This is a genomic window from Auritidibacter sp. NML100628, assembly GCF_003185985.1.
In the GTDB taxonomy this organism is placed as follows: Bacteria; Actinomycetota; Actinomycetes; order Actinomycetales; family Micrococcaceae; genus Auritidibacter; species Auritidibacter ignavus.
The window spans coordinates 1-57671 of record NZ_QHLP01000015.1 but is presented as its reverse complement, the minus strand read 5'-3'; the positions used below and the strand labels follow the sequence as shown (position 1 = coordinate 57671).

The window sequence follows — 57671 nt, the reverse complement described above, 5'->3', positions numbered from 1 at the left end:
AGGCCAAATAAGGCAAGAAAAGGACGTGATGTTGCTGTGAGCACTCAGCAGCGAGCCGATGGTCGTCGCGTTGATCAACTGCGCCCGATCACCATTGAGACCGGATGGTCCACCCAAGCCGAAGGCTCGGCGCTGATTCGGTGCGGTGAAACCGTCGTGTTGTGTAACGCCTCGCTGACCGAAGGTGTCCCGACGTGGCTGAAAGGCCAGGGCACCGGCTGGGTCACCGCCGAGTACGCGATGTTACCGCGCGCCACCAGTCAGCGCTCCACCCGCGAATCGGTCAAAGGCAAGATTGGGGGCCGAACCCACGAAATCTCGCGACTCATTGGTCGGAGCCTGCGGGCCATCATCGACCGGAATGTGCTGGGCGAGAACACCATCGTACTGGACTGTGATGTGTTGCAGGCCGATGGTGGCACCCGCACCGCCTCGATTACCGGCGCCTATGTGGCCCTGGCCCAAGCGGTGTCCTGGGGCAAATCCCAGGGACTGATCCCCGCAGCACACCATCCGCTGACAGATTCCATCTCCGCCATCTCGGTTGGGGTGGTCGACGGGGTCGCCATGTTGGATTTGCCCTACCCGGAAGACTCCCGGGCCGATACCGACATGAACGTGGTGGTCACCGGATCCGGTGACTTTGTGGAAATCCAAGGGACCGCCGAAAACCAGCCGTTCAACCGGGACGAGCTGAACACGCTACTGGACCTGGCGGTAGCCGGAACCACCGAGCTGGCAGAAATCCAGCGCCAGGCACTGCAGGAGGCCGGAGTCCAGTGAGCGCCACCTCCGCATCCACAGCTGCGCGATCGAACCGTGATCCGGTGCTCGTGTTGGCCTCTCATAATCTCGGGAAGCTCACTGAACTGCGTCAGCTGATCGCCACTGGGCTGAGCACGCACCCAGAGCTGGATCTCGATGTCGAAACCCAGATTATTGATGCTGCCACCGCCGGCGCCCCAGACGTGGTGGAAGATGGGGTCACCTTTGCCGAGAACTCGCTGAAAAAGGCTCGTGAGATCGCCCAGGCCACCGGACTGGTTGCTATCGCTGATGACTCCGGGTTATGCGTGGACGTGCTCAACGGTGCTCCGGGCATTTTTTCGGCCCGTTGGTCCGGAACCCACGGGGATGACACCGCCAACCTGAATCTCTTGCTGGCTCAGCTCTGCGATATTCCGGCCGAGCACCGTGGCGCGCACTTTCGGTGCGTGGCCTCACTGGCCACCCCGGCCGGACAGACCCACGTTGCACACGGCGTCATGCAGGGCCAGCTGGCCACCGTTGCTACGGGGCGCGGTGGATTTGGTTACGACCCAATTTTTATCCCGGACGGTTATCAGTGCACCGCCGCGGAACTCTCCCCTGAGGAGAAAAACGCGATTTCTCACCGGGGCCGGGCTTTCGAGGCCTTGCTACCCCATATCCTGCGGGTGCTGAGCCAATCATGATCGACTTCACCGCCATCGACTTCGAAACGGCCAACGGTTTTCGGGGCTCAGCCTGCTCCATCGGGATGGTGCGGGTTCGCCACGGGAAGGTGGTGGCCCGCAACTACCAGCTATTGCGTCCACCGGAAGGCTATGACCGGTTCGATCCGCGCAACACCCGCATTCACCAGCTCACCGCCCAGGATGTGGCCCATGCCCCGCGGTTCGGTGATGCCATGGAGGGGCTGATGGAGTTCATTGGCACCGATACGGTGTTCGCCCACAACGCCGGATTTGATCTGGGAGTCATCGAGTCCGGCATGGAAGTCTCCTTGAGACCGGTGCCGGCCATCACCTACGGATGCACGCTGATGCTGTCGCGGAAGGTTTACCAGCTGGCCTCCCACGCCTTACCCTCGGCCTCGGCCGAAGCCGGTTTCGACCTCACCGGCCACCACCACGCCCTGGATGATGCCGAAGCCTGTGCCGCGATCGTGATCGATTGTGCCCGCCGACTACAGGCCGACAGCGTCGCGGACCTGATGGAACGCGCCGGGGTCGGACTGCGCCAGCTGACGGCTAAACAGCCCGGCGAGCCGCTGTCTCGGGCCACCCGACACGCCCAGCGGATGGGGTCGGTCTTTGATTCCCGGGTCATCACCGCTGCTGATGAGATGCCGGACCTGTTGCACTGGCCCGATGAGGGCAATAATCCCGAACCCAATACAGCCGCCGATCCAGATCACCCGCTTTTCGACCAACACGTGGTCTTCACCGGCAATCTGGGGATCTCGCGTCAGGAGGCCAAGAACCGAGCGGCCACCTACGGGGCCCACACTGCTAGCCGCGTCAACGGGTCGACCACCATGCTGGTGGTCGGCGACGGGTTCCGCTCCCATGATCTGCAGGCGCCTTCCCGGCACCCGGCTCGTACCCATAAGAAAATGCGTGAGGCGCTGCACCGCAATGAGACCGGTCAGTCGATCACTATTGTCACCGAGCCCGAATTTCTCCAGATGCTGGACTACGTCTGGCCGGCCCACACCAGCTAGCGGTCGTGCCCGCCTCGAGCGATGACCGGCCCGAGGGGCTTGACACTAACCTGTCGCTCCCAGGAGTGGCTCGGTGAATTTCAACCAGCGGGTCGCCATCTCGTCGAGGACTGCAACCTGACCGGCCACGAGCGCCGGCTCCAGATCGCCGCGGCGGTGGTGGGGTAGGGTCCCGTCTCGGGCGCCGAGTAGTTGCCCGGCGATGCTCCCCAGGGTGGACAGATCCTCGTGTGGCGTCTGTCCGAGACAGTCGAAGAGCTGATCAGCCAGTACGCCGAGCGAACCCGACGGATTGGTTGCCACCATCCCGAGTGCGCAGGCGAGCACACGATCGGCGGGAACACGCTGGGGATGGTCAGCATCGCGACCTGGGCTCAACGTGGGCTGTTCGGTGTAGCGACTGATCTGCGCTAACACCGCACTCAGTTGTTCCTCCGCGGAGTTCTCCTGTCGCAGGTACTCCAGTGCTTGGTGCACCGCACGGTCAAGATCGGATCCCGCCAGTAGCTCGGTCAGTATCAGGGCGAAGACCGCAGCCGATACCCAGGCTGTCGTGGACCCGTGGGTGAGTACTACGCTTTGGCGAACCAAGGAGACCCGCAGACGGTGATCGATATCTGGCAACATCGCATACCCGGTGGCCCGGGACACCGCGGTGCCGGTGACCGCGTCCGGATTCGCCACCCGGTTGATCAACCGCATCTCGGTATGTTCCAGTCCGGATAAACACACCGGGTCTGGGTGCCGTTCGTGGCCCAATGGCTGATCGTCTGCATCAATCCAGCGCAACAGTGGTCGGGGAGTGTCTTCGGGAAAATCTCCGCGCTGGCTGCGGTACCAGCGCAACATGGCCAGCCAGACAGTGGCGGGCGGGTCGGCGGCCGATCCCTCAGCGGCCCACTCCATGACCTCCAATAGCCCGTCCATGACGTACAGGCTCATCTGTGTGTCATCGGAGATCGCCAGCGGAGACGATGAGCTCTTGGTGCCCTGTTCCCAGCTACATCGGTACCCCAATGCATCCCCGACAGCTCCGGAATGCAACGTCGCGCGGATCCTGTCCGCCGCGGTTACGGCACCATGATCAGGCATATTTGGATCGGGGCCGGGGTCAGTGGAGGATAAAGCACACACATCGGAAAGTTTATCTTGTCCAGACATGCACCATAGGCTGGGCTCATGCGGATTCTTCATACCTCGGATTGGCACATTGGTCGGAGTTTTCACGGCACCGGCATGTTACCGGTCCAACAGCGTGCTCTGGAGCAACTGGCCGAGATTGTGGTTCAGCACGGAATTGCGGCGGTGGTCGTCTCAGGTGATATCTATGACCGTGCCCTGCCGGCCGCCGATGCGGTCCGCACGCTGGATGCCGGCCTCGCCACGCTACGGGAGACCGGAGCGGAACTGGTGTTGACCTCCGGCAACCACGATTCCTCCATTCGGTTAGGCTTTGGCCGCGAGCTCATGCGGGCCTCCGGGGTTCACTTTCGCACCCAAATTGCTGATATCACCCACCCGGTGGTGCTCGAGGATCCCGACGGTGGCACCGTGGCGATTTGGGGGATTCCCTATCTGGACCCCGGGACCTCCGCCGGGCACTGGGGCGTCGAAGCCCAGCACACCGCCGTCATCCAGGCCGCCGTCAACGACATCCGCCAGGCCCAAGAAAGCCAACAGCACCTCGGGCGCGATCAGGCCGCCCACGTGGTGATGGCGCACCTGTTTGCCGCCGGTGGTACCGGATCTGATTCTGAGCGCGACATCGGTGCCCATCATGACGAAACCACTGTGGGCACCCTCGGCCAGGTTCCGGCCAGTATCTTCGACGGCTTCGACTACGCTGCGCTCGGGCACCTCCACGGGCGACAGACGATCTCCCCCGCGGTGCGCTATAGCGGTTCCCCGGTGGCCTACTCCTTTTCCGAGGCGGATCACACCAAAGGAGCGTGGGTGATCACCACCGGGCAGAACCGCGTCACCGATATTCAACCCGTTGACCTCAGCGCCGGGAAGAAGCTGGCCCGGCTCACCGGTGAAATTGACGACCTGCTGGACAACCCCGAGCACACCTGGGCCGAAGACGCCTGGTGCCAAATCACCGTTACCGATGAGCAACGACCGCCACGGGCCTATCAGCGACTGAAACAACGGTTCCCGGAGCTGTTGAACTTCATACTTGCCCCCTCCGGGAACCCGCCGACCCGGCAATTGACCTACGCCAAACGGTTGGCATCGGCCACCACCGACCTGGACGTGGTGACCGACTTTATCGACCATGTCCGGGGTCGCCCAGCCTCCCAGGCAGAAAAACACTGGATCAGCCAAGCCTTGGAACAGGTAGGCCGTGAGGGAAGGGACGCTAATCTCCGATGAGAATCCACCGCCTCGAAATTCAAGCCATCGGTCCCTTTGCCCAGCGCGAGGTGATCGAATTCGACCGGCTCAACCAGGCCGGATTGTTTTTGCTGGATGGCCCCACCGGGTCGGGAAAATCCACCATCCTAGCCACCTTAACCTTCGCGCTGTACGGTACCGTACCCGGCGAACGGAAAACCGACTCACTGCACTCGACCCTGGCCGGATCCTCGACCCGGCCGGAAGTGGTCTTAGACGTCTCGGTGGCTGAGCGGCGGTTTCTTATCACGCGCTCGCCGAGTTATCAGCGCCCTTCGAAACGGGCCAAGAACGGTGTGGTGAAAGAAAACTCCACTGTCAGTGTGTCAGAACTGTTGCACGGCGCCTGGCGTGAGGTGACCACCCGAGCCGATGAAGCCGGTCAGCTGATGAATGCGGTGCTGGGGCTCACCGCCGAACAGTTCATGCGCGTGATCCTGCTCCCACAGGGAGAATTTGCGGCGTTTTTGCACGCCAGTTCGAGCGAACGCCAGGCGCTCTTACGCAAACTGTTCGACACTGCCCGGTTCGAGCAAGTTGAAGACGCTCTCAAAGACGAACGCGACGCACTCGAACACCACCTCGGGTCTGAAACCGATCGGATCACATCGTTGCGTCACGATGTGATCACTACCATCTCGGCTTTGACGCAGGAGGCTTGGTGGGCTGAGAACCAGGCTCCGGAAAGCGCTGAAGAATTGGACGATGAGACGCTGGCGACACGGGCGACCGAGACGATGGCGGGTTTAGTGGCCTCAGCCCACCACCGGCAACAAGAACTCTCTACAACAGAAAACACCCTTCGACAGCGAGTCGAGACGATCACCCGTGATCTCACCTGCTTGGACCAAGCCACCTCGTATCACCAGCGACGCAACCAACACGAGCACCAGCGGGAACAGATCAGTCTTGTCACACAGCAACTGGCTGCTCATCGCGTGGCCGAACCGGTGTGGCGTGCCGTCCAAGCGGTCTGCAGAACCGCTCAGGTGGTTCAGGATCAAGCGAAGGCGCTCGCTGAGACCTTCACCGCTGGGCAAGATCATCCGCTGATCCAGACCTGGGCGCGCGCGGCAGAGCTCGGTGTGGCACAGTTTGCAGACCATCTGGATGACCTCGGCGAGTCGGATGCCGGCCTGCAGGCATTGAGGCAGGGATGGAATGACGTGCAGCGACAAGCCGATCGGGCGGTAGACCGGCTCTCGGACCGACACCAGCAAGCACGTGAGATCAGGGAACTGGCAGACAGCATTGCCACAGGTGAGCGCGAGCTCGAGGAGCTCGACGAGACCCTTCAGGTTCGCAAAAACAAGCGTGAAGAGATGGCGGGTCACCTGAGGGAACTGGCCGGAAACCTGGAGGAATTACACGGCACTGAGGAACGATTGGAAGCCGCAGAACAACGCCTCCAGCAGACCGAAACAGCACTAACAGCCGCTCGAGCGAGGCAGACCGCGAAGAAAACACTTAGCGAAGAGCAACATAAGCATCACGATGCGGTAGATCAAGCACAGCGGGCGGTGGATACCTATCAGCGGCTGGTGCAGGCACGCCTGGATGCTGCAGCCGAGCTGTTGGCCGAAGATCTGGTTCAGGGACAGCCCTGTGCGGTCTGCGGTTCCATCGAGCACCCGGCCCCCGCCCAGGGGCAGGGGCTCGAAGAGATTTCGCAACACCGCGTGGAACAAGCCCGTCAGCGTGCTGACGAGCTCCACACAGCCCGCGTGCAACAGGACAAGGTGCTTCAGGCGGCTCGCGACGAGCACGAAAGGTTGCTGGCAGCGAGTTCAGGTGTGACCCCCGAGGAAGCCAGCCAAACCAGAGATGAGGCGAAGGAACACGTGGTGCAGCTCCGAAAGGACGTACAACGCTATCGTCAGCTGGTTCAGGACCACCGGCGTGCCGAACAGGCCATCGAGAAGATCACCACCATGCTTCCCGATCTGGAAGCACAACGAACCGCAACCGCTACAACCCTCGAAGCGCAGCGAGAACGACAGGAGAACCTCCAGGAGCAACTGCACAAGACGCTGGGTTCCTATGCCTCGGTGAGTGAGCTACAGGACCACACCGACCAAGCGCATCGACTCGTCGCCGCCATCAGCCAGCGCCTCGACCAACTTGGTGTCGCGGTGGCACGACGAGATCAGGCCATCACCAGCCGAGACCTTGCGCTGAAACAAGCTCAAGAACACGTGAAGACTCACCGACTGACCATCGATGTCAGCTCCGTGGAGGCCATCACGGCAGCGGTGATGCAGGATCGCTCGGTGACCGAAGCCGAACAACAAGTGACCGACTGGGACGCTGAGTCGGCACGATTAGCCGAGTTGGCAGAGCATGAGCACGTCGTCCATGGCCTGGACTTACTCGCCCAGCACCACAACGACCCGGAGGAACACCCGCTACCGAGTCAACAAGTGTTGAGCACCCACCGGCAGCAACTGGAGGAGACCATTCGCAACCGGCAGGCCGCCGATTCGCGTCGCGGGTCCGTCGAACACGCCCACCAACAGGTCACCGCTGAAACCACCGAGCTACACCAACGCTCCAGTCAAACCGCCGAGGTCGCAGAGAAGTACCAGCAACTTGACGATCTGCTCAAGGTGGTGCGGGGTCAGGGGGAGAACTCCTACAAGATGTCACTGGGTAGTTATGTGCTGACCGGGCGCTTGGAGAAAGTCGCTGCGGCAGCTTCAGAACGCTTGGAGCGGATGACACAGGGCCGCTACAGCCTGGAACACGATGATGCTGGCCGATCCCGCGGGAAATCCGGGCTCGATCTTCAGGTCCGCGACCACCTCAATGACACCTACCGCGCCCCAGCGACACTGTCCGGTGGCGAAAGCTTCATGGCCTCCTTGGCTCTCGCGCTGGGGTTGGCCGACACGGTTCAAGCCGAGGCCGGCGGGATCACGATGGACACGTTGTTCATTGATGAAGGGTTTGGATCTCTGGACTCCGAAACCTTAGAGCAAGTCATGGAGGTCCTCAACGGATTGGGCGACGATGGCCGCACCATCGGGTTGGTATCTCACGTGGAATCGATGAAACACCAAATTCCGACCCGTATCCGGGTCACAAAAACACCCCAGGGCGTTTCCAACCTCGAGTTGGTTCAAAACACCACCGGGGTGTAAACCCCATGACTGGGGGCCTGGCTTAGGCCAGTTTCAGTGTCTTAGCATTCTCGGCGACAATTTCTTCGTACAGGTCCGGATTATCGGCCAGCTTCTGGCCGAAGGACGGGATGATTTCTTCCAAGGTCGGACGCCATTGCTCAGCCCGGGCCGGGAAGCACGTATTCAGCAGGTTGAGCATGATCGGTGCCGCGGTGGAAGCACCCGGGGAAGCACCCAGCAGGGCCGAAATGGTGCCATCCTCGGAGGTGACCAGTTCGGTACCGAACTGCAGCACGCCGCCTTTCTTGGCGTCCTTTTTCATCACCTGGACACGCTGACCGGCGGTGATCATCTCCCAGTCCTGCTGGTCACCGGCCGGATAGAAGTCCTCCAGGGATGCGAATTTCTTGGACGTGGAGGTGGTCAACTCCGAGACCAAATACTTGACCAGATCCAGGTTGTCCTTGGCCACGTTGAGCATCGGCAGAATATTGTGTCCACGCACCGACAGCGGAAGATCCAATAAGGAGCCGGTCTTCAGGAAGTTGGTGGAGAACCCAGCGTAGGGGCCAAACATCAGCGAACGGCGCCCGTCGACAAAACGGGTATCGAGGTGCGGGACCGACATCGGAGGAGCACCGACCTGGGCCTGACCGTAGACTTTGGCGTTGTGCTGGGAGATGACCTGCTGGTTATGGCACCGCAGGAACTTCCCGGAAATCGGGAAACCGCCGAAGCCTTTGGCCTCAGGGATACCGGAGGACTGTAGCAACGGCAGGGCGCCACCGCCGGCACCAATGAAGACGAAGCGTGACCGGGCAGTGAATTCCCGGTCGCCGATCTTGTCCTTGACCGATACCTCCCAGCGACCATCCGAGCCACGTGTTAGAGACTTGACCTGGTGGCCGAAGCGGATATCAACGTAATCGTCGAGCTGAGAAACCAGCTGGCGAGAGAGCGCCCCGAAGTCCACATCGGTACCGGTCTCCACGCGGGAGGCAGCCAGTCGTTGGGAACCAATGCGTCCCTCGGTGAGCAACGGAGCCCAGGAGCCGATGGTCTCGGGATCCTCGCTGTATTCGATGTTGGAAAACAGTGGGTGAGCCTTCATCGCCTCGTAGCGGGTCTTCAGATAGTTCGCATGATCATCACCCCACACGAAGCTCATGTGTGGCAGACGGTGAATAAAGCTCTGCGGGTCGGTCAGGGTGCCGTTACGCACCAGGTAGGACCAGAACTGTTCGGAGACGTGGTACTGCTCGTTGATGTTGACGGCCTTGGTGATGTCTACGGATCCGTCAGCTTGCTGTGGCGAGTAGTTCAGTTCGCACAGTGCGGCATGACCGGTACCGGCGTTGTTCCAGGGGTCAGAAGACTCCTGACCGGCCTGATTGAGGTTTTCGTACAGGGCAACTGACCAGTTCGGCTCGAGAACCTTGAGGAAAGTCCCGAGCGTGGCGGACATAATCCCGCCCCCGATCAGAACAACATCATAAACGGGGGAGTCGCTTTCGTGCGGCACGTCTATCTCCTGATTTTCGGATCGACTATCTGACCGGCGCGTGGCCGCGGATCATCTAACAGGTTCACTCTACTACCGATCAGCCGGATCAGCTCAGTCTCACCGCGTCACAGAGATGGGTTACTGGCTGAGCCGCAGGTGGTCAAAATGTTCATCGAGCACCGGCGAAATCGGGTAGTACTGCACCCGAGACCCCGAAGCCAGCGAGGAAATCGGAAAGGCCAGCGGAAAAGCCGGCAGATCCAGAGCGGCGGCGCGAGAAATACGGGCGAGCTGTCGGTCACGGGCGGAAGAATCCAATTCGCTGCGGGCGGTGCGCAGTGTCTGGGCTACCACCGGGTTTTCCCACCCGAATTCGGGGTTCGGGGGTCCGAACAGTCGAGCCAGCATGCGTAACGGGTCGCGGGTGACCGCGTGGGCACCGAGTAGGTGGAAGGCCCGGTTGGAATTGGAGGACAGGACCTGTTGCAGGTAGTAGTCCTCCCAGGGGACGGGCACCGGTTTGAGCACCAGGCCAATGGTTGCCAGATCCTCCGAGATTTTGGCGTAGACCGCCTCGGGATTGGGTAGATATGGACGACCGACCTCGATCGGATACCAGAACTCCAGTTCCTGGCCTTGATAGGCCGATGAGTCCAGCAGCTCCTGGGCTTTGGCTACGTCGAAAGGATAGGACTGGATGTCTTCCGGGGCCTGCATGATCGCTGGCGGGAGGAAATGATCGGCCACCATCGACCCGGACAGCATGGTTTCGTTGACCAGGTCTTGGCTGTCAATCGCGTGGGCGACCGCCTGGCGCACTTGCAACGAGGACACCACCGGGTGCTGCTGGTTGAAGCCCACATACACGGTGGACATCGGGTCGCGCTGAATGACTTGGAAACCGTTTTGCACCAACGGGCGTAAGACCGCTGGGGCCACCCCATCGAATGCATCGAGCTGGTCGGACTCGAGGCCGTAGAGTCGCTGGTGCACACTGGTGACCACCACCGCGTGGACTTCGGTGACCTGTTCTTCGGTGGGAATATCTGGATTGGAAACGGCCGTCTCGGTGCGGGTCAACGTCACGCTGGTTGCTTCCGAGTCGATGTTCTCGGGCCAGGTAAAGCTACCGGTGCCCGATAGGGGAACCATCGGCCAGATGATCTCGGTCGCCTCGGGGTCAGCATTCAGGCGGGATAGTTCCTGATCGAACGCCGGCCAGTCCTCAGGGCAGGTGATGGCAAAAGACGGGTCCGTCAGCGCCGAGACCAAACCTGAGATCGGTTGGTGAAGCTGAAGTCGGAAATGGGTATCATCGACGGCCGCACTGGAGTCATACAGACACTCGGTCTCACCGGTATAGCCGCCAAAGACTATGGCGAACGCCAGTCGGGGGCGCGTAGATATTCCCGCCTCGTCTAACCGCTCGGGAAGGGTGGCCCAGCGCTGAAAATTTTGGGCCACGATCTCGGCAGTCAGCGGTGTTCCGTCGTGGAACTCTACGTCGTCACGCAACGTGAAATCGTAACGCAAATGGTCGGCAGAACGGTCCCATTCCAGTGCCAGTCGGGCGGTGGGTTCACCGGTGTCCGGGGTGATAGCCACCAGTGTGTCGTAGACCTGTCGGGTGAGCCGCAACGAATCGTGGTCACTGACCACCGAAGGATCGGTGGACATCGGCCGACTGGGAATGCCTAACCGGAGCGTGCCGGAGGATGGCTGGGCCAAACGGGGTGGTTTCGGGGTGGAAGCCACGGCCGGGGAAAGGTGCCGGGCGCCGACCAGACCGAGCCCACCGGCAACAACCGCACTCAGCAACGAGCGGCGTGAGAGTTCCATAGCTAGCCCCCATCACGCGATGACTCGGTAGATAACTGCTCACTCAATCTCAACAGTGCGGGCGGGGGGACTTGAACCCCCACGTCAAAGACACTGGAACCTAAATCCAGCGCGTCTACCAATTCCGCCACGCCCGCAACGGTCGGCGAAGACCGTAGACCAGTGTAGCTGAAACGACTTCCGTTTACCGCATTTGTCGGTCCCTGGCTAGTCTGGACCGTCTGGTGGGTCTCGTTTGGTTAGTCCAATCCGAGGTCGCGACGCAATTTCGACACGTGCCCTTTGGCGCGAACATTGTATTGAGCCAGTTCGACGGTGCCATCGGGTCCAACAACAATGGTCGAGCGAATCAAGCCTTCGGTGACTTTTCCGTAATTCTTTTTCTCGCCCCAGGCTCCGTAGGTTTCGGCGACGGCGTGATCGGCATCGGAGAGCACCGGGAAATTCAAATCTTCCTTCTCCGTGAATTTTTCGAGCTTGTCGACCGGGTCCGGCGAGATACCCACCACCTGGTAGCCATCCTGTGCGAAGCGGTTGAGGTTATCTCGGAAATCGCACGCCTCGGTGGTGCACCCAGGAGTCATCGCCCGAGGATAGAAATAGACGATTACCTTGTCACCGGAATAATCGCTGAGGCTGACCTGCTGTCCGCGGGCATCTGGCAAGGTGAAATCGGGGGCAACATCGCCCTGGACGAGTCGAGTGGTTTGTGCATCAGTCATACCCCTACTGTGGCACAACTTCAGTAACAGTGAAACACGAAGACATCGACTAGCAAAAACTGGAGGGTGACGGCGAGGATAGAACTAAACACACCCCAGGACGGATTTCAGCAATTGCTCATAATTACCGCTGATCACAACCACTTTAAGGAGCCGGTTATGCCCACCCCTCACGACGCCTCTCAACCCTCCGAGACCCCTCCCGAATTCGTCGCACAGGACCAGGTGCGCAGCTTCCTGCGGAAACTGAGTTTCGGGACTTTACTCTTCCGCGGGATTTTTGCGTTGATCATCGGTGTGCTGATGGTGCTGGCGCCAGCAATTCTCGCCCCCGCGCTCGGCACACTGGCAGCGGTCTTTATCGGGGTTGGACTGGTGGTCTACAGTGTGGCGGAATTCGTTGATGCCCATCGTGAGCGTAAGGCCGATGAGCCTGGCTGGGGCTGGATCGTGGCCACCGGCATCATCTCGTTGCTGCTGGGGTTGCTGTTCATCGTTTTCCCGCTGATTTCCGGAAGCGTGCTGTTGTTGGTGGCGTCCTGGATTATCGTCGCCGCCGTGTTGTTGCGCGGAATCTTCGTCATCGCCTCTCGGTACACCGGTGGCTGGAGCACCCTGTTGGGCGTGCTGGTGATGATTGCTGGTCTGGTGCTCGGCGTACTTTTGCTCGTCCAGCCTGGGGCCACCATCATCAGTCTGGTGTGGGTACTCGGCCTGTTCGCCATCATCTCGGGGATTATTTCCTTGGTGCTCGCGTTCCGCGTACGCAAAATTCTCAAAGACGCCGGCGTGAAATAGCTGGCGTTGTGTTCGGAGGCGTTAGCAACGTCGCAATCCCTCTGAGCAGGTTGATTGCCTAGAATAAGACACGGAGAGACTGAGCAGTACAGGCCAGGATGAGGAGACTGCGTTGGCCACCACGACCGTCCAGAAGACATCGTCATTATTCTCAGCTCCTAACGGCCAGCAATGGCATGAGCTCAGTGTTGACCAGACCTTTCAGGCGGTGGAAACCACTGCTGAGGGACTCAGCTCCCAGGAGCACCAACGACGCTTAGAGGAATGTGGCCCCAACGGGTTGCCCACCTCCGACAGCGACGCGTGGTATGTCACCTTGGCCAAACAGTTCCGCTCACCGATGGTGCTCTTTTTGGCCGTCGCCGCGGTGGTGACCGCTGTACTGCAGGAATGGTTCGATGTCCTGGTGATCGTTTTGGTGTTGTTGCTCAACGCCAGTATCGGTTTCTGGCAGGCCCGCAAAGCAGAACGTGATGTCAAAGCCCTGCAAGAACTATCGGCCCCGACCGCGACGGTGATTCGAGCAGGCGAACAGTCGCAGATTCCGGCCAGTGATGTCGTTCCCGGTGATGTGCTGTATCTGGAATCGGGGGACCAGATTGCCGCCGATGTGAGAATTCTGGAGTCTAACGGCCTCCAAGTTGATGAATCCATGCTCACGGGAGAAGCGATGGCGGTGAGCAAACACGACGAGGTCCTTGAGGCCGATATCTCCCTGGGCGACCGCATCAATATGGGCTACTCGGGCACCCTGGTCATTTCAGGCCGGGCCCGCGGTGTGGTGGTCGCCACCGGTACCGATACCGAGCTGGGACACATTGCCGAACTGGTCAGCACAGAATCGGCCAAAACACCGTTGCAGATTCTCACCGACCAGCTGGAACGCAACATCGCCTACGTGATTCTGGGCGTGGCGATCCTGACCTTCATTTCTAGCCTGATCATGGGCACCACGATCGGCGATACCTTCCTGATCACTGTCGCCTTGGTGGTCTCCGCGATGCCCGAAGCGCTACCCATTGTGCTCTCAGTAGCCATGGGCGTCGGTGTGTCTCGTATGGCCAAACACCGTGCGGTCGTTCGCCAACTCCACAGTGTCGAAACCTTGGGATCCACCACCGTGATCGGATCCGATAAAACCGGGACGCTGACGGTCAACCGTATGACCGTCGAACAACTGTGGACTCCAGATGCGGGAACCGTGACCATCAGCGGGGAGAACCGTGAAGAGCTGGAAGATTACACCGCAGCGCAGACGCAGTGCTTGCGCACCGGGGCGCTGACTAACGACGCCGTTCCGGCAGCCGAGGGCGACCGCGACGGTGCGGATGCCGATAGTGAAGGAACCGACAGCGAAGGTTCTCTGCTTGATCTGATCGGTGACGCGGTGGATGTGGCCATGGCGGTGTCTGGGCTCGAATCGGAACAGGTCACGAGCCAGGAGCGGGGTCAAACGCCGATGGCCTCTATGCCCTATGAGCCCGAGCTGGCCTACTCGCAAACCATCCGCACTGATCCGGATGGTACCGCGGTCTTGCATGCCAAGGGTGCTCCTGAAACGATTTTGGATTTCTGCACCGTGGACGAGGAGACCGCCCATAAAGCCCGGAAAGCCGTCTCGGAGATGGCTCACCGCGGGCTGCGCGTGATTGCCACCGCTCACCGCCAGATTGCCGACGACGAACTCGACGAGCTGGTGGAAGAGTTCGAAAACTCTCAGGCTCCGACACCCACCGGAATGAAACTCAGCGGTCTGCAAGCGATGATGGACCCACCGCGTGAGGGCGTGGAAGACGCTATTGCCCAGTGCCGTGAGGCTGGCGTGCACGTGATGATGATTACCGGTGATCACCCCACCACCGCCGCGGCGATCGCCGACCGGTTGGGTTTGGCTCCGACACAGACCACCAGCTCCCGCCACTCCGAAGCGGAGTCGGTCATCACCGGCACCGAGCTGGCGGAACTGTCTGATCCTGAACTGGTCCAGCGACTGCCACAGATCACCGTCGCTGCCCGCATGTCACCGCAGGACAAACTGCGCGTCGTCAAAGTTCTGCAAGAACAGGACAAAATCGTGGCCATTACCGGTGACGGCGTCAATGACGCGCCGGCGCTGAAAGCCGCCTCGATCGGTGTGGCGATGGGCGAGTCCGGCACCGACGTGGCCCGGGAAGCCTCCGATGTCGTACTCACCGACGACAACTTCGTGACCATCGTCGAGGCGGTGCGCCAGGGGCGCGTTACGTTCTCCTCGATTCGTAAAGCCACCTTCTTCCTGCTCTCCAACGGTCTTGCCGCGTTGATCGCGGTCGCCGTCAACACCTTCACCGAGTTACCACTGATCTTCTTGCCGGTGATGTTGCTGTTCATGAACGTGGTGACCAACGGTATTCAGGACATTGCCCTGGCCTTCGAAAAAGGTGAAGGAGACGAACTGGACCAGTCTCCCCGACCACGTTCTGAGGGCGTACTGAACCGCACCATGTGGTTGCGCACGGTGATCACCGGTACCTGGATGGGTGTGGGCACCTTGCTGGTTTACCGGATGGCCCACGAAGCTGGTCTCGAGCTCGACCACTGTCGTACCCTGGCATTGATCACCCTGGTGATGTTTAACTTCTTCCAGGTGTTCTCCGCCCGGGCAGAACGTCAATCGGTGTTCCGGCTCAACCCCTTCTCGAACCCGCTCCTGCTCATTTCAGCGCTGGCTGCTCTGGGGTTGCAGTGGTTGGCATCCAGTTGGGAGCCGATCGCGGATCTGATTGGTCTGACCGCCTTGTCGGTCACCGAATGGCTGATGTGCACGGCGATCGGATCGACGGTGCTGTTGATTGTTGAGGGCGAGAAGCTGGTGCGCCGACTGGCACACCGTGGCTCTGCTGACGGTTAGATCACCGCTGAGAACGGTGCGAGCTCGAGGAGCTCGACGAGCCCGTGCCTGAGGAGTCAGTTTCGGCGGAACGGCGACGGACCTGATACAGCCACAAACCCAGGACCGCTCCGGCCAGGGTAAACAGTGCGATGGTCACCAGCGTACCCAGCAGATCCTCGATGATCCGTTGGCCGGTCAGCCACCGGATGCCCTCGACGACCGAGGACGCCACGAGCCCGATGAGAGCGCCGATGATCAGGGCTTTTCTGCTGTTGAGCGTCATCTGTGTTCATCTCCTCCACACGATTGACCACCGTGACTCCAGCCTACAACTCACCCCATCTGAACCTGAGCTCGCACTACCGGTGCTCACTATGTGGTCACCGGTGGTCATCGGTTTTGACACGACACCAGACCAGGGATTCTACTGAACCGACAGATAGACCGATCTGCACCGCCCGCTGCGTGGTGTCGGACCGGAGACACCTCGTGACTCGAAGGCAGGTACTGTGGCTGAACAAGACCCCAGCACTCAAGAACTCACCCACACCGCACAGGTCAAAGAAGACCGGTCAGCCCGGCTGGCCGTGACGGTTTTCCCAGCCATTATTATTGTGGCTTTTCTCGTGGGGTTCTTCTTCCCCGACCAGACCGCCGGGCTGGGAGAGTTCACCAATATTGCCTTGGGGATCATCATGTTCGCCATGGGACTGACGTTAACCCTGCCGGACTTTGCGCTGGTGGTTAAACGTCCCCTGCCGGTGCTGTTGGGCATTATGGCTCAATACGTGATCATGCCGGTGCTTGCGGTGGGACTGGTGTGGATTTTCCAGCTCCCTGCGGAGTTGGCGGTCGGGGTGATTCTGGTCGGTTGTGCCCCCGGCGGGACCTCCTCGAACGTGATTACCTATTTGGCCAAGGGGGATGTGGCGCTGTCGGTGACGATCACCTCGGTTTCGACCCTGCTGGCTCCGATTATTACCCCGCTGTTGACCCAGTGGCTGGCCGGAGCACTCTTGCCCGTGGATGCCGGGAGCATGGCGTGGTCTATCGTGCAGATGGTGCTGATCCCGATTGTGGCCGGTCTGCTCGTGCGGTGGCTGTTGCGTCAGTGGATCGACAAGATTCTGCCACTTTTACCGTGGGTGAGTGTGCTCGGCATTGCCTACGTGGTGATTGCTGTGGTGTCCGGTTCTGCTGATGCCATCGTCACCGCTGGCTGGTTGGTGCTACTGGCGGTCATCGTGCACAACGGGATTGGTTACCTGCTGGGCTATGGCGCCGCGCGGTTATTTGGCTACCCCTCGCGTGTGGCCCGCACGACCTCGGTCGAGGTCGGGATGCAGAACTCTGGACTGGCCGCAACGCTCGCCGCGTCCCACTTCAACCCCACCGCGGCGCTACCGGCCGCCGTATTCAGTGTTTGGCACAATATTTCTGGCGGATTGCTAGCAGTATTCTTCCGCTGGCGTGCCGCGCAGCACGCCGAACGCTCACTGGACTAGGGGCTTTTCGGAAGATTTCTACTCGATGGTAAGAGCCTGATTGCTGGAGTGGAGACGTTGCTTGCCATCACACCTGGTGTCCGGACACGTGACGATCTTTCCAGCGGTTGAGATCAGTGTGACCGCAGAAACGAGACCAACATGCCTGCTACCCTGCAGGAAAGGCGCCACCGGGTTTGCTCAGCGCACCGGAAAACGCGTCCATCGATCATTCTCGGTACCAGCGTGTTGACCTGTGGGCTTCTGGGTGCCGGTGTGCCCGTGGTGACCGCAATCCCGATCCCGCCCCTGGCTAACACCCCCGTGCAGGATGCACACCACAATGGGGTGGGCACCGCCGACGTGGCTCACCAATTCTCGAGTGCGCCCACACCGAGCCAGGAGTTGCACTGGCGCCAGACACGACCCGATGGTGCGACACAATCCGGACTCGTGGTGCATCACCCTGGCCGGGGAATCCCCGTCGAAGAATTCACAGGATCTCAGCCCCTGGCGTTCCCAGCACGTCACACACGGACACCACGAGCCCAGCCACGGTTCGGGAACGTTTCCAGAATCCCTACCTCGATACCGGCTACATGATGACCCGCGCGCCACGCGCGGGCGAGACTCTGACCGCGATCTTAGATGACTGGGTTGATGAACGTGATGCGACCTCGTCGGAGACGTTGAGGCAGAATTCCCGCCTGCGGATGGGAACGGGTGGTGGGCCCCCGACTACTCCCAGGATCCCTCGGAGAAGTTCGCTATCAGTGCGAAGCACCGATGCATAACGGGGAGCCGGTGACGGTCAAAGCCGGCGGAGACGATGCAAAGACCAACGCTATCGGTGATAAACCGGCCCCGAATAGCGCCGTGAAGTACACGCCGGATGCCCCGAAGGAGTTACCGTGACGGTTAATCCGGAGAATGGTAGATGTGACCGCAACGGCAGACAGCACGGTCGAGCCGGGCACCTATGCCGTTCCGATTCATCGCACCTTTGGTGATGGTCACCCTGATGAACTTCAGGTTAAGGTTATCGTGGCTCAAGTCCCTGTCTACGAGCCCATCACCGTAGCGATGAACGAGGAAGCGACCGTTGCGGTGCCACGCGGAAACGATGGCAACCCGTTGCCCGACGGCACCACCGTCGCTGTCGACGGAGAGTGGCCACAGTGGGCCGCACTGCAACAGGATGGTTCCATTGCGGTCGCACCCACCCCAACGGCTTCGTCTATACCGTGCCGGTGGCGATTACCGTCACGTCTGCAAGCGAGCAGTATGGTCCGGGATATGAGGCGGTCACCACTGCACCGGGTGGAACGGTTGCGGCCCCACAAACCGTCGAGCCGCAACTGCCAGAGGGGACTCGGTGTGCAATCGACGAGTCATTTGCCGTCCCAGACGGCTGGGAGATCTTGCTTGATGAGACCACGGGTACCAGCACGTACCGTGCGCCTGAGAACGCCGTGGACGAGGACGAAAGCGGTGGATCCGGAACCGCAACGGAGGGTGCTGCACCGGACAAGCGCCGCTTGGATGAGCAGTCTGGTGCAACTGGCTCTGGTTCGTCGTCAGACGTGGCGACTACCGATGCCGGAAACATCTTGGCCATTGCCGGCCTGGCTGTGAGTTCGATTGTGTGAGGAACCATTTTCGTCCCGGTGCGCAACCGCCGGGCGCATTAAGCGTCACCTGATCGTCGAATAACGACGGCACGGAAGACACACCGCGACGCTGGTCGCGTGGGGAAAGAACCCGGCGCGGCCAGCGTCGTCATAATGTGAGATATTCACGGTAATGAAGGTTTGACGACAGAATATGACGGGTCCTCCACCCGGTGCTTTGACCACTATCAGGGCGATTTTTAAAGTGTCTTTCAGAGTGGGTGCCGGTAGCGGAGGTTGAGACCAAATTCGTTAGACCATCCACTCCTCGAAAACAAGTAGAATACTTTGACAAAGGATCACGAGAACCGGTTCAACAAGCTCTGACTGGCCGGTCGGCAACCCTTTCCGCTGTGACGGGGTGCCTCAGATGATGATCCGGTCTTCAGCACACCGCTGGAGGCAAGCACGGCGTGCCCAGCACTGGCAGACACGCCCTAGTATCAAGGGGGACGTTATGTCTACTACCAGTCACTTTTCTGCCGAAGACTCTGAGGGTCCATGTCAATCCGGGTTTAGTACCCAACAAATTCACGCGGGCCGTATCCCGGATGAATCCATTCGTCCTGTACGCGAACCAGTCTATGTTTCAGTTGCCTTCGGATTCGATTCTTTCGCCCAAGCCCGTGAAGTCTTCGCCCAACGTCAACCTGGACTGACCTATTCCAGAACTGGAAATCCCACGGTTGGATTGCTGGAACGGCGACTTGCCAGCCTGGAAGACGGAGTCGGGGCGGTCGCCACCGCGTCGGGCCAGGCCGCCATCACGCTGAGTGTGCTGGCCCTGGCAGGACGGTCCTCGCAAAGCCCTGACGGTCAGCCCCATCCGGAGGCTCCGGCCGGCCATGTGGTGGCTTCAAACCGTATCTATGGTGGCACCGCTGACTTGCTCAACGACAGCCTGGCGGAAGCCGGGATCACCACCACCTGGGTCAATCCGCACGATTCCCAGCAGTGGGAGGAAGCGATCACCGAACGCACGCGGGTCTTTGTGGTCGAATCCATTGCCAACCCTCACGCAGACCTGCCGGATATCCCGGCCCTGGCAGAAGTTGCTCACCGGCACGGGGTGGCACTGATTGTTGACAATACCCTGGCGACACCGTATTTGCTCCAACCTGCTCGTCTGGGTGCTGACCTCGTGGTGCACTCGGTGACCAAATACTTGGTCGGAAACGGTTCCTCTCTCGGAGGAGCGGTCATTGTCACGGACAATTTCCATCCCTCACAACGTCCAGAGCTATGGCCACAGCTGACCACACCACGCCCTCGTTTTGGTCCTCAGTCCTTGGTGGAGAAATACGGGGAGGCAGGCTCTGTGCTGCATCTGCTTCGAGCACAGTTGCTCAACGACGTGGGACCGGTGCTATCAGCGTTGAACGCCCAGCAGGCTTTGGAGGGTATTGAAACGCTCGACCTGCGTTTGCCCCGCCACAGCCAGACCGCTACGGAACTCGCCCGTCGACTGGAACAGCACCCCGGTGTGCGTTCGGTGAGCCATCCCTCTCTGGAATCTCACCCGAATAAGGACATTGCGGAACGAGACTTCACGCGGGGGACGGGAGCGGTATTCTCTTTCGAATTGAATACTGATTCTGCCGGTGTTGAGCGGTTTTTCAATTCACTGCAGCTGTTTACCCTGGCGGTCAATCTTGGCGACTCTCGCTCCTTGATCACCCACCCGCTGACCACGACACACTGTCGCCTTTCGGAGGAGCTTCGCATCGCTGGACAGATCAACGAGACCACCGTGCGACTGGCAGTTGGACGCGAAGATGTCGACGATTTGTGGCAAGACCTCAAACAAGGGCTGGACCAAATTGTTCAAGCAAATCAGCCCGCGTCCGAACAGGTCTGGGCAGATGCAAGCACCACCGAGGCCGAAGAATCAGCAAAGGCGGCACTGTCATGACAACTCTTGATCTTCACCACAACATTCCGAGCAAGAAGAACGAAAATCCCACCCCGGGGTTCCGAACCCGAGCCATCCATGCTGGTCAAGACCCGGATCCACTGACCGGAGCGGTGATTCCACCGATCTATCAAACCTCGACGTTTGTGCAACCCGGTGTGGAAACGCTACGCGCTGGCTTTGAATATTCCCGTGGCGGTAATCCCACACGGACCGGTCTCGAAGAACAGCTGGCCAAGCTCGAGGCCGGTGCTGCAGCGTTTAGTTTTGCCTCGGGCATGGCTGCTGAAGATGCTCTGTTGCGGGCGGTGCTGAAACCTGGTGCAACCGTTGTCAGCACGGCCGAAACCTACGGTGGTACACACCGACTGCTCACCCAGCTCTACGCTCGGTGGGGAGTTAATACCGTCTTCGTGAGTCCCAGCGAGCAAGACAAGCTCGCTCAGGCGGTGGAAACATACCGTCCTGACGTGGTCTGGTTGGAAACGCCCTCCAACCCGTTGCTGACCGTGGTTGATATCTCTGCCTGGGCAGAAGCAACGCATCAATATGGCGGACTGCTCGTAGTGGATAACACTTTCGCATCACCGGCACTGCAACAACCACTCACGCTCGGTGCGGATCTGGTAATTCACTCAACCACCAAATACATTGGTGGCCATTCAGACGTTTTGGGTGGCGCCATTGTGGTTGGCGAGACGAGTTGGGAAGACAAACCACTGGCCGAGGTCATCGGCTTCCAGCAATTCGCTGCCGGTGCTGTGGCAGGCCCCCAGGACTGTTTCCTCACCTCTCGTGGGTTGAAAACTCTGGGCGTGCGGATGCAACAACACTGTGAAAATGCACGAATCATCGCGGAATGGCTCCAGGATCGGTCCGAGGTCGACCAGGTTTTCTACCCCGGATTGTCTTCCCACCCCAGCTACGACATCGCTCGTCGACAAATGAGTGATTCCGGGGGCATTGTGAGCTTCCGATTAAACGGGGGAGAGGCCAAAGCGCGTCAGGTGGCCGAATCAACCGAAACCTTCCTGTTATCGGTCAGCCTCGGTGGCGTCGAGTCGCTCATCTCTCATCCCGCCACCATGACACACGGTTCCACCAAGGGCAGCGAACAAGCTCCGCCCGCTGATGTGGTGCGGCTGTCCGTGGGCATCGAAAACATCGAGGACCTGCTGATCGATCTTGAGCGCGCTCTGCGCAGCTAGTTGGATCCCACAGAGCACAGACCAAGCTCACCAGTAACAGCTCGGGCCCCTCGCAAGCTTGCGACGGGCCCGAGCCGTTGCTGGGCACACTTCGCGAAACACGGGCGCGCCAGCGGTTCTGGGGAGAAAGTTCCGTGTTAATGTTCGTGACCGGGTGATGACCCTTTATGACAGACAGCTGATGTTAACAACGTGATCGGCGTTAGCCTGGTCCAACTAATGTCTCTGCCCAGCGTTTGCTGGTGACGTCTGTTCCGAAGGGTCTGTTGAGCAATGACAACTAGCAAGACAAAAACAGAATTCTCAGTCTTCGAACCGGCGCCGACTCGAGTAGAACCTCCGAAGCCTGATCCGGTTGGTCCGGTACAACGTAACAAGATCAGCATCTTCATTCTATTGGCCATCGGGTTGTTGGCCCTGATCTACAATGTCAACTCCTTCAACGCCGGCATAGAGCAGGGGCTCTACTTCGGCGTGCTCTTTCTCATTGGCCTCGGACTCGGCGTAGCGCTATTTCACTCCCGGTTCGGTTTTACCTCCGCCTGGCGACAGCTGGTAGCTGTCGGCAATGGTAAAGGACTTCGAAATCACGCTCTCTTACTCGGGACAACTGCAACAATCTTTATGTTGCTCTTTACCACCGGGTGGGGAGCCTTCGGCAACGAACCGACGCCCTATGCCGGGACGATCGGGGTAGGGCTTCTCCTAGGTGCCTTTATTTTCGGCATGGGTATGCAATTGGGCGGTGGTTGCGCCTCGGGAACACTTTTTGCCGTGGGCTCCGGACAATCGATGGTGATCCCCACGCTGATTGGCTTTATCGCTGGTTCCATCATCTATACCGCCCCATTTTTCTACCCGTTGGTCTCTGACCTTCCCGGTATGGAACCGGTATTGCTCTCAGACCATGTCGGCTATGTGGGAGGCTGGGCGATCACCATTGCGGTGCTACTTGTTATTGTGGCGATCACGCGCGTTGTCCAGGGCCGTCGCAACCCACCTCCAACCGGAAACCCTCCGACAGCACGTGGTGCTGCTCGAATACTACGAGGCTCATGGCCGATGTGGGTTGGAGCACTGGTGCTCGCGGTGCTCGGCGGGGCCGTGATGTGGGTCTCTGGCGGAATTTGGGGCATTACCAATGCCTTCGCTCTGTGGGGCGCCAAGGTTCTACAGTTCATTGGTTTCCAGCCCGAAACGTGGGAATTCTGGCAACAAGAAAACTGGGCCGCCATGCTGGAGGGTTCAGTGCTTTCCCACAAGAACTCACTGACAAACTTTGGCATCATGATCGGGGCAGCCCTTGCTGCTACGGCGGCCGGGACCTGGGCGTTTGCCCGCAATATCAACTGGAGGCAAGCAGGCATCGCTGTTCTTGGCGGCATCCTGATGGGGATCGGCGCCCGTCTTGCCGAAGGGTGCAATATCGGCGCCTACTTAGGTGGCATTGCCTCGGGATCCGTGTCGGGTTGGCTGTGGGCCGTGGCCGCGTTGGCGGGTACCTGGGCCGGGTTGAAAGCCCGCGCGCTGTTCGGGATGGATAATCCGAAACCGACCGACTCGGTCTGCTGATTCCCGTTTCCCGATTTTCCCGTTCCCCTACGACAAAGCGACTCAGCGGTCGTGAGTCGGGCCTTCGTGACTTTGGGGCCAAGCAGTCCGGCCACCTGGAGCAGACGGCGGCTACCAGCGGACCCGTCCGTGCACTCCTCAGCCCCGCCAGGTGAGAATCTCAAGACGGAAGCCTCCGAGATCCCCTGCAGGTCGCTGGTACGTGCTAACGACGGCGCTGATGACAGCGCTCGCGTGCGGTGGGCTGTCGGGTAGGGACACAGGGCGAGGAACCGACAGCAGAAGACCTCCGGTGACTAACGGAATCTGAGATCCGCATCGTGGTGGCCGGAGGTCTTTCAGCTATTGCGGTGTGGGGTGTCGCTGGTGGTGCTAGTGCCCTGCCCCAAGAGGTTCAACAGCTTTGAGCAACGAGGCGGTGTATTCTTCTTGCGGGTGAGCAAACACCTCTTGGGTGGTGCCGGTCTCGACAATTTTGCCCTGGTTCATCACCGCGACGCGGTGTGCCAGTCGGCGTACGACAGCCAGGTCGTGGGTGATGAACAAATAGGTCAATTCGTGTTCGGCTTGCAGATCCAACATCAGGTCCAACACCTGTTCCTGGACCGAAACATCCAGGGCTGAGACCGGCTCATCGCAGACCACAAAGTCGGGGGATAAGGCCAAGGCCCGTGCAATTGCGACGCGTTGACGCTGACCGCCAGACAGCTCCCTGGGCAATCTGGACCCAAACGTGGCGGGTAACCCGACTTGGTCGAGCAGTGTCTCGGCCGTGGCACGACGCTCGGCGCGGTTGCCGACTTTGAAAGCGCGCAGGGGCTCGGTGATGATCTGCTCCAGGCTCCAGCGAGGGTTCAATGACGCAAACGGATTCTGGTAGATCAACTGCGCCCGGCGACGCAACTGTCGCCAACGACGTCCCGACAGGTGATGAACGGGTTCCCCGTCGAAGGTCACGGTCCCCTCGGTCGGAGTATCCAAACCGAGTACCAATCGTGCGGTGGTAGATTTACCGGACCCCGATTCACCCACGAGTGCCAGTGTCTCACCGCGCCGGATCACGAAATCAATGCCGTCAACGGCGTTGGTGCGCAATGTTGAGGCGTCATGGCGCCGTGACGTGGCCTTTGGCTGGGCGAAATGGCGTTTCAATCCGCGGACCTGGACCAGGACTTCGGTTTCGACCTCCAGTGGGGGACGGATATGTGTCGAGCGGTGTAATGAATCAGCCGCAGCCACCAGACGCTGGGTGTAGCTGTGCGTGGGGGTATTGAGGATGGTTCCGGTGTCTCCGATTTCCACCACGTTTCCGTGATGCATCACTACGGTCGTCTCGGTGCGTTGCGCAGCGACTGCCAAATCGTGGGTGATGAGCACCAAGGCGATGTCTCGCTCACTGATGATGGAATCCAGCAGGTCCAAGATCTTACGCTGCACCGTGGCATCCAGAGCAGAGGTGGGCTCATCCGCGATGAGCAGATCCGGCTCGGGAGCCAAGGCAATAGCAATGAGGACGCGTTGCCGCATACCACCCGAGAGTTGATGTGGGTACTGGTCAAAACGGGTCTCTACCGCATCGAGCCCTACCTGGTCGAGCAACTCCAGAGCGCGTTGACGGGCAAGAGCCTTCGGCACCTTCTGGTGGGCGCGAATGGCCTCAATGAGTTGATGGCCAATGGTGTAGACCGGGTTGAGGCTGACACCGGGATCCTGAGGGATCAATCCGATCTTTTGACCACGGAGTCGTTGCCAGGCTCGATCAGAGCTCAGCGCGACGGGGGTATCGCCCCAGGAAAGTTTGCCGTCACGAATGGAGGCTTCCGGCGGGAGCAACCCGAGCAAGGACAGAGCCAAGGTGGACTTGCCGGACCCGGACTCGCCTACCACGGAGATTCTCTGTCCGGGGCAGACAGCAAAATCGATGCCGTGTAGGGCCGGTGTGGTGGAGGACCCGGATCGATAATCGACTTTCAGTCCTTCCAACTGAAGCAACGGTGTCGTTGGCTTCGGGGCGCTCGACGAGGCATTTTCAAGCAGAACGGTCATGGGAATCAAACCCCCTTTCGCGCGGAAATCCGGCGGGCAATGACGTGGACGGAGAGCACAGTAGCAGCTACCACCAGGCCTGGTAGTAGCGTCAACCAGCTAGCACTGTAGAGATAGTTGCGGCCCTCAGAGACCAGGGCTCCCCACTCAGGTGCCGGCTTGGGAGCACCGAAGCCCAGGAAGCTCAAGGCGGAGACCGCTAGGATGGCGTTGCCGAATTCCAACACGGCCAGCGCGATGATGGGTCCGGAAGCATTGGGCAACACGTGTCGTACCAGGATGCTGAATCGACTGGAGCCGACGGAACGGGCCGCATCAACATAGTCTGCACCCGAGACTTTGAGGCTCTCGGACCGTGCGATGCGAGCGAAGGTTGCCACGGACCCCACAGCGACAGCAATGGCAACATTCAACGAGCCGAAACCGAGTGCGGAAATCAACGCGAGTGAGAGGAGCAACGAAGGAATCGCCAAAAGGACATCCACGATGCGCATGATGACCTGGTCGACTTTACCTGCCAGGAATCCAGAGAGCACTCCGAAGAAGCTTCCGCTCACGAAGGCGATGACAACGGCCATCAGGGCGGTCTGCAGTGACAGTGAAGTACCGTGGACTACGCGGGTGAACAAATCTCGGCCGAGTTGATCGGTACCGAACCAATGGGCCAGGCTGGGCGACTGTAGCACGTTATTGGTATCACCTTGGTAAGGATCACCGGGAGCCAGGACCCCGGGGAAGAAGGCCGCGATCACCACGAGGGCCAAGAATACACCGGCCAGGATCAGCCCGATTCGAGACGTGATGGATTTTGGCGAGAATTGTGGTGGTCGGTTGTGTTGAGATCGTTGTGCGATGGTGGGTTCTGCGGACGATCGGGGCAGTCGAGCAGAGAGTGTTTGAGTCATGATGAGTTTCCCGTTCTCTTAGGCGAAACGACGGCCAAGTCGTACTCGAGGATCGATCGCTGGCAACACCAGGTCCACCAGCAGATTCACGGTGACAAAGACGACAGCTGCTAAGACGACAATGCCTTGAACCACCGGAAGATCCTGAGTGGAAACAGCCTGAACCGTCAGCTGTCCGACACCGGGACGTGAGAACACCGTTTCAACGATGACTGACCCGGCTAGTAAACCGCCGGCGACCAGTCCCACCATTGATAGGGCCGGGACCAGCGAGGTTCGGGCCACATGGCGCAGGTGCACGGTAAACCGGTTGAGTCCCTTTGCCCGCGCTGTATTGACGTAGGACTCTGCCGAGCTTCTTTCCAGGCTGGATGCAAAAACCTGGCAGATCACCGCGCCAATCGGAAGGCTGAGTGTTATCGCCGGAAGAATGATTCCGGCCAGGTTCGCCCCACCCAATGCAGGTAGCCAACCCAACTGGAAACTGAAAACCTGAATGAGTAACAAACCAATGAAGAAGGTGGGTAAAGAGATGGCCAAGGGAGGCAACGACAACAATAGGTTCTTCAACCAGGTGATGTTCGTATAGGTGGCGAGCATGGCAATTGCTGCGCCCAACACTACGGCGAGTAACAACGCGACCCCCGCTAATTGCGCGGTGGAGGGGATGACCTCGGCGATCGCTGTGGAGACCGGTTGACCGGTTCGCGTCGATTCACCGAAATCACCAGTGATGGCGGCACCAAGACGGTTGAAGTATTGGACGATGAGCGGATCGTTGAAACCATAGGCTTCTCGGTACGTTGCGAGTGTCTCTTCATCCACGGCACTCGGGTCGCCACCACCAGCGGCCATGGCCAGCACAGGGTCGCCGGGAATCATGTAGAGAATAATGAAACTGACTGTATAGGCTGCCCACAAAACGAGCAGCGCCATCAGGACTCGGATGCCAATGTAACGGGCCATCAGTCCTCACCTCGATTCAAAGTCACGTCGTACAGACGAATTCGTCGATCTGAATCAAATCGCAGCCCGGATACCTCAGCGGAGGTGGCCATGACGTTGGTGTGATCGATAACTGGAATGGATGTGTAGTCCTCAATCAGTGCTTTTTGAGCTTGGTGGATGGCTTCTTCCCGTGCTTCGGGGTCCAGGGTTGTGGCCTGAAGGGAAAGAGCTTCATCGGTGTGATATCCCTCCGGCAGATGAGAGGTATTTGCCAGACGAGAGTCGAAGACAGTCCGGAGAATGTCGGCATCAGAACGGGTAGTGTTGAACCAATCGAGGTGGTAATTGCCCTCGGCCACTTTGGCCGTCCACTGGGCGGGGGTCCCCTCATCTAGTTCTGCGGCGATACCGACTTCTGAGAGTTGCTGTTGGATCAACTCCACCGAACCCGAGTTCGTAGCGGTGATGGCTGACCAGGTGAAATCAAGTTCCAGGCGTTCGCCGTCACGAACCAGGATGCCATCGTCACCAGGGGTGAAGCCGGCTTCGGCCAGTAACTCCCGGGCTCTTTCAGGGTCGTAGCGTAGCTCTTCGCAGAAATCACTGTGGCCCGGAGTGGTCGACGACAAGATACTCGTGGCTGCGGGAGCCCCATCAGGGTAAACGACCTCGGCCACTTGTTCCCGGTTAATAGCCAGCGAGATGGCTTCGCGCACAGCATGCTCTTGAATCACCGGACTGCCGTGGTTCAGTCGAAGCGACATCGGTACTCCGGGAACGGTCAGTGTGTGCAAGGTGGCATCGGTTTGTTCGATAGCGGGAATATCCTGTGGCGCCACGCTTCCAATAGCATCAACCTGCTCTGACTGCAAGAGCCCGGCGCGTACTCCAGATTCCTGAACGACGGTAAAGCTCACCCCGGAAATCTTGGGTGCCGAACGGTTTTCGTATAGAGGCGAACCCCAGTCGTAATCCTCCCTGGCGACCAGGTTAATTCCTTCATTAGGGCGGTAGGAATCCAAGACAAATGCACCGGACCCGATAACCCCTTGGCAACGTTCATCATCCGAGAGCTCGATGGACTCCGAAGCCAGCAACCCCAGGTTGTGGGTGGACGCGGCTTGTAGAAATTGCGCATTTGGTTCGGAGAACTTCACCACAAACTCGTGGTCGTTGACGATCTCGGTGTCCTCGTAATTCTCCAGATAGCTTCGCGCAATATTTCCGCGTGGACCGAACTCGAGAATTCGTTCAAAATTGGCTTTGACGACCTCAGAAGTCACAGGCTCACCATTAGAAAAGGTCACTCCGGGGCGCAGGGTGAATGAGAACTCGGTAGCTTGGTCGTTGACTTCCCAGTCAGTAGCTAGCCAGGGGACGATTTCACCGGTCTCAGGGTCCTGGTCCGTGAGTGAATCTACCAAGTGACGTGTGGAAAACACCGCATCATTCAGAATGAGTTGCTGAGGATCAGCGCAACCAGCGTCCGAACCAACCGCTATGTGTAAAACGTTCTCCTCGTCCACTTCCGCGGCGGGGGAAAATTCCAGGCCAGTTCCACTGCTGCAACCAGTGAAGGCGAATAGGGCCGTTGCAACAAGGGCTAGTGAGCGGACGCCATGACGTGAGGACCGTGCGTGACGCTGCTTCATGAGACATTCACCCCTTGCCGGAAAGTTGCCCGGCCGGTCGTGGCCGGATCCAACGTTGTGGGCAGACCGAGTAGTTCACGTAACGTTGCGCCCTCGGGGTATTCGGTGCGTAGAGCACCCCGCTCTTGGAGTAACGGAACAACGCGGTCGATGAAAGGCACGAGTCCGGTCGGGCTCAGATGTGGTGCCAGAATGAATCCGTCGCTGACATGGGTTTCCACAGTCTCAATCATTTCGGACGCCACGGTTTCAGGGCTTCCGACGAAGGTCTGCCGCGACTGGGTGGCAATCACTGTTTCGCGCAGGTTCAGATTGCGCGCCTCAGCGATGTCCCGCAGCTTCTGCACGGCCGCGAACCGGTCGTCATGCCTGACCTCACTGCGACCCTTACTGATGGTGGTTTCACCGACCACCGGATCCACATCAGGAAGTGGGCCCTCGGGATCGAACTCTGAAAGCTCTCGGTTCCAAATCTGTTCCAGCAACAGGATCGCGGTCTGACCGCTGACCTGCTGAGCCCGAATCGTCGCAGCCAGTTCTTCTGCTTCTTCATCGGTATCTGCCACAACAACGGAAGTACCCGGCAGGATCTTGACAGATTCGGGATCACGGCCGGCCTGTCGCACCCGCTCGGAGAGTTCATGGTAGAACTGTCGGCTGTCTTCGTTATCAGTGTGCAAAGTGAAAATAGCATCGGCGTTACCGGCCGCGAAGTCTTGACCCTGAGCGGATTTTCCGGCCTGGAAGATCAACGGACGCCCCTGAGGGGAACGGGGGAGCGGGAACTCGCCGTGAATATCGAACTGATCGTTGGTGACGTTAACACGTTCCCGCTCGGACTCGACATCTTTCCAGCTTGCCCAGAAACGATTGGCAACATCCAGAGCCTGAGAAGCCCGCACATAACGGTCCGCCCGGTCGAGGTAACCGCCACGACGGAAGTTAGCGCCGTGGAAGGAATCGGAGGTGGTGACAATATTCCAACCAGCTCGCCCGTTGGAGACATAGTCCAAGGTTGAAAATTGCCGAGCCACCTCATAGGGCTCATTGAAGGTGGCGTTAATAGTCCCGACCAGTCCAATGTGGTCGGTCACCGAGGCCAAGGCTGCCAAGATCGGCAACGTGTCGGGGCGACCAACGACATCCAGGTCGTGGATCAGACCCCGGTTTTCGCGCAGTCGGAGCCCTTCCGCCAAGAAAATGAAGTCCAGGCGACCACGCTCGGCTTCGGCGGCGAACTTCTCAAAAGACTCGAACTCAATGTGGCTTCCAGACTCCGGATCGGACCACACGGTGTGATGATTCACCCCGGGGAAGTGTGCCCCAAGGATGATCTGGCGAGGGGAAGAGTGATTCTGCTGATTCGTCATGAGTGTCTCCTGGGGGAGGTTAGTGAGCGGAAGCCGACGAGGAAGCTGAGGCGTACCGGTTTGCCGGACGACCAAGTCCGAACCGGGCCCGCAATGGAGCGGCATTGTTATCGGCTGGGTGATCTTGGAGTGTCTCCACGACAGATTTCAGGTGCTGCTCGATCACAGCAAGGTCGTGCTGGTTCTGGGCAGGCCAAAGCCGGACGCCATCAACCCCGGCGGCCTTGACCTGGTCGAGGCGTTCACTGAGGTGCTCTGGAGTACCGATGACGACCTCATCGGCCTGAGAAGGATTAAGGGTCTGGACCTCGTTGAGGCGTTGCCAGCGTGCGAGCGCCTCTGACTCGTCTGGATCAACCGCAAAGTACACATCGGCCACGACCTTCGGCGGCGCGTTCTTGTCACGACCGTGCTGGTCGGACAGCGTTGTAATCTTCTCGTGGAGTGAGGTCAACTTCTCCGGGGCCGAGGTGCCGGTGAAGATCACGTCGGCAGCGCGCACTGCAGTGTTCAGCACCTCTTCGCTGGTACCTGCAATGGTGACCAGTGGCTGGCCTTGCGGTGGCCGGGGAACGATAGAGGGGCCTTTGATGGAGAAGAAGTCTCCTTCGAAGTCCACGTAGTGGAGCTTGTCGCGGTCGATGAATCGTCCGGTGGCTACATCGCGAATCTCGGCGTCGTCTTCCCACGAATCCCACAGACCGCGCACGACCTCGATGACGTCGCGGGCTTCAGCATAAAGCGAGGCCTCATCGTCGTAGGCGCGTCCTCGTCCCACTAGCAGCGTTTCGGCTTCGGTGGCTGAGACTGCAACCTGCCAGCCAGCGCGACCGTGACTGACATAGTCAAGCGTGGCAAGATTTTTCGAGACGTGGAAGGGCTCGGTATGGGTGGTGGTCAGCGTCGGGATCAGGCCGATCTTCTCGGTGCGGGGCGCCAACCACGAGGCCAGCAACGACGTATCGAATCCCGGGCGGGTGGCGTCATTGAACGCATCCTCGAGGGTCACGAATCCGGCCCCCAGGTTCTCAGCCTGACGCACGAGGTCTTCCCACGCTGTGATGGAGAAGTTATCGGCAAGAGCCTGCTGGCTCCGGATGGCTGCGGGGTGGAAACCCCCTCGATCCAGCGCAACTCCGATGACGAAGTGGGAGGTTTCGGGTGTGGCACGTGACATGATTCTCCTTAAACACACTTGCCGAATGGGCCTTGTCTTCACCTGGAGCACCCCACTGTGTAAGAGATTGTGGTCGATCTCCAGAGAGAGGGTTGCTGTCCGATCAGCCAGGGCTTGAAATCGGATCTCGTGACAATAAATTCTCGGTGGTGGTTGGGTAGTTGATGGGCTGGGATGGGTGGTCAGGGGTAGCCGGAGGGCAACGGGGAAGCTATTGCCAGGCCTCTGCCAACAGCTGGAAGCTACGCAGGCGGGCTTCCGGGTCGTGGGTAATGGTCGAGATCAACAATTCGTCGGCTTGTGTAGCGGCCTGTAGCGCCTTGAGTTTCTCGACCACCTGGTGCGGGTCCCCCACGTAGCGGGTCGTCGTCCGGTCGCGGACCAGGGGTTGCTGTTCGGCGGTGAGCTGGTTTTGTGCAGCGGTATCGGGTGAAGGATATGTGATAGCGCCTTGACCGCTACGGATGCTGTAGACCCACTGGTCGTAACCAGCTGCCAAGGTGTCAGCCTCGGAGGTGGTGTCGGCCACCAAAACTTCAGCGGAGACGATGGTGTATGGGGCATCGAGGTCTTCGCTGGGCTGGAAGCGCTCGCGGTAGTCCGCCAGAGCTTCCAGAGTATGGGTGGGGGCTACGTGATAATTCGCACCAAACCGTAATCCCTTTTCTGCGGCCAGCTGCGAGGAGTCACCGGCGTTGGTACCCAAAATCCAAATCTCCGGGGAACCCACATCCGCGGTGGCATTCGAGATCGGCTCGCCATGTACTACGGCGCGGTCATGGAACAAATCCAGTAATTGATCGAGGTACTCATCATAGAAGCGAGGCTCCGCGCCGGGCTGATGCAATAGGGCCTGCTGAGCGGTAGCACGCGGTGAGCCAAACAGGTGAGACAAATCGGGGGAAGCGGGGATAAACACGCCGTTGTCGGTCTCGTAGTCCTCTGACTGTTGCTTAGCCTGATCTTTCTTCTCTTGTTTGGCAGCTTCGGCCTCGGTGCGCTTCTTCTTAGGGCCCTTCAACCCGGCACGTCCCAAGCCGAGATCAATTCGTCCCGGAAAGGCCGCTTCAAGCAGGCTGAATTCTTCTGCCACCGAGAAAGGAGTTCGGTGACCGGTCAGAACCGTTCCGGAACCAAACCGCAAGGTTCCGGTTTCACTGGCCAACAAGGCGATGGTCAGGGCAGGGGAGTAGCCCAACATCCCTGGGTTCATGTGATGTTCCCCGTACCACAAGCGGTGATAGCCGGCTTCTTCAATGCCACGAGCAAAGGCTCGAGCATGATCAATACCTTCGGCAGGGGTATACCCTTCAGAGAGCGGTACCAAATCGAAAGCACTAAGCCGGACTGTCATCAGATCACTTCCCGTTTTCCCATTGACGTTGGTTGGTAGAGGAACGATTAACCATTCTTCAGATAGGGAAGGCTGGGACCTAGTCGAGGTCAAAGCACTGACACATTCGTCCGTTCATCTCTGGCGTGGCGGTTTTCCCTGTCATATATTTCGTGTCCTTGACGTGGTGTTACACGTACCAGGCCACGCTCAACAGGCGACCCGTCGCGAGAGGGCCGGTACGACAGGTGGCTCCCACCCAGACTGTTGCGCCACGTCGGGACATGGTGGTCGATGCCTCATGAGGTATCCTGCTCTGGGACGAGAGAGCGAGAGTGTGGGAGGTAACGATTGCACCGGATGCAGCAGATCGTGGTCCTGTCGCGGGCGTGATGCCGGAGGAGTAAGTCGGTGGGCACCAGCGCCCAGACCATGACGGAGACTAGGAACCACACGGAAGCTGGCAGTCAATGGGCACAAACAACCCCAGCGCGGAGGCGGAGCTAGTGGCTTTAAAGCTGTGGGTAGACGGTGGATTTGCCTTGTCCGCCGGATATGACAACGGCACCTGTTTGACGTGTGGCCAAACGAGGTGCCGACTGAGAGTGCGCCCCGTGGGACTCGAACCCACAACCTATTGATTAAGAGTCAAGTGCTCTACCAGTTGAGCTAGAGGCGCAGAACTATATGCGCGTTTCGCACGAGGAACTACTCTAGCAGAGGAGTTTATCGATTGTTAAATCTGAGCGGTGTGACGATCACGACCTGTTGTTCAGCCTACTGATCTTGCTTGCGCTTGTAGAGCTCATCGAGCTGGTCCATCAGCTCGGTCATGAACTCGTGAAAGTCCTCCGAATCATCGAACTGCTCGAGAGCCACGCTGTGCCCGGCGCCGAGGGGAACCTCGGGGTCTCCAATGACATCAAAATGTGCGCGATGGCCGGTTACGGTGGTGACTCCGTACCCAGCACCCGAATCAGACACCATGGCTACATTCGACAGGTCAATGGTCAGGATGTCTTCTCGGTCGGCCTCGGTGTGCACCCCAAAGGCTTCGACCTCTTCGGTGACGATCGGCAGCAATACCATCTCTAAAGGCTGGCGACGATAGCCGATCACGAAGGCCGGTCCGGTCGCGACCGGGTGGGCATAAATCAGGTTGTAATCGCCGTAGTTAAAAATTGTGGCTTCAAAGAGCAAACGCAGGCGCTGCTTCAGCGCCGCAGACGAGGAAGAGCCCTGCTTGAGGTGTGCCATCATAATCGACCAGTCTAGTCTCTGGGATGACGCTGCGTCATGATGAAATCACCAGCGATTGATTTAGTCGACGATTCAGTCAGTGCAATGTGTTCGTCGTGTTGCAGATAACAGGGGTAAGCAGTCGTAGACTGTCGTCATGACACCTCGCACTCCGGACAATTCATCTGAGCCAGATCTCAAGCCCCGCTCACGGGACGTGACCGATGGGATGGAAAGGGCCCCAGCCCGTGGCATGCTCCGTGCCGTGGGCATGGGGGATGAGGACTTCTCCAAACCGCTGATCGGTATTGCGTCGTCGTGGAATGAAGTCACCCCCTGCAACCTCTCCCTGGACCGTCTGGCTGATGCCGCGAAGTCGGGTGTCCATGCAGCCGGCGGGTACCCGTTGCAATTCGGCACCATTTCGGTCTCCGATGGTATTTCTATGGGCCATGACGGTATGCATTACTCACTGGTGTCTCGCGACGTAATCGCCGACTCGGTCGAGACGGTGATGATGGCTGAGCGCTTGGACGGTTCGGTGTTGCTAGCCGGGTGTGATAAGTCGCTACCCGGGATGATGATGGCCGCCGCCCGTCTGGATCTGGCCTCGGTATTCGTCTATGCCGGGTCGATCATGCCCGGCTATGCAACCTTGTCGGATGGCAAGACTCGGCAGGTGACCCTTATCGATGCGTTCGAAGCCGTAGGGGCATGCGCTCGCGGGTTGATTTCGCGCGAGGACGTGGACACCATCGAACGCGCGATTTGTCCTGGCGAAGGTGCCTGTGGCGGGATGTATACTGCCAACTCTATGGCCTCGGTCGGGGAGGCCCTTGGTCTGTCGATTCCAGGCTCGGCCGCTCCGCCTTCGGCCGATCGTCGTCGCGATGCTGATGCTCGCCGGGCCGGTGAGGCTGTGATCAACCTCCTGAAACAAGGGATCCGCACCCGTGACATTCTCACCAAGGAAGCGTTCGAGAATGCTATTGCCGTGATGATGGCCTTCGGAGGCTCCTCGAACTCGGTGCTACACCTACTGGCCATCGCCAATGAAGCCCAGGTGAACCTGAGCCTGCACGACTTCAACCGGATCGGAGACAAGGTCCCGCACCTGTCAGATATGAAGCCCTTCGGTCAGTACGTGATGACCGACCTGGACCGCATTGGTGGCGTCCCGGTGGTCATGAAGGCGTTGCTGGATCTTGGAGTGCTCCACGGCGATGCCCTGACGGTGACCGGCAAGACTGTTGCCGAAAACCTCGAAGAACTCAACCCACACGGACTTGACGGCGAGGTATTGCGCACCCCGGACAATCCGGTGCACCCCACCGGAGGACTGACCGTGTTGCACGGGTCGTTGGCCCCGGAAGGCGCGGTGGTGAAATCCGCGGGATTCGACGCGGAGGTCTTTGACGGTACCGCGCGGGTCTTTGAACGCGAACAGGCCGCCATGGACGCCCTGGCAGCCGGCGAGTTACAGGCCGGAGACGTGGTGGTCATCCGTTACGAAGGCCCCAAGGGAGGACCCGGTATGCGCGAAATGCTAGCCATTACCGGTGCCATCAAGGGCGCCGGTCTGGGTCAAGACGTGTTGCTGATTACCGATGGTCGCTTCTCCGGCGGGACCACCGGATTGTGTATTGGACATATTGCCCCCGAGGCAGCTGTCGGCGGACCCATCGGGCTGATCGAAGACGGTGACCCGATCCAGGTCAGCATCAAAGATCGTCGTATTGATCTGCTGGTCGATGAGGCCGAACTGGAGCGTCGCCGGGAGAACTTCGAACCCCTGCCACCGAAATTCCACCAGGGCGTGCTCGGAAAATTTGCCGACATGGTCTCCTCCGCCTCCGCAGGTGCGGTCACCTCACGGCCGGTGAGCACCCGGTAACACAACAGTACAGCGCGCCACACAACAGCACAGAGCGGGCTGACGACACGGGGTCGTGAGATGGTCAAAGCGGTGGGAGATAGCACACCGTGGGCCACCTCACGACATATTTGACTTTTCAGTTCTTCGACTGCAAATATAAGAACATGTCGAAGACCCTAGTAGTCGTTATGTAGCGCATGGCCTGAGTCGAGAAACTCAGCTGGCGAAGCACCGCCACCATGCGCTGACCCCGTAAGGCCCACACCAGAGCCGGTATCGGGGTTTTTTTATGGCCTTTTGTGCAAACCACAACATGGCAGAATCACGAGTCGTAGACAGAAGAAATGAATGAGGCATAGCTCATGAGTTCTGGAGCGAATATCACCCCGTCGGTGATGCCCCCTCATCCACCAACACGCGGCACAAGAACCACCGCCGGTGGATACGATGATCGAGTCCCCGGAGAGAACCGGCGGATTGAACCCACCACGATGACCGGCGCCGAGGCCATTGTCCGGTCACTGGAAGAACTCGGCGTCACCGATGTCTTTGGTCTACCCGGTGGAGCGGTGCTGCCCCTGTACGACCCGCTTTTGGATGCAGAGAAGATTCGCCACATTCTCGTCCGCCACGAACAAGGCGCCGGTCACGCCGCCCAAGGCTACTATTTGGCGACCGGTAAACCCGGGGTTGCTATCGCCACCTCCGGGCCCGGTGCGACCAACCTGGTCACCGCCATCGCCGATGCCCACATGGACTCGGAAGCCGTGATCTTCATTACCGGACAGGTCGGAGCCCAGCTGATAGGCTCCGATGCCTTCCAGGAAGCCGACATTGTGGGGGTTACCATGCCGATCACTAAGCACTCCCGGCTGGTGACCCGCAGCGAAGACATCCCGCAGGTGCTGGCCGAAGCGTTCTATATCGCCACCTCCGGTCGTCCCGGGCCGGTGTTGGTCGATATCACCAAGAACGCTCAAGAAGGCACCCTGGACTTCGCCTGGCCACCGAAGCTCAATATTCCGGGCTACCGTCCGGTGACCCGTGGCCACTCCCGTCAGGTGCGTGAAGCTGCCAAGTTGATTAACTCCGCATCTCGCCCGGTGTTGTATGTCGGTGGTGGTGCTGCTCGCGGCGAGGCCGAGGAAGAACTGATGGATTTGGTGGAACTGACCGGCGCCCCGGTGGTGACCACCTTGAACGCCCGGGGCATGGTTCCCGACTCGCATGAGCAAAACCTGGGCATGCCAGGCATGCACGGCACCGTGGCCGCGGTCACCGCCCTGCAAATGTCGGACCTGCTGATTACGCTAGGCGCCCGATTCGATGACCGGGTGACCGGCAAACTCTCCAGCTTCGCCCCCAAAGCCAAGGTCATCCACGCCGATATCGACCCGGCCGAAATCTCCAAGAACCGTGCGGCCGATGTTCCGATCGTGGGGGATTTGAAAGAAATCCTGCCCGACCTCTACCAGGACGTCACCGCATTGCGGGAGTCCGAGGGCACACCGGACCTCAGCGAGTGGTGGACGGTGCTCAATAAGGTACGCAACACCTACCCGCTGGGGTATACGCCCACCGACGATGGGCTGATGGCCCCGCAGACCGTTATCGAGAAACTCTCCCAGATTGCCGGTCCGGAAGCCGTGTACGTTGCCGGGGTAGGCCAGCACCAAATGTGGGCCTCCCAATTCGTGGACTATGAACGCCCCCACCAGTGGCTTAACTCTGCCGGGTTGGGCACCATGGGTTTTGCCGTCCCGGCCGCCATGGGCGCCAAGGTGGCCCAACCCGAACGGGTGGTGTGGGCTATTGACGGTGACGGATGCTTCCAGATGACCAACCAGGAACTTGCCACCTGCGTGATCAACCAGATCCCGATCAAGATCGCGGTGGTCAACAACTCCTCGCTGGGCATGGTCCGCCAGTGGCAGACCTTGTTCTACGACGGCCGGTATTCCAATACCGACCTGAATACCGGAGCCGACACCGTCCGGGTGCCCGACTTCGTGAAGCTCGCCGAGGCCTACGGTGCTACCGGGTTGCGGTGTGAACGCGCCGAGGATTTGGAAGACATCATTAACCAGGCGATGCAGATCAATGACCGCCCGGTCGTGGTGGACTTCGTCGTCTCCCGGGACTCGATGGTCTGGCCGATGGTGCCCGCCGGGGTGTCCAATGACGATATTCAGGTTGCCCGTGATCTGACACCGGAATGGTCAGAGGAGGACTAGACCATGGCACGACACACATTGTCCGTACTCGTTCAAGACGTCCCCGGCGTGCTGACGCGGGTCTCCGGGCTGTTCTCTCGCCGCGCCTTCAACATTGAGTCCCTGGCGGTGGGCAACTGTGAAATCGACGGGCTCTCGCGCATCACGGTGGTGGTCGATGCCGATGGTGATCACCTGGAGCAGGTCACCAAACAGCTCAATAAGCTGATCAACGTCATCAAAATCGTCGAGCTCGATGATGCAGCAGTGCACCGGGACCACATTCTGGTCAAGGTCCGCTCCGATGCCTCCACCCGTGCCTCGGTGGTCCAAGCCGTAGAACTGTTCCGCGCCACCGTGGTGGATGTTTCCACTGATGCGGTGACCGTGGAGGCCACCGGTTCACTACAAAAACTGCACGCCTTATTGGAAGTTCTGGAGCCCTTCGGGATTCGAGAACTAGTCCGTTCCGGCACCATTGCGGTCGGCCGTGGCGGGAAATCCATGACCGATAGAGCCCTGTCTAAAAAAGGAGAATGATGTCCGTTCACAAGTTTTATGACGACGATGCCGATTTGAGCATCATCCAAAACCGCAAAGTGGCCGTGATTGGTTTCGGCTCCCAGGGCCACGCCCATGCCGAATCCCTGCGCGACTCCGGTGTGGATGTCACCATTGGTCTCGCCGAGGGCTCGAAGTCTCGTGCGAAGGCCGAAGCTGCTGGGCTGAAAGTCGCCTCCGTCGCCGATGCCGCCGCTGAGGCTGACGTGATCATGATGCTGGTTCCCGATCAGGTGGCCGCCACCGTTTACGCTGAATCGGTGGAGCCCAACCTGTCGGAGGGTAACGCACTGTTCTTCGCCCACGGGTTCAACATCCGTTTCGATTACATTCAGCCTCCGGCCGGTGTTGATGTGGCCATGGTGGCCCCCAAGGGTCCCGGCCACGTGGTTCGTCGCGAGTTCGAGGCCGGACGCGGTGTGCCTGCCCTGGTGGCTGTAGAGAAGGACGAGACCGGTTCGGCCAAGGACCTGGCCCTGTCCTACGCCAAGGGTATCGGTGCCACCCGCGCTGGCGTGATTGAAACCACCTTCACCGAAGAAACCGAAACCGACCTCTTTGGTGAGCAGGCCGTGCTGTGCGGTGGGGCATCCCACCTGGTCCAGGCCGGTTTCGAGGTGCTCACTGAAGCTGGTTACCAGCCGGAGATCGCCTATTTTGAGGTACTGCACGAGCTGAAGCTGATCGTGGATTTGATGGTCGAAGGTGGTATCTCTAAGCAGCGTTGGTCCATCTCTGACACCGCTGAATTCGGTGACTACATTTCCGGTCCGCGCGTGATCGATGCCCGGGTGAAGGAGAACATGAAGGCTGTGCTGGCCGATATTCAGGACGGCTCCTTCGCCAAGCGCTTCATGGACGATCAGGCTCAGGGCGCCGAAGAGTTCCAGAAACTGCGTGCTGAGGAAGAACAGCACCCGATCGAAACCACCGGTCGTGAACTGCGCAAGATGTTCTCCTGGCTCAAGGACTCTGATGCCGACTACACCGAGGGCACTGCAGCTCGCTAAGCGCTCGCACAGCTCACCCGAGACTGAACCCCACCGCAAGGTGCGTGATCGATGATCACCGCCTGCGGTGGGGTTCCGATCTTTCCCGCTTCGCACAGTCTCCCAGCCCTCGCTCGCGTCGTAGACTAGGTGAGGTGTCAGTGTTGGCGGGCCACATGGTCCGCTCATCAACACCGGTGACTGATGCACCAATAAGTGAACCACCCCTTGAGATGATGAAAGCGTGTCCAGAACCGTGACAAAACCTGTCGTGTTGATTGCCGAAGAGCTCTCCCCGGCCACCATGGACGTCTTGGGAGGTGACTTCGATGTTCGCCACACCGACGGGTCGGACCGCGAACAACTCCTCCAAGCCCTGCCCGAGGCCAACGCCGTCCTGATTCGCTCCGCGACCACCATGGATGCCGAAGCCATCGCCGCGGCCCCCAAACTGAAAATTATTGCCCGCGCTGGTGTGGGGCTGGACAACGTTGACACCCAGGCAGCTACTGACGCCGGGGTGATGGTGGTCAATGCCCCGACCTCGAACATCATCTCCGCTGCCGAGCTGACCTGTGCACATATCCTGGCTTCGGCTCGGAACCTGGCTGAAGGTAACGCCACCCTGAAAGCGGGGGAATGGAAGCGCTCGAAGCTCAAGGGCACTGAGCTGTATGAAAAGACCCTGGGCATCGTCGGTTTAGGACGTATCGGCTCGCTGGTGGCCGAGCGAATGCAGGCTTTCGGCATGAACATCGTCGCCTACGACCCCTACGTCACCGCCGCACGCGCTCAGTCCATCGGCGCGAAACTCCTCAGCCTCGAGGAAGTTCTCCAAGCCTCCGACTTTGTCACCATCCACATGCCACGCACTCCCGAGACCATGGGCATGATCTCCGACGAGCAGTTCGCGCTCATGAAGGACACCGCTTACGTCATCAACGTGGCACGTGGCGGTCTGGTGGATGAGGACGCTCTGACCCGCGCCTTGGAATCCGGGGCTATCGCTGGAGCCGGCATCGACGTCTACGTGAACGAGCCCGCCAAGGACCTGGGCTTCTTCTCATCACCGAAGGCCACCGTCACCCCGCACCTGGGTGCTTCGACTATTGAGGCCCAGGAAAAGGCCGGAGTCGCTGTGGCGAAGTCGGTGCGGTTGGCCATGGCCGGAGAGCTGGTGCCGGACGCCGTTAACGTCGCCGGGGGAGCGATTGATCCCTACGTGCGCCCGGGCATTCCGCTAACCGAAAAGCTGGGACGAATCCTGACCGCACTGATGCGCAACCAGTCGCTGACCGCCGTGGAAGTTCACGTTGCCGGGGAACTGGCCGAGATGAACGTGGACTCGCTGAAATTGGCTGCCCTGAAGGGAGTGTTCACCGATGTGGTCTCCACCCAGGTCTCCTACGTCAATGCCCCGGTGATGGCCGAAAACCGCGGTGTTGAGGTGCGTTTGACCACCTCCCCGGATTCCCCGTCCTACCGTAATACCGTCACGGTGCGCGGAGCGGCCGCTAACGGTGAGCAGTATTCGGTTACCGGTACCCTGACCGGCCCCAAGCAGGTTCAAAAGCTGGTCGGCATCGATGACTTTGAATTTGAGGTGGTCTTGGCTGACCACCTGCTGGTGTTGCAGTATCAGGATCGACCCGGGGTGATTGGTGTCATTGGTCAGACCCTGGGCGATCAGCACGTCAACATTGCTGCCATGGACGTCAGCCCCGATGATGACAATGACACCGCCTTGGCCGTGGTCACCCTGGATGCCGCTCTGGCGGAGGGCACGTTGATCACCATCAGCGACACCATCGGTGCGGAACGTTCCTGCGAACTCAACCTGGAAGAACGCTGATATGAAGTACTACCTGACCACCGCGATTGCCTACCCCAATGGTGACCCGCACATCGGTCACGCCTATGAGTACATTGGCGCTGATGCCATGGCACGGTTCGCCCGCCTTGACGGACGCGATGTGCGCTTTTTGACCGGCACCGATGAACACGGTCAGAAAATGCAACAAACCGCCCAGAAGCTGGGCATCACCGCCGCCGAACTCGCCTCCCGCAATTCAGCCCGGTTCAAGGACATGGATGACACCGTGCTGAAGCTCTCCTACGACCGGTTCATCCAAACCACCGACGCCGATCACCGGGTGGCTGCTCGAGAGCTCTGGCAGCGGATGAGCGACAACGGTGATATTTACCTGGATAAGTACTCCGGGTGGTACTCGGTGCGTGATGAACGGTTCTTTACCGAAGACGAAACCGAGCTGGCCGACGACGGCACCCGCATCGCCACCGAAACGGGTACTGAGGTGACCTGGACCGAAGAAGAATCCTATTTCTTCCGGCTCTCGGCCTACCAGGACCGGTTGTTGGCACACTACGATGCACACCCTGAGTTCATCGCACCGGCCTCTCGTGCCAACGAAATCCGTCGCTTTGTCGAATCTGGTCTGCAAGATCTCTCCATCTCGCGCACCAGCTTCGACTGGGGCATTGACGTCCCTGAACCCAGCGAAAAAGCCCTGGCCGCCGACCCTGGACTGGTCACCGACCAGAAACACGTGATGTATGTGTGGGTCGATGCCCTCGCCAACTACCTCACCGGGGCCGGATTCCCCCACGACGACGAGCTGTTTGGCTACTGGCCAGCGGATCTACACGTGATCGGTAAAGACATCTCCCGGTTCCACTGCGTGTTCTGGCCGGCGTTTTTGATGTCGGCAGGCATTGAGCTCCCGCAGCGAGTCATCATCCACGGATTCTTGACCAATGACGGCGAAAAGATGTCCAAGTCCTTGGGCAACGTGATTGCCCCGGCCGACTGGGTCGAGCACTACGGGCTGGATACGGTGCGCTACTTCCTACTACGCGAATTCAGCTTCGGTGCCGATGGGTCCTACACCCACCAGGCTGTGGTCGCCCGCAAGAACGCCGACTTGGCCAATAACCTGGGTAACCTGGCCCAACGATCGCTGTCGATGGTGTTCAAAAACTGCGACGCCCAGATCCCAGCACCCGGCGGTGACCTCACCGACGCCGACCGGGCGCTACTGGACCAAGCACAGCCACTGTTAAAGATCAACCAGGACCACTACTACCGGCAAGAGTTCAACCGTGCCCTGGCCGAAACCTGGCGTGTGCTCGATGAAGCCAACACCTATTTCGCCGACCAGGCACCCTGGGTGTTGCGCAAAGCAGACCCCGAGCGGATGAAGACCGTCCTGTGGGTGACGCTGGAAGTCGTGCGTCAGGTCGCGTTGCTGATCCAACCGGTCATGCCGGACTCTGCTACCCAGCTGTTGACCCTGTTGGGTGTGCCTGCCGAGGGCGATGCCGGAGCAACCCTAGCCTCCGGGCAGGGCCCGCGGTCCTTCGCGGCCTGGGACGAAAAGCTTAAGCCCGGAACTGAGATTCCCAAGCCGGTCGGGGTGTTCCCGCGGCACGACGACACCGACGATCAGCAGTAGGGGTACCGTGATGACAACCATCCCCGCATTGGATCTTGCGGTGATACCCGGCGACGGGATCGGCCCGGAAGTTACCGCTGAAGCGGTCAAGGTGCTCAAGGCGGTCTCTCAGACCCCGGTGACCACCACCGAGTACCTGCTGGGTGCCGAGCACTATCTGGCCACCGGTGAGACCCTAACCGATGAGACCCTGGAGGCCATCCGTGGCCACCAGGCCATCTTGTTCGGTGCCATCGGCTCCCACCCGGGCGACACCCGGATTCCCTCGGGCATCCTGGAACGCGAGATCATCCTTTCATTGCGATTCCGCCTCGACCACGGGGTGAACTTCCGCCCCGCTCAGCTCTACCCGGGAGTCCGCTCCCCGTTGGCTGACCCCGGCGAGATCGACTTCGTGGTCTTCCGCGAAGGCACCGAAGGGCTCTACCTGGGACAGGGTGGACGGTTGCGGGCCGGCACCGACCACGAGGTGGCCACCGAGGTTTCGGTCAATACCCGGTTGTCGGTAGAACGACTCGTCCGCGCAGCCTTTACCTATGCGGCCGAACACCGTGAGCGCAAACACCTCACCCTCGTGCACAAACACAACGTGTTGGTCCACGCTGGTCGGCTCTACCAGGACACGGTGAATCAAGTGGCCGAAGAATTTCCGCAGGTCACCCACGATTATCTGCACGTCGATGCGGCGACCATCTTTCTGACCACCGATCCGTCCCGGTTTGATGTGATTGTGACTGATAACATGTTTGGTGACATCATCACCGATCAGGCCGCCGCAATCACCGGCGGGATCGGTTTGGCGGCCTCGGGGAATCTCTCCGATACCGCACCGTCGATGTTCGAACCGGTTCATGGATCCGCCCCGGATATTGCGGGCCAGGGTCGTGCCGACCCGACCGCAGCGATCCTTTCGGCAGCCATCCTGCTCGAACACCACGGTCAGCCCGAGGCCGCACGGGCAATCCGCACGGCAGTCAGCCGCGATGTGGCCAATCGCCGTCCCCGGACGACCGAGCAGATCGGCGATGACATCATCGCCGCCCTGCCAGAAACGAAGTGAAAGGTCGTTGATTTTCCCCATGGAATTTGAACTTCACCCCCATCCGGCACCCGTCAGCGCTGACGAACGTGCCCAGATTCTGAAAGATCCCGGCTTCGGTAGCTACTTCACCGACCACATGGCCACCATTGAGTGGAAAGCCGACGTGAGTGCCCAACGGGAAGCCGCGGCTGCCGGAAACTTCTTGGACATGAAAGGCACCTGGTCCTCGGCCCGGATCGAGCCCTTCGGACCCATCACGCTTTCACCGGCGGCCGGTGTGTTGCACTACGCCCAGGAAGTTTTCGAAGGCATCAAGGCCTACCGCCACCAAGACGGCTCCATCTGGACGTTCCGGCCCTTCGAAAATGCGCGCCGGTTGAACCGGTCCGCGCGCCGGTTGGCCCTGCCACAACTAGACGAAGAAGCGTTCGTGAAAGCCATCCAGTTGCTGGTCGAACAAGACCAGGACTGGGTCCCGGACGGCGACGGTCAATCACTCTACATCCGCCCCTTCATGATCGGTACCGAAGCCTTCCTGGGGGTGCGCCCAGCCCGCGCGGTCTCCTTCCACGTGATCGCCTCCCCGGCCGGTAACTACTTCGGTGGCGAGCTCAAGCCAGTCTCGATTATGGTCTCCCGCCAGTACGCCCGCTCGGGCCCCGGCGGTACCGGTGAAGCCAAGTGCGGCGGAAACTACGCTGCCTCCCTGGCCCCGCAACTCGAGGCCGATGCTCAGGGATATAACCAGGTACTGTTCTTGGACCCCACCCACGACAACGCTGTTGAAGAGCTCGGCGGCATGAACGTGATGTTCGTGACCGACGACAACCGCCTGATCACCCCGCAGCTGACCGGTACCATCCTGGAAGGTGTGACGCGCAAGTCCATCCTGCAGCTGGCCGAAGATCAGGGTATGACCGTCGAAGAACGTCGTATCACCCTGGATGAGTGGGACCGGGGCGTGGCTGACGGGACCATTACGGAGGTCTTTGCCTGCGGTACCGCCGCGGTGATCACCCCGATCGGTACACTTCGCGACGGCGACCGGGTGATTGATTCCTCCCACTCGGACTTTGCGGTCACCAACCGGTTGCGTCAGACCCTGCTGGATCTGCAAACCGGTGCCAGTGACGACCCCTATGGCTGGCTCTACCGCCTGGCCTAATCAGATCGAGAGGACACTTGTCATCCATGCGGATAGCTCGAGCTGTCATCGTCAACCAGCCCACCTTCGGGCTGGTTGACGACGAGACGTTCACCGAAATCCACGGCGACCCCTTCTATCAGGGCATCCAGCCGACCTCGACCACCCACCAGGTGGCCGATATCCGGCTGGTGGCCCCGATCATCCCGCGCTCGAAAATCATCGGAGTGGGCCGAAACTATCTCGACCACGCCCACGAACTGGGCAACGAGGTACCCACCTTCCCGATGCTGTTTTTCAAGCCCAACACCACCGTGGTGGGTCCCGGCGACCCGGTAACCTTGCCGTCGTGGAGTGAAGAGGTCTCCTACGAAGCCGAACTGGCCGTAGTGATTGGTCGGATCTGCAAAGAGGTGCCGGTGGAGAAGGTCCCCGAGGTGGTCTTCGGCTACACGGTCGCCAATGACCTCACCGCACGGGATATCCAGCGAGCTGAAAACCAGTGGGCCCGGGCTAAAGGCTTCGACGGCTCCTGCCCACTGGGCCCGTGGATTGAAACCGATCTGGATGTAGAAGACGCTGAAGTATGCTCGTCGGTCAACGGTGAGGTGCGCCAGGAAGGCAATACCTCCCAGATGGTCTTCGGTGTTGCTGATCTGGTCGCGGAGATCTCCCGGGCGTTTACGTTATTGCCCGGGGACGTGATCCTGACCGGTACCCCGGCTGGGGTCGGCACCATCGAGGACGGAGACCGCGTGGAGTGCGAGGTTGAGGGCATCGGCACCTTGACCACGCTCATCCGGCGCTAAAGCGTTCAGAACCGCACGTGCTCGGCACCAACCACACCATCAGTGGCGTAGGGTGGAGATTATGACCAGTTTTGACGATATTCCTGCAGTTGATGCTTCGACCCCGGTGCGCGTGCGGTTCTGTCCTTCACCGACCGGAACGCCACACGTCGGTTTGATCCGCACCGCCCTGTTCAACTGGGGGTGGGCCCGCCACACCGGTGGCACGCTGGTCTTTCGCATCGAAGACACCGACGCCAAGCGTGACTCCGAAGAGTCCTACCAGCAACTGCTGGAAGCGATGCGTTGGCTGGGGATCGACTGGGACGAAGGCGTGGAAGTTGGCGGCCCGCACGAGCCCTACCGTCAATCTCAGCGAGGCGAGATCTACCAGGATGTGATCAACAAGCTGGTGGAATCCGGGCACGTCTATGAGTCCTTCTCGAACGCTGAGGAAATCAAAGCCCGTCACCAAGCTGCCGGTCGCGACCCGCAATTGGGCTATGACAACTACGACCGGAACCTTACCGCAGCACAAAAGCAGGCTTTCCGGGATGAAGGCCGTCAGCCGGTGTTGCGGTTGAAGATGCCGGATGAAGACATCAGCTTCACTGATGCGGTCCGTGGGAAGATCAGCTTCAAAGCCGGTTCGGTACCGGACTTCGTCGTGGTACGTGCCGACGGCTCCCCGCTATACACGCTGGTCAACCCGGTCGATGATGCGCTGATGGGCATCACCCACGTATTGCGCGGAGAAGACCTGTTGTCTTCTACCCCACGCCAGATTGCGCTGTATCAGGCGCTGTACGAGATCGGTGTCGCCACGCACATGCCGGTTTTCGGCCACCTACCCTATGTGATGGGAACCGGCAATAAAAAGCTGTCCAAACGCGACCCAGAATCCAATGTGTTCCTGCACCGCGACCGCGGTTTTATCCGCGAAGGTCTGCTGAACTACCTGGGCCTGCTGGGCTGGTCGCTATCGGCCGATGAGGATATCTTCACACCCGAACAGTTCGTCGAACACTTCGATATCCACGACGTGCTGGCTAATCCGGCACGCTTCGATGAGAAGAAAGCCATTGCCATCAACGGCACCCACATCCGCATGCTGGAGCCCGAGGACTTCCGCGATCGGATGATCCCGTACCTGCAGGCCCAGCAACTCATCGCAGACAACCCCACCGAACGCGAGCTGGAAATTCTCACTCAGGCAGCACCGTTGGTGCAAGAACGTACCCAGTTGCTGGCCGATGCCGCCGAGATGATGGCCTTCCTCTATCTGGACGATGACCAGATCGAAACCGAACAACAGGCACTAAAAGGCATGCCCGAAGACCTGGCTTCCGCTCTGGAAGCCGCCTATCGTGCCCTGGAGGCCATCGACCCCGAGCAGTTCACCACCGAGGCCATCGAACCGGCTCTGCGTGTGGCGTTGATCGATGGGCTGGGGCTGAAACCGCGCCAAGCATTCGGGCCGGTGCGCAGTGCGGTGTCAGGGCGCAAGGTATCACCGCCGCTATTTGAGTCCCTGGAGATTCTCGGTCAAGACGCCACCCTGGCTCGCATCCGGCGTTTCGCTGAGGAACAGGATGCCACCTTCCCGGTCACCTAAATTCAGGTGGTGAGCATCACGACGCAGATGCTCACCCTGGATTTGATATCTGGGAAAATCATCGGGTAGAGTGACTACTCGTGTTCGGCAGAGATGCTGACAACACAACTCAATAGTGGGGTATGGTGTAATTGGCAACACAACGGTTTCTGGTACCGTCATTCTAGGTTCGAGTCCTGGTACCCCAGCTGAACCCGTCTCGACGGGTTTTGGCCCCATCGTATAGCGGCCTAGTACGCCGCCCTCTCACGGCGGTAACGCGGGTTCGAATCCCGCTGGGGTCACAGTCGAGGAACCTCCGGTGGCACCACCGGAGGTTTTTTCGTTCTCGCCATGTGCAGCTCGACCGATGACCGGCTGACGCGCGAAAGGCCACCATGACCATAGCAGATATCGGTGAAGATGGCATTCTCGACATTCTTCACGCTCGATTCTCCACCAGCTGGGCCGAGGACGAAGTCGGCCCCGGCGATGACGCGGCCGTGATCCACCTTGGTCACCACACGGCACCAGGCGCAGGCCCAGCCCGGATGGTGGTCTGCGCTGACACCATGAACCAGGACCACAGTTTCCGACTATCGTGGCCCCGTGGGGTCGAGGACAACGGATACTCCACCGGTTGGAAACTGGTCGCCCAGAATCTTTCTGATCTCAACGCCATGGGAGCAATCCCCACCCACCTGGTTATTTCCCTGGCACTGCCCGGATGGCTTCGGGTCCAATGGGTGGAGCAGTTTGCCACCGGAGTGATGGCCAGCCTGCGCTATTTGGGGGTGCCCGGAGTCAAAGTCGCCGGGGGAGATTTGACCGCAGGCGCCGAAATTTCAGCCTCGCTCACCGCCCTTGGGGTGCTGGCCACCGAGGCCGTGACACAACGGTCCATTCGCGCTAACCCCACAGTAGCCAGTTCCTACCGGCTGATTCATCGTGGCCACCCCGGCTGGGCAGCTGCTGGGCTACAGGTCTTGGAGTCCACCACCGAGCTTCCACGGGCACTGTCTCGTGATGCCGCCCGGGCAGTGCGGGCCCAACTCCGGCCCCGTCCGGAGCTGGCCGTGGGACCGGCCGTGGCCCGGCAGGTGGTAGCGATGATGGATGTCTCCGACGGGATCGGTCGCGATGCGCACCGTTTGGCGAAAGCCAACCGGGCGAGGGTGCGCGTTGACCAGACATGGGTGCGTCGCCGAGCCACCGAGCTGGCACCGTTGGCACAAGCCCTGACCGGTGAGACCGCGACGGCCGAACAGTGGGTGCACGGTGGGGGAGAAGACTACGGGCTGCTGGCCGTGATCGGTGAGTACGACCCGATTCCCGACGGCTTCGAAGTCATCGGCACCCTGAGCCCGGCCACCACCGTCGACGGCGAGAGCTGGCCGGCAGCGGAACAGGACCAGGGTCCCGGCTGGGATCATTTCCGGACCAGCTAGGCAGAATAATTTTGGTAGAGGTCAGAGATCCGGTGGGCGGCGGCCACTACCGAGGTGGCGTGTAATTTCCCCGGATGGCGGGTGATGCGATCGACCGGTCCAGACATTGACACAGCAGCCACCACCTTGCCATTGGCCGCCCGAATCGGAGCCGACACCGAACCGAGGCCGTCTTCGCGTTCTGCCACGGTTTGGGCCCACCCCTGGCGTCGCACTTGAGCCAAGGTGCTCGCTGAAAAAACAGCGCCATCCAGACCGGAAACCATTTCATCTTGGTCTTCCCAGGCTAAAAACACCTGAGCTGCCGAGCCGGCCTTCATGGAGAAACGGGAGCCGATCGGAATGGTGTCGCGAAACCCGACAGGGCGCTCGGCCGTGGCCACGCACAACCGTAAGTCTCCTTGACGCCGGTACACCTGCGTGGCTTCTCCGGTCATCTCGGCCAACCAGCGCAGTGTGTCGGGCGCAACCACAGCCAGAGGATCATCGCCACCCATTGCTGCTGCTAACTCGCCAATCCGGTGGCCCAGCACATAGCGAGAACGCTCGTCCTTGGTGAGCAGGCGATGATGGATCAGCGCGGCAGCAATGCGGTGCAATGTCGGGCGGGGAATACCGGTGGCAGCGACCAGCGTGGTCAGGTCAGCCGGGCCAGATTCCAAAGCGGCCATGATCGTCATCGCTTTGTCGATGACGCCAACTCCCGACGGGGGGATCTCAGATTTATCGCTCATCACGACAGATTCTACGGGGACCTCGGTGTGCATCTCAATAAATGAGATGGGAACGTGGAGAGGTTGGAATTTCTCGCCGGTGGTGCCAGTCTGAGGGCAAGTTATCGGTGGTCATCGCCAGTCGCGATTCACCTCGAGCATCAAGGAGCAGGTAACCATGACCGAGAACGCGCCTCGGACGTTAGCCGAGAAAGTCTGGCAGGACCATGTGGTCGTGCCCGGCGAAACGCAGGGCGATGTGCAGACCCCGGACCTGCTTTATATGGACCTCCACATGATTCATGAGGTCACCTCCCCACAGGCCTTCGAAGGGTTGCGCATGGCCAACCGCGCGGTGCGCCGGCCCGATCTGACTATTGGCACCGAAGATCACAATGTGCCCACCCGGGATATCAACGCCATGATCCAGGAGCCCACCTCCCGGCTTCAGGTCAGCACCCTGCGTGATAATGTGCAGGATTTCGGCATCCGTTTGCACTCGCTGGGGGATGACGACCAAGGCATTGTTCACGTGGTGGGACCCCAGCTGGGCTTGACCCAGCCGGGTATGACGGTGGTGTGTGGTGACTCCCACACCTCGACCCACGGTGCGATGGGGGCGCTGGCTTTTGGTATCGGCACCTCGGAGGTCGAACACGTCATGGCCACCCAGACCCTGTCAATGCAACCATTTAAAACCATGGCCATCAATGTTGAAGGCACCTTGCGGCCCGGGGTGTCCTCCAAAGACATTATTCTGGCGGTCATCGCCAAGATCGGCACCGGAGGGGGAGCCGGGTATGTGCTGGAATACCGCGGATCGGCCATTCGGTCGCTATCCATGGAAGCCCGGATGACCATCTGCAACATGTCCATCGAGGCCGGAGCCCGAGCCGGGATGATCGCCCCCGATGAGACCACTTTCAGGTATCTCAAGGGTCGTCCACACGCTCCGCAGGGGCACCAGTGGGATGAGGCGATGGCCTATTGGCAGACATTGCACACCGATGAGGGGGCCGTCTTCGATCGGGAGGTCTTCATTGACGCCCATGAACTCGAGCCCTTCGTGACGTGGGGGACCAATCCGGGACAGGGCGTGCCATTGAACGCTGAGGTGCCCGATCCCGACTCCTTTGATGACCCGGTCGAGCATGACTCGGCGGTTCGGGCCTTGGAATACATGGACCTCACCCCGGGCACGAAGATGAAGGACATCGCCGTTGACACCGTGTTCCTCGGGTCCTGCACCAATGCCCGAATTGAAGATTTGCGTGCAGCGGCCCAGATCATCCAGGGACAGCGCAAAGCCGAGAACGTCACGATGCTGGTGGTACCCGGCTCGATGCAGGTCCGCCTGCAAGCCGAAGCCGAAGGATTGGACCAGATCTTCCGAGATTTCGGAGCCGAATGGCGATTTGCTGGATGCTCGATGTGTTTGGGGATGAACCCTGACCAGCTTGCCCCCGGAGAACGTTGCGCTTCAACTTCGAATCGCAACTTTGAGGGGAGACAAGGTCGGGGCGGACGCACGCACCTGGTGTCTCCGGTGGTAGCCGCTGCCACCGCAGTGCGTGGCACCTTGTCATCACCGGCAGATTTAGGACTGGCCCCGCCCGTGATGGCTACCACACCGGCCGGCGAGACCGCGGGTGAATAGCGGGAACAGAGAGGACAGCTCATGGAAAAGTTTGTGACCCACACCGGGGTCGGCGTGCCGCTGAAGGCCTCCAACGTCGATACCGATCAAATCCTGCCGGCCATGTATCTGAAACGAATCAGTAAGACCGGTTTCGACGACGCGCTGTTTGAACGGTGGCGCCAGGACGAGGACTTCGTACTCAACCAGCCTGCCTACAGCCACGGCAGTGTGCTGGTGGCCGGACCGGATTTCGGGACCGGTTCCTCCCGCGAGCACGCCGTCTGGGCACTGCGGGACTACGGATTTAAAGTGATCCTCTCGGCGCGTTTCGGCGATATTTTCCGCTCCAACGCCGGCAAACAAGGTCTGGTGGCTGGTGTTGTGAACCACAGTGATATTGAGTTGATCTGGAAAGAGCTGGAGAATCATCCGGGCACTGCCGTCAGCGTGGATTTGGCACACCGGGTGGTCTCTTGCGGGGGGCTAACGACACACTTCGACATAGACGACTACACGCGGTGGAGGCTCATGGAGGGGCTGGACGACATTGGCATTACTCTGCGCCACGAAAAGGCTATCGCCGATTTTGAAAAACGTCGCCCCGGGTTTAAACCCACCACGCTCCCGGCGAAGCGCTCATCGTTTCGGTCATGATCACTTAGACTAGTTGTCGGACCACATAACAGTTTTTCCCATACAAGCCATGGTGACGTCCCGCCGTCACGATGACAGGTGGCCGCAGCGGTGGGATCTTGGAGGATTTAGACGTAGATGTCGAAGCTACTAACAATCAATGGGGGCAAGCCCCTGACAGGAACAGTTTCGGTACGCGGTGCAAAGAACCTGGTGCCCAAAGCCATGGTCGCTGCACTGTTGGGGTCTAAACCATCCATTATCCGCAACGTCCCGGAAATTAAGGACGTCGAGATCGTGATCGGGCTGTTGAAGCTCCACGGTGTTGTCGTGGAGTGGAATAAACAGTCCGGCGAAGTCTACCTCAACCCCTCTGATACCACCACCGCAGCCAATTCGGAGATCGATGCGTTCGCCGGTGATTCCCGGATTCCGATCCTATTCTGCGGCCCCTTGATGCACTCGGTCGGTGAAGCCTTTATCCCGGATCTGGGCGGGTGCCAGATCGGTGATCGTCCCATTGACTTTCATCTCACCGTGCTACGGAGTTTCGGCGCCGTGGTGGATAAATTACCCACGGGTATTCATATCCGGGCCCCCAAAGGCCTCAAAGGCGCCAAGCTGGAACTGCCGTACCCCTCAGTCGGAGCCACCGAGCAGGTATTGCTCACCGCGGTGAAAGCTGAAGGGATCACCGAGCTCAAGGGCGCTGCCGTGGAACCAGAGATTCACGATCTGATTCACGTCCTACAGAAGATGGGCGCGATTATTACCGTCCAAACCGACCGCACCATCCGGATTGAAGGGGTTTCGGAACTGGGCGGTTATAACCACTTTGCCATCTATGACCGCAATGAGGCCGCTTCCTGGGCCTCGGCTGCCCTGGTGACCACCGGCGACATTTTCGTCGAAGGCGCCATGCAACGCGATTTGACCGCGTTCTTGAACGTCTACCGCAAAATCGGAGGTGAATTTGAGGTCAGCGACACCGGCATTCGGTTTTGGCGCAACGGCGGAGATCTCAAGCCGTTGGTGCTGGAAACCGATGTGCACCCAGGGTTTATGACCGACTGGCAACAACCTTTGGTCGTGGCCCTGACCCAAGCCTCCGGCGTGTCCATTGTGCACGAGACCGTCTACGAAAACCGTTTCGGATTCACTGACGCGCTGGTGCGGATGGGCGCCTCGATTCAGTTGCACCGAGAGTGCTTGGGTTCAGTGCCCTGCCGTTTCGGGCAACGCAACTTCTTACACTCTGCGGTGATTTCGGGCCCCACCCAGTTGCACGGTGCGAAGTTCGATATTCCAGATCTCCGTGGCGGATTCTCTCACCTGCTCGCCGCCCTCGCAGCCCAGGGCACCTCGCAGGCCACCGGGCTAGAAATCATCAACCGCGGTTATGAGAAATTCATGACCAAGTTGGATGGTCTCGGCGCCGATGTTGAGTTGTCGAGCACGGAAGACCGAGTCTCAGCGTGAGTGAACCGTTTGCAGAGCGGCTACAGTTCGCCGTGGCCGCCAATATCGTGCGCCCGCTGGTGAATGTGGCCTACGGCAAGAAATGGACCGGGACCGATAACCTTCCCGATGGTGGCTGTATTGTCGCCGCCAACCATATCTCGCAGATTGACCCGGTGGCCCTGGGACACATGCTGTATAACCACGGCAAGCTACCGCACTTCATGGCCAAGAAAGAACTGTTTGGGATCCCCGGGCTGAAAACTGCGCTGAATGGGTTGAAACAGATTCCGGTCGACCGCGGTGGTCGCGGGCAAGAATCTCTGCGGGTGGCGTCCGAAGTCATTGGCGAAGGGGGCGTGGTGATCATCTATCCCGAGGGGACGATTACCACGGACCCGGATTATTGGCCGATGCAGGGCAAAACCGGGGTGGCACGTTTGGCGTTGAAGACCGGTGCTCCGGTGGTGCCGGTGGGTCAATGGGGACTGCACAGGATGTTGCCGAAACGGGCCACCAAGCCGAAAATGTGGCCGCGCACCATCCACCAGATCAACGTCGGAAAACCCCTGGACCTCTCCGACCTGCGCGATACGACACTGAATAGCACTGTGTTGCATGACACCACCTGGCGGATGATGACGGCCGTGACCGACCTGGTCGCGCCACTGCGCGGGAAGAACCCGCCGACAAACCAGCTGTGGAACCCCTCCAGGCAACGCTATGAAGGTCCGGATCAGGCGCTCAAGCGCGCGCGAGCACCGCGCCCCAGGAACGGACCGGCACCGCAGCACTCAGAAAGGCGAACCGATGACGGCTGATACCGCACGTTTGCACCCCCTTCGGTCCACCCAGGCAGTCACGGTTGCCATTTTGGGCTCAGGCTCGTGGGGGACAACCTTTGCGAAAGTTCTCGCCGATGCTGCCGAAGAGCGGGGTGAAGAGGTTACCGTCCGGCTCTGGGCGCGTCGTCAGGAAGTCGCCGACGATATCAACCTCTCCCACCGCAATAGCCAATACCTCTCCGATATTGTGCTTCCTGCATCCATTACCGCCACCACCGACGCCGTCGAGGCAGTCAGGACCGCCGACCTGGTGGTCCTAGCTGTTCCGGCGCAGCAGGTGCGCGGTGTGCTTTCTGACCTCACCGAGAACATCGGGTCCGAGACCGTGATCGTCTCTTTGGTCAAGGGCCTGGAACGGGATAGCCAATCGTCGATGTGGGAACTGTGTCAGTCCGAACTACAGCTTGGACCCGAACGCTTTGTCGTGGTCTCCGGCCCGAACCTGGCTATGGAAATCGCCCATGAAGAACCCACCGCCACCGTGGTGGCCTGTCGTGAAGAATCGGTCGCCGACTGGGTGGTGGCGTTGTGTAATTCCAAATACTTCCGGCCCTATCGCAATACTGACGTCACCGGTGTCGAAATTGGTGGCGTGGTCAAAAATATTATCGCCCTGGGGGTGGGGCTCTGCGATGGCCAGGGGCTGGGAGATAACTCCAAAGCATCCATTATTACGCGCGGACTGACCGAAACCACCCGCCTGGCCACTGCCGTAGGGGGCAACCCCGATACCCTGGCCGGACTGGCCGGGCTCGGTGACCTGGTGGCCACCTGTGCCTCACCGTTGTCCCGCAACCGCACCGCCGGACGACTCTACGGGCAAGGGCTGTCGACCCAAGAAGTCATCGACCGGATGGAGCAAACCGCCGAATCGGTGAAATCCGTGTCTGCGGTGGTGGCCCTGGCCCACTCAGCCGGGGTGGAAATGCCGATTTCTGAGGCGATGAACGCTGTGGTCAACGGCCAGATCAGCATTTCCGATATTTCAACATTACTGCTGGGACGAGATTTGAAACCGGAGGCGCGGTTATGAGCACACCACTGCCTGTCGACACCGCACAGTATTCCACCGGGGAACAACCCCTCAACGTGCTGGTGCTCTTTGGTGGTATTTCACCAGAACATCCGGTCTCCATCGTTTCTGCAGTCGGGGTGCTCAATGCTATGGATCCGCAGAAGTTTCGCCCCATCCCGGTCGGGATCACCTCCCAGGGCTACTGGAATCGACTAGGGACCGCCCACCAGCACGGTGCCCCCTGGAGTGTGGCGACATTAGTCAACGACGACAGCGATGAGACCTCTGCTGGCCAATCGGCCCTGGGCTCCCGGTTGCCTCAGGTGCCCGAACCCGATCAGCCGGTGCACCTGGTGGCCGGGGATCCGGTTACCTTGCGCAACGACGACGGCGAGGTGCTGGAACACGTCGACATTGTCTTCCCGCTGTTGCACGGACCCGGGGGAGAGGACGGTAGCCTGCAGGGCTACTGCGAGACCCTCGGGGTGCCCTATGTCGGTACCGGCGTGTTGTCTTCGGCGGTGGGTATGGATAAGCACTTCATGAAGATTGCCTTCGTTCATGCCGGGTTGGACGTCGGTGACTGGGTCACCATCACCGAACGCCAATGGCAGACCGAGCGTGAGGCGGTGGTACAACGAGTGGGTCGGCTCCCGCTGCCGGTATTCGTCAAACCCGCCCGCGGTGGTTCCTCGCTGGGGATTTCCCGCGTGGACGCACCCGAGCAACTGGAACCAGCAATCCAACAGGCTCGCACCTTTGACACCAAGGTACTGGTCGAGGTTGGCATCGACGGTCGCGAAATCGAATGCGCGGTGCTGGATCTGGGGCCAGACAAAGGATCAATTGCCTCCTATCCCGGCGAAATCTCAGTGGTGGGCGATGACGAACACCTGCCGTTTTATGATTTCTCCGCCAAATACCAAGACCAATCCGCCGCGCAACTGCAGTGTCCGGCCGACCTCAGCGATGAGGCTATCCGCGAGATCCGTCAGCTTGCGGTGCGCGGTTTTGATGCTGTCGATGCCCGCGGGCTCTCGCGGGTGGATTTCTTCTACACCCACGACGGGCACTTTGTGATCAACGAGATCAACACCATGCCCGGTTTCACTCCTATCTCGATGTATCCGCAAATGTGGGAACACTCGGGAGTGAACTACTCCAGCCTGATCGAGCACCTGATCACCCACGGCCTGAACCTTGGACGCCGCGGTCACTGACGGCGCAGGGCTAGGCAGGAAGGGGACGAACACCGTCGGCACTGGTGGCCGCTACTGGTTACTGCTGTTCCAGCGGGCTGGTCTCGGGTATTGGTTCCACGGTCTCCACATCCGAGGTGGTGCATTGCCCGAAGGACTCAACGCGTGAGACCGCATCGGCCAGGTCCACCATGACCGAAGAGGAGGCCACCGCATCGGCGGTGAAGACTACCTCCATGGCCGGGTCCCGCCCGTAGGTGGTCAGACGCCAGGCTTGGTCTTCTTCTTGGGTAATCCAATCGACGCCGTTGGCTTCCACACAATGTTCGGTGGTGGGGCCGGGGACCGGCACACCACACCGAAAGATCACAGTGGCGGGGTCTCCCCAGGCGGCAGTTGATTGGGAGTCAGTCCGACGACGTTCCTGGCCGGCAACTTCATCGGGTAGGGCCACCATGGCTTCAGCGCATTCCGGGTTGGTGGCATCCTCGGCCACCTCAATACCGGCCACCGTGGCACTGCACCCGGTAGCAACAACGCTCAGCGCACCGGCGAGCAAGCCCAACATCGCAACGCGATGTCGCAGGTGATGATCATGACCAAACATAATCTCCAGCGTATGCCACGAGTGGATCATTCCAGCCAATATTGAGTGTTCGCACGTAGTGCCTCATGTCAAACTGAGCGCGAAGGGTAAGTCGTGCCTCACAGATCGTGAGCGCGAGAGGTCGCGTGGCTGCAGTGTCGTGCCTCAGCTAGTTTGAGCGCGAAAACTTGGGTTAGCTG

Annotated in this window: 44 protein-coding genes, 4 tRNA genes and 2 riboswitches; of the genes, 31 read left to right on the top strand and 17 right to left on the bottom strand. The window is 59.9% G+C overall.

Features of this window, described 5'->3' with window-relative positions:
* Positions 1–36 precede the first annotated feature (36 nt).
* The 3 genes from rph to DCC24_RS09880 are packed head-to-tail and all read left to right on the top strand — an operon-like array spanning position 37 to position 2485.
* Positions 37–783 carry a ribonuclease PH gene (gene rph, locus DCC24_RS09890; RefSeq protein ID WP_110099759.1) on the top strand — a complete coding sequence of 249 codons (747 nt, stop codon included), beginning with the start codon at positions 37–39 and terminating at the stop codon, positions 781–783.
* The gene (gene rdgB / locus DCC24_RS09885) at positions 780–1454 is read left to right on the top strand and encodes an RdgB/HAM1 family non-canonical purine NTP pyrophosphatase (RefSeq protein ID WP_110099758.1); all 675 of its coding nucleotides are present in this window, start codon (positions 780–782) and stop codon (positions 1452–1454) included. Before rph ends, rdgB begins: the two co-directional genes overlap by 4 nt.
* Entirely contained in the window at positions 1451–2485 is a 1035-nt protein-coding gene (locus DCC24_RS09880; protein ID WP_110099757.1) for an exonuclease domain-containing protein, read from the top strand. The genes rdgB and DCC24_RS09880 overlap by 4 nt, the downstream gene beginning before the upstream one ends.
* Before the next feature lie 45 nt (positions 2486–2530).
* On the opposite strand, the gene DCC24_RS09875 is transcribed toward DCC24_RS09880, so the two are convergent.
* On the bottom strand, positions 2531–3646 hold the full coding sequence (locus DCC24_RS09875) for an ADP-ribosylglycohydrolase family protein (protein WP_158524654.1): 1116 nt from the start codon (positions 3644–3646) through the stop codon (positions 2531–2533).
* 18 nt (positions 3647–3664) lie between these two features.
* Here DCC24_RS09875 and DCC24_RS09870 point away from each other — a divergent pair, with 18 nt between their 5' ends.
* Together DCC24_RS09870 and DCC24_RS09865 are read left to right on the top strand one after the other, a co-directional pair.
* Positions 3665–4861, top strand: a complete 1197-nt coding sequence (locus tag DCC24_RS09870) for an exonuclease SbcCD subunit D (RefSeq protein WP_110099755.1) — start codon at positions 3665–3667, stop codon at positions 4859–4861.
* Positions 4858–8022, top strand: a complete 3165-nt coding sequence (locus tag DCC24_RS09865; RefSeq protein ID WP_110099754.1) for an AAA family ATPase — start codon at positions 4858–4860, stop codon at positions 8020–8022. Before DCC24_RS09870 ends, DCC24_RS09865 begins: the two co-directional genes overlap by 4 nt.
* 22 nt (positions 8023–8044) lie before the next feature.
* Here DCC24_RS09865 and DCC24_RS09860 read toward each other — a convergent pair whose 3' ends face one another.
* The 4 genes from DCC24_RS09860 to bcp form a co-directional block, all read right to left on the bottom strand.
* Positions 8045–9526, bottom strand: a complete 1482-nt coding sequence (locus DCC24_RS09860; protein ID WP_110099753.1) for a malate:quinone oxidoreductase — start codon at positions 9524–9526, stop codon at positions 8045–8047.
* Between the two features lie 120 nt (positions 9527–9646).
* The gene (locus tag DCC24_RS09855; RefSeq protein ID WP_110099752.1) at positions 9647–11347 is read right to left on the bottom strand and encodes an ABC transporter substrate-binding protein; all 1701 of its coding nucleotides are present in this window, start codon (positions 11345–11347) and stop codon (positions 9647–9649) included.
* A 56-nt stretch (positions 11348–11403) separates the two neighbouring features.
* Positions 11404–11484, bottom strand: a tRNA-Leu gene (locus DCC24_RS09850).
* A 102-nt stretch (positions 11485–11586) separates the two neighbouring features.
* Entirely contained in the window at positions 11587–12069 is a 483-nt protein-coding gene (gene bcp, locus DCC24_RS09845) for a thioredoxin-dependent thiol peroxidase (RefSeq protein WP_110099751.1), read from the bottom strand.
* A 159-nt stretch (positions 12070–12228) separates the two neighbouring features.
* On the opposite strand from bcp, the gene DCC24_RS09840 reads away from it, so the two are divergent.
* Both DCC24_RS09840 and DCC24_RS09835 read left to right on the top strand, forming a co-directional pair.
* Positions 12229–12867, top strand: a complete 639-nt coding sequence (locus DCC24_RS09840; protein ID WP_110099750.1) for an HdeD family acid-resistance protein — start codon at positions 12229–12231, stop codon at positions 12865–12867.
* Positions 12868–12979: 112 nt separating this feature from the next.
* Positions 12980–15757 (top strand): HAD-IC family P-type ATPase, encoded by a 2778-nt coding sequence (locus DCC24_RS09835; RefSeq protein WP_110099749.1) that lies wholly within the window; start codon positions 12980–12982, stop codon positions 15755–15757.
* A 1-nt stretch (position 15758) separates the two neighbouring features.
* Here DCC24_RS09835 and DCC24_RS09830 read toward each other — a convergent pair whose 3' ends face one another.
* A complete protein-coding gene (locus DCC24_RS09830) occupies positions 15759–16022 on the bottom strand; it encodes a hypothetical protein (protein ID WP_110099748.1) in 264 nt (87 codons plus the stop codon).
* A gap of 226 nt (positions 16023–16248) precedes the next feature.
* Here DCC24_RS09830 and DCC24_RS09825 point away from each other — a divergent pair, with 226 nt between their 5' ends.
* From DCC24_RS09825 to DCC24_RS09800, 5 genes are all read left to right on the top strand, one after another.
* On the top strand, positions 16249–17244 hold the full coding sequence (locus tag DCC24_RS09825) for a bile acid:sodium symporter family protein (protein ID WP_110099747.1): 996 nt from the start codon (positions 16249–16251) through the stop codon (positions 17242–17244).
* A 1157-nt stretch (positions 17245–18401) separates the two neighbouring features.
* Positions 18402–18872, top strand: coding sequence for a Rib/alpha-like domain-containing protein (locus DCC24_RS09815; protein ID WP_110099745.1), 471 nt, complete (start codon positions 18402–18404; stop codon positions 18870–18872).
* A gap of 318 nt (positions 18873–19190) precedes the next feature.
* Positions 19191–19308: riboswitch (SAM riboswitch) on the top strand.
* Positions 19309–19350: 42 nt separating this feature from the next.
* Positions 19351–20805, top strand: coding sequence for an O-acetylhomoserine aminocarboxypropyltransferase/cysteine synthase family protein (locus DCC24_RS09810; protein ID WP_110099744.1), 1455 nt, complete (start codon positions 19351–19353; stop codon positions 20803–20805).
* On the top strand, positions 20802–22013 hold the full coding sequence (locus tag DCC24_RS09805; RefSeq protein WP_110099743.1) for a cystathionine gamma-synthase: 1212 nt from the start codon (positions 20802–20804) through the stop codon (positions 22011–22013). Before DCC24_RS09810 ends, DCC24_RS09805 begins: the two co-directional genes overlap by 4 nt.
* 273 nt (positions 22014–22286) lie before the next feature.
* On the top strand, positions 22287–23585 hold the full coding sequence (locus tag DCC24_RS09800; protein WP_110099742.1) for a YeeE/YedE family protein: 1299 nt from the start codon (positions 22287–22289) through the stop codon (positions 23583–23585).
* 372 nt (positions 23586–23957) lie between these two features.
* Here the strand turns inward: DCC24_RS09800 and DCC24_RS09795 are convergent, their stop codons facing one another.
* The 9 genes from DCC24_RS09795 to DCC24_RS09755 all read right to left on the bottom strand — a co-directional run bounded on the left by DCC24_RS09795 (position 23958) and on the right by DCC24_RS09755 (position 34276).
* Complete coding sequence (locus DCC24_RS09795; protein ID WP_110099741.1) at positions 23958–25631, bottom strand: ABC transporter ATP-binding protein; 1674 nt, start codon at positions 25629–25631, stop codon at positions 23958–23960.
* Between the two features lie 5 nt (positions 25632–25636).
* Positions 25637–26536, bottom strand: a complete 900-nt coding sequence (locus DCC24_RS09790; protein WP_110099740.1) for an ABC transporter permease — start codon at positions 26534–26536, stop codon at positions 25637–25639.
* 18 nt (positions 26537–26554) lie between these two features.
* Positions 26555–27502 (bottom strand): ABC transporter permease, encoded by a 948-nt coding sequence (locus tag DCC24_RS09785; RefSeq protein ID WP_110099739.1) that lies wholly within the window; start codon positions 27500–27502, stop codon positions 26555–26557.
* The gene (locus tag DCC24_RS09780; protein WP_158524653.1) at positions 27502–28908 is read right to left on the bottom strand and encodes an ABC transporter substrate-binding protein; all 1407 of its coding nucleotides are present in this window, start codon (positions 28906–28908) and stop codon (positions 27502–27504) included. The genes DCC24_RS09785 and DCC24_RS09780 overlap by 1 nt, the downstream gene beginning before the upstream one ends.
* Positions 28909–29132: 224 nt before the next feature.
* Complete coding sequence (locus DCC24_RS09775; RefSeq protein ID WP_110099737.1) at positions 29133–30506, bottom strand: NtaA/DmoA family FMN-dependent monooxygenase; 1374 nt, start codon at positions 30504–30506, stop codon at positions 29133–29135.
* Between the two features lie 19 nt (positions 30507–30525).
* A complete protein-coding gene (locus DCC24_RS09770; RefSeq protein ID WP_110099736.1) occupies positions 30526–31683 on the bottom strand; it encodes an LLM class flavin-dependent oxidoreductase in 1158 nt (385 codons plus the stop codon).
* A gap of 9 nt (positions 31684–31692) precedes the next feature.
* A riboswitch (SAM riboswitch) is annotated at positions 31693–31818 on the bottom strand.
* A 76-nt stretch (positions 31819–31894) separates the two neighbouring features.
* Positions 31895–33037, bottom strand: a complete 1143-nt coding sequence (locus tag DCC24_RS09765; RefSeq protein ID WP_110099735.1) for an LLM class flavin-dependent oxidoreductase — start codon at positions 33035–33037, stop codon at positions 31895–31897.
* Positions 33038–33622: 585 nt separating this feature from the next.
* A tRNA-Lys gene (locus tag DCC24_RS09760) sits at positions 33623–33695 on the bottom strand.
* Positions 33696–33793: 98 nt separating this feature from the next.
* Complete coding sequence (locus tag DCC24_RS09755; protein WP_233492062.1) at positions 33794–34276, bottom strand: hypothetical protein; 483 nt, start codon at positions 34274–34276, stop codon at positions 33794–33796.
* 136 nt (positions 34277–34412) lie between these two features.
* On the opposite strand from DCC24_RS09755, the gene ilvD reads away from it, so the two are divergent.
* The 13 genes from ilvD (at position 34413) to DCC24_RS09690 (ending at position 49383) form a co-directional block, all read left to right on the top strand.
* Entirely contained in the window at positions 34413–36149 is a 1737-nt protein-coding gene (gene ilvD, locus DCC24_RS09750) for a dihydroxy-acid dehydratase (RefSeq protein ID WP_110099734.1), read from the top strand.
* Between the two features lie 344 nt (positions 36150–36493).
* The gene (locus DCC24_RS09745; protein ID WP_110099733.1) at positions 36494–38365 is read left to right on the top strand and encodes an acetolactate synthase large subunit; all 1872 of its coding nucleotides are present in this window, start codon (positions 36494–36496) and stop codon (positions 38363–38365) included.
* Positions 38366–38368: 3 nt separating this feature from the next.
* Positions 38369–38884: an acetolactate synthase small subunit gene (gene ilvN / locus DCC24_RS09740; RefSeq protein ID WP_110099732.1), complete on the top strand. Its 516-nt coding sequence runs from the start codon at positions 38369–38371 to the stop codon at positions 38882–38884.
* Positions 38884–39915, top strand: a complete 1032-nt coding sequence (gene ilvC, locus DCC24_RS09735) for a ketol-acid reductoisomerase (protein WP_110099731.1) — start codon at positions 38884–38886, stop codon at positions 39913–39915. The genes ilvN and ilvC overlap by 1 nt, the downstream gene beginning before the upstream one ends.
* A gap of 235 nt (positions 39916–40150) precedes the next feature.
* Positions 40151–41746 carry a phosphoglycerate dehydrogenase gene (gene serA / locus DCC24_RS09730; RefSeq protein WP_110099765.1) on the top strand — a complete coding sequence of 532 codons (1596 nt, stop codon included), beginning with the start codon at positions 40151–40153 and terminating at the stop codon, positions 41744–41746.
* 1 nt (position 41747) lies between these two features.
* Complete coding sequence (gene metG, locus DCC24_RS09725; protein ID WP_110099730.1) at positions 41748–43367, top strand: methionine--tRNA ligase; 1620 nt, start codon at positions 41748–41750, stop codon at positions 43365–43367.
* A 10-nt stretch (positions 43368–43377) separates the two neighbouring features.
* Positions 43378–44427 (top strand): 3-isopropylmalate dehydrogenase, encoded by a 1050-nt coding sequence (locus DCC24_RS09720; RefSeq protein WP_110099729.1) that lies wholly within the window; start codon positions 43378–43380, stop codon positions 44425–44427.
* A gap of 19 nt (positions 44428–44446) precedes the next feature.
* Positions 44447–45574 (top strand): branched-chain amino acid aminotransferase, encoded by a 1128-nt coding sequence (locus DCC24_RS09715; RefSeq protein WP_110099728.1) that lies wholly within the window; start codon positions 44447–44449, stop codon positions 45572–45574.
* Between the two features lie 26 nt (positions 45575–45600).
* Positions 45601–46362 carry a fumarylacetoacetate hydrolase family protein gene (locus DCC24_RS09710; protein ID WP_110099727.1) on the top strand — a complete coding sequence of 254 codons (762 nt, stop codon included), beginning with the start codon at positions 45601–45603 and terminating at the stop codon, positions 46360–46362.
* A gap of 61 nt (positions 46363–46423) precedes the next feature.
* Positions 46424–47956, top strand: a complete 1533-nt coding sequence (gltX, locus tag DCC24_RS09705) for a glutamate--tRNA ligase (RefSeq protein ID WP_110099726.1) — start codon at positions 46424–46426, stop codon at positions 47954–47956.
* 116 nt (positions 47957–48072) lie between these two features.
* Positions 48073–48144 (top strand) — tRNA-Gln (locus DCC24_RS09700).
* A 23-nt stretch (positions 48145–48167) separates the two neighbouring features.
* Positions 48168–48240, top strand: a tRNA-Glu gene (locus DCC24_RS09695).
* A 93-nt stretch (positions 48241–48333) separates the two neighbouring features.
* Positions 48334–49383: a thiamine-monophosphate kinase gene (locus DCC24_RS09690; RefSeq protein ID WP_110099725.1), complete on the top strand. Its 1050-nt coding sequence runs from the start codon at positions 48334–48336 to the stop codon at positions 49381–49383.
* On the opposite strand, the gene DCC24_RS09685 is transcribed toward DCC24_RS09690, so the two are convergent.
* Positions 49380–50117 carry an IclR family transcriptional regulator gene (locus tag DCC24_RS09685; protein ID WP_199446261.1) on the bottom strand — a complete coding sequence of 246 codons (738 nt, stop codon included), beginning with the start codon at positions 50115–50117 and terminating at the stop codon, positions 49380–49382. The two genes, DCC24_RS09690 and DCC24_RS09685, sit on opposite strands and share 4 nt — an antisense overlap.
* A gap of 157 nt (positions 50118–50274) precedes the next feature.
* On the opposite strand from DCC24_RS09685, the gene leuC reads away from it, so the two are divergent.
* The 6 genes from leuC to DCC24_RS09655 all read left to right on the top strand — a co-directional run bounded on the left by leuC (position 50275) and on the right by DCC24_RS09655 (position 56906).
* Entirely contained in the window at positions 50275–51753 is a 1479-nt protein-coding gene (gene leuC / locus DCC24_RS09680) for a 3-isopropylmalate dehydratase large subunit (RefSeq protein WP_110099723.1), read from the top strand.
* Positions 51754–51774: 21 nt separating this feature from the next.
* Positions 51775–52389: a 3-isopropylmalate dehydratase small subunit gene (gene leuD / locus DCC24_RS09675; protein WP_110099722.1), complete on the top strand. Its 615-nt coding sequence runs from the start codon at positions 51775–51777 to the stop codon at positions 52387–52389.
* A 117-nt stretch (positions 52390–52506) separates the two neighbouring features.
* Entirely contained in the window at positions 52507–53847 is a 1341-nt protein-coding gene (murA, locus tag DCC24_RS09670; protein WP_110099721.1) for a UDP-N-acetylglucosamine 1-carboxyvinyltransferase, read from the top strand.
* Positions 53844–54647: a 1-acyl-sn-glycerol-3-phosphate acyltransferase gene (locus tag DCC24_RS09665; RefSeq protein ID WP_110099720.1), complete on the top strand. Its 804-nt coding sequence runs from the start codon at positions 53844–53846 to the stop codon at positions 54645–54647. The genes murA and DCC24_RS09665 overlap by 4 nt, the downstream gene beginning before the upstream one ends.
* Positions 54637–55704 carry an NAD(P)H-dependent glycerol-3-phosphate dehydrogenase gene (locus DCC24_RS09660; protein WP_110099719.1) on the top strand — a complete coding sequence of 356 codons (1068 nt, stop codon included), beginning with the start codon at positions 54637–54639 and terminating at the stop codon, positions 55702–55704. The genes DCC24_RS09665 and DCC24_RS09660 overlap by 11 nt, the downstream gene beginning before the upstream one ends.
* Entirely contained in the window at positions 55701–56906 is a 1206-nt protein-coding gene (locus DCC24_RS09655) for a D-alanine--D-alanine ligase family protein (protein ID WP_110099718.1), read from the top strand. Before DCC24_RS09660 ends, DCC24_RS09655 begins: the two co-directional genes overlap by 4 nt.
* A 58-nt stretch (positions 56907–56964) precedes the next feature.
* On the opposite strand, the gene DCC24_RS09650 is transcribed toward DCC24_RS09655, so the two are convergent.
* A complete protein-coding gene (locus DCC24_RS09650) occupies positions 56965–57492 on the bottom strand; it encodes a DUF3515 domain-containing protein (RefSeq protein WP_233492061.1) in 528 nt (175 codons plus the stop codon).
* Positions 57493–57671 lie beyond the last annotated feature (179 nt).

Coding starts and splice junctions, on each gene's coding strand:
- DCC24_RS09880 (WP_110099757.1), top strand. CDS start 1,451: ATGATCGACTTCACCGCCATCGACTTCGAAACGGCCAACGGTTTTCGG.
- DCC24_RS09875 (WP_158524654.1), bottom strand. CDS start 3,646: ATGTCTGGACAAGATAAACTTTCCGATGTGTGTGCTTTATCCTCCACT.
- DCC24_RS09870 (WP_110099755.1), top strand. CDS start 3,665: ATGCGGATTCTTCATACCTCGGATTGGCACATTGGTCGGAGTTTTCAC.
- DCC24_RS09865 (WP_110099754.1), top strand. CDS start 4,858: ATGAGAATCCACCGCCTCGAAATTCAAGCCATCGGTCCCTTTGCCCAG.
- DCC24_RS09855 (WP_110099752.1), bottom strand. CDS start 11,347: ATGGAACTCTCACGCCGCTCGTTGCTGAGTGCGGTTGTTGCCGGTGGG.
- bcp (WP_110099751.1), bottom strand. CDS start 12,069: ATGACTGATGCACAAACCACTCGACTCGTCCAGGGCGATGTTGCCCCC.
- DCC24_RS09840 (WP_110099750.1), top strand. CDS start 12,229: ATGCCCACCCCTCACGACGCCTCTCAACCCTCCGAGACCCCTCCCGAA.
- DCC24_RS09830 (WP_110099748.1), bottom strand. CDS start 16,022: ATGACGCTCAACAGCAGAAAAGCCCTGATCATCGGCGCTCTCATCGGG.
- DCC24_RS09810 (WP_110099744.1), top strand. CDS start 19,351: ATGTCTACTACCAGTCACTTTTCTGCCGAAGACTCTGAGGGTCCATGT.
- DCC24_RS09805 (WP_110099743.1), top strand. CDS start 20,802: ATGACAACTCTTGATCTTCACCACAACATTCCGAGCAAGAAGAACGAA.
- DCC24_RS09800 (WP_110099742.1), top strand. CDS start 22,287: ATGACAACTAGCAAGACAAAAACAGAATTCTCAGTCTTCGAACCGGCG.
- DCC24_RS09795 (WP_110099741.1), bottom strand. CDS start 25,631: ATGACCGTTCTGCTTGAAAATGCCTCGTCGAGCGCCCCGAAGCCAACG.
- DCC24_RS09790 (WP_110099740.1), bottom strand. CDS start 26,536: ATGACTCAAACACTCTCTGCTCGACTGCCCCGATCGTCCGCAGAACCC.
- DCC24_RS09785 (WP_110099739.1), bottom strand. CDS start 27,502: ATGGCCCGTTACATTGGCATCCGAGTCCTGATGGCGCTGCTCGTTTTG.
- DCC24_RS09775 (WP_110099737.1), bottom strand. CDS start 30,506: ATGACGAATCAGCAGAATCACTCTTCCCCTCGCCAGATCATCCTTGGG.
- DCC24_RS09770 (WP_110099736.1), bottom strand. CDS start 31,683: ATGTCACGTGCCACACCCGAAACCTCCCACTTCGTCATCGGAGTTGCG.
- DCC24_RS09765 (WP_110099735.1), bottom strand. CDS start 33,037: ATGACAGTCCGGCTTAGTGCTTTCGATTTGGTACCGCTCTCTGAAGGG.
- DCC24_RS09755 (WP_233492062.1), bottom strand. CDS start 34,276: ATGATGGCACACCTCAAGCAGGGCTCTTCCTCGTCTGCGGCGCTGAAG.
- ilvD (WP_110099734.1), top strand. CDS start 34,413: ATGACACCTCGCACTCCGGACAATTCATCTGAGCCAGATCTCAAGCCC.
- DCC24_RS09745 (WP_110099733.1), top strand. CDS start 36,494: ATGAGTTCTGGAGCGAATATCACCCCGTCGGTGATGCCCCCTCATCCA.
- ilvN (WP_110099732.1), top strand. CDS start 38,369: ATGGCACGACACACATTGTCCGTACTCGTTCAAGACGTCCCCGGCGTG.
- ilvC (WP_110099731.1), top strand. CDS start 38,884: ATGTCCGTTCACAAGTTTTATGACGACGATGCCGATTTGAGCATCATC.
- metG (WP_110099730.1), top strand. CDS start 41,748: ATGAAGTACTACCTGACCACCGCGATTGCCTACCCCAATGGTGACCCG.
- DCC24_RS09720 (WP_110099729.1), top strand. CDS start 43,378: ATGACAACCATCCCCGCATTGGATCTTGCGGTGATACCCGGCGACGGG.
- DCC24_RS09715 (WP_110099728.1), top strand. CDS start 44,447: ATGGAATTTGAACTTCACCCCCATCCGGCACCCGTCAGCGCTGACGAA.
- DCC24_RS09710 (WP_110099727.1), top strand. CDS start 45,601: ATGCGGATAGCTCGAGCTGTCATCGTCAACCAGCCCACCTTCGGGCTG.
- gltX (WP_110099726.1), top strand. CDS start 46,424: ATGACCAGTTTTGACGATATTCCTGCAGTTGATGCTTCGACCCCGGTG.
- DCC24_RS09690 (WP_110099725.1), top strand. CDS start 48,334: ATGACCATAGCAGATATCGGTGAAGATGGCATTCTCGACATTCTTCAC.
- DCC24_RS09685 (WP_199446261.1), bottom strand. CDS start 50,117: ATGAGCGATAAATCTGAGATCCCCCCGTCGGGAGTTGGCGTCATCGAC.
- leuC (WP_110099723.1), top strand. CDS start 50,275: ATGACCGAGAACGCGCCTCGGACGTTAGCCGAGAAAGTCTGGCAGGAC.
- leuD (WP_110099722.1), top strand. CDS start 51,775: ATGGAAAAGTTTGTGACCCACACCGGGGTCGGCGTGCCGCTGAAGGCC.
- murA (WP_110099721.1), top strand. CDS start 52,507: ATGTCGAAGCTACTAACAATCAATGGGGGCAAGCCCCTGACAGGAACA.
- DCC24_RS09660 (WP_110099719.1), top strand. CDS start 54,637: ATGACGGCTGATACCGCACGTTTGCACCCCCTTCGGTCCACCCAGGCA.
- DCC24_RS09655 (WP_110099718.1), top strand. CDS start 55,701: ATGAGCACACCACTGCCTGTCGACACCGCACAGTATTCCACCGGGGAA.
- DCC24_RS09650 (WP_233492061.1), bottom strand. CDS start 57,492: ATGTTTGGTCATGATCATCACCTGCGACATCGCGTTGCGATGTTGGGC.